The organism is Microvirgula aerodenitrificans DSM 15089 (assembly GCF_000620105.1).
Lineage (GTDB): Bacteria > Pseudomonadota > Gammaproteobacteria > Burkholderiales > Aquaspirillaceae > Microvirgula > Microvirgula aerodenitrificans.
Window position 1 is genome coordinate 1 of record NZ_JHVK01000018.1, and the last position, 55,483, is coordinate 55,483.

The window sequence follows — 55,483 nt, forward strand, 5'->3', positions numbered from 1 at the left end:
CGTCAGCCTATGCGAAGCAGTTAGCCGGAAAACCGGCTACATTAACCACCGGGCTCTAAAGCTGAGTGCTACTGAATCCGGGGTGACGTCGCAGCCGCAAAAACGGCTCAGCGGCCCAGCAGACGATCGACCAGCGCAATGTACTGCGCCATCGCGCCGTCAGTCGGCGTGCCCTTCAGCTTGTCCCAGGCGTCGAATTTCATCCGGTTGATGAAGTCCATCATGCCCGGCCGCTCGCCGGTGGCATCGCCGGCCGATGCCTGCTTGTACAGGGCGTACAGTTCCAGCATCGTCGCATTGTCCGGGCGTTCGGACAGCGATTGCACGTCGGCTTGCGCCTGCTGGAAACGGGTGCTCAGTTCGGTCGACATCGGCGCTTCTCCTGCGATTTCGGTGGTCATGACACTGAAATGTAACACGCCACCGCCCGTTTTCATACGCCCGTTTAAATCAGCCGCAGCATGCCGGCCGGCTGGGTCAGCACACCGAGCCAGGCCAGCATTTCCAGCCCGACAATGGCAAAAACCGCGGCCAGCACGTCGTCCAGCATCACCCCCAGGCCACCACCCACCCGCGAATCGATCCAGCGGATCGGCCAGGGTTTGAAAATATCGAACAGGCGGAACAGCAGAAACGCCGCAATCCAGCCACCCACCGTATTCGGGGCAAAGGCCAGCACCAGCATCATCGACACGATTTCATCCCAGACCACGCCACCATAATCGTCGACCCCCAGATCGCGGCAGGTGCGGCCGCAGGCATAGCAGCCATAGGCAAACAGCGGCACGCACAGCCAGGCGATCAGCAGGTCGGACAGCCCCGCCACCAGCAGCACGGCCATGATCGGACAGGCGACCAGCGTCCCCCAGGTACCCGGTGCGCGGCGCGCCAGACCCGCCCCGAAACCGAAGGCAATGAAGCGGTAGCTGCGCTGGCGGATAAAGCGCCAGCTGGCGCTATGCGAAGTGGTCAAAGCCATTCCTTTTCAAATGGACCGGTCGCTGTTGCGCATCAAGCAGGCGCAGGCCGGGAGCCGCGTCGATCACCCCGACCCGGGTCACATCAACGCCGGCGCGTGCGGCGGCGGCACGCACGGCAGCAGCCTGCGCTGGCGGCGCAGTAAAACACAGTTCGTAGTCGTCGCCGCCAGCGGCGATGGCATCGCGCCAGATGGCCCGCTCAAGCCGGTCATCGGTCGGCAGTGCATCGATATCGACCGTCGCCCCGACTGCAGAGCGTTCGAGAATATGACCAAGGTCGCCGGCAAAGCCATCAGAAATGTCGAGCATGGCACTGGCGATGCCGCGCAGTGCCATGCCGAGCCCGATCCGCGGCTCCGGCCATTCCAGCCGCTTGCGGCATTCGGCCAGCAACGGCGCGGACAGCCTGGCCTCGCCCGACAGATGGGCCAGGGCGGCTGCCGCCAGTCCCAGTTGGCCACTGACCCAGATCTCGTCGCCCGGCCGGGCGCCATCACGGCGGATCGCCTGGCCGGCCGGCACTTCGCCACCGATGGTCACCGACAGGGTCAGCGGGCCGCAGGTGGTATCCCCGCCGACGATATCGACACCGGTCCGCTCGGCCAGCGCAAACAGCCCGTCGCAGAACGCTGCGATCCACGCCTCGTCCAGCGTCGGCAAGGCCGCACCGAGCACGGCCCACACCGGTTCGCCGCCCATGGCGGCGATGTCCGACAGATTGACTGCCAGCGTCTTGTGACCCAGTGCGGCCGGATCGACATCGGCAAAGAAGTGGCGACCGGCAACCAGCAGATCGGTCGAGACCAGCAATTCAGTGCCCGGCGTCGGCACCAGCACGGCGGCATCGTCGCCGACCCCCAGCCGCGCCCGCCGGGCCGGTCGGGTGAAATAGCGGCGAATCATCGCGAATTCGTTCATCGAAGCGCCTACGTCAACAGCATGAAAACGAAAAAACACCCGCGCGAGGCGGGTGCATGGCGAATCGGCCGGAACGCTTACTCGGCGTCGGTCGACGGCTCGTCATCGGCCGGTGCCGGTGCCGGGCGCTTGCCGCGACGGTTGGCACGCACGGCGGCACATTCGTCAGGACGCGCTTCGGCAGCGAACTTGTCCAGCACGCCATTGACGAAGCGATGGCCTTCGGCGCCGCCGAAGGTCTTCGCCAGCTCGATGGCTTCATTGATGATGACGGCCAGCGGGGTATCCGGATGGCGCAGCAGTTCCAGCGCCGCCACCAGCAGCACCGCGCGCTCGACCGGATTGACTTCCTCCGGGGCGCGTTCGAAATGCTTCGACAGCGCCTCGTCCAGCACCGGGGCCTCGTTCAGCACACCGAACAGCAGTGCGCGGAACAGGTTCTCGTCAGCCTTGACGAAGTATTCGTTCTCGCGCAGGTTCTTTTCGATGGATGCAGCGGTCAACTGGTTCAGTTGCCACTGGTAAATCCCTTGCACCGCGAATTCGCGGGCACGTCGTCGTGCAGTTTTCATCAGTCGTAAAACGCTTTCTGGAGATTGGCCATTTCCACCGCGCAACGTGCGCAGTCGCGGCCCTTTTCATCCATGCGCGCCTCGGCCTGTTCATCGGTATCGCAGGTCAGTACGCCGTTGGCGACCGGAATGTCGAAATCCAGCCCGACCCGGGTCAATGCCGAGCCTGCTTCGTTGGACACCAGCTCGAAGTGATAGGTCTCGCCGCGAATGACTGCGCCGAGCGCAATCAGCGCGTCGTAGGCGTCGTCTTCGTTCTGTGCCATCGCCTGCAGGGCCAGCGGAATTTCCAGCGCGCCGGGCACGGTGACGAAGGTGATGTCATCCGCTTGCACCCCCAGGATGCCCAGCTCTTCCAGGCAGGCATCGCGCAGGCCTTCGCAGACCGGCAGATTGAAGCGGGCCATGACCACACCGACTCGCAGCCCTTCACCGTTCAGATTCGGTTCGATATTCACAACGTCAGCGCGCATGGCGACTCCCCGTGATGGATGAAAAGGCGGAAGGAAACACACCTGGGAAAGGGCGGCATTTTAAAGCGGATACCCGGCCTTGGCGAGCCGTGATCCAAAATGGCTGATGCCGCCCGGCCGGTTTCAGCCCCGGGTGTCGTCGTCCGGCAGCAGATAACCGGTCACTTCCAGCGAGAAGCCGGTCATGCTCGGCAGCTTGGCCGGCTTGGACATCAGCTTCATCTTGCCGACACCGAGGCGACGCAGGATCTGTGCGCCGATGCCGTAGATTTTCGGGTCCCACTTGCGTTCCGGTGCATCGACGACACCGGGGAAGGCACGCGCCAGCAGCGTCTGCCCGTCCTCGTCACGATGCAGCAGGATCAGCACGCCGGAGCCGGCCTCGTCGAAAGCGCGCATCACGCGCGGAATCGGCCAGCTGTGCGAATCGCATGCCGAATCCATCCAGTCGATGACCGACAGCGGTTCGTGCACGCGCACCGGCGTGTCGCGGCTGGCATCGATCCGGCCCTTGACCAGCGCCAGATGGGTCGCGCCGCTGGTCGCATCGCGGAACGCATGCAGCCGGACCTGGCCGTACGGCGTGTCCAGGTCGCGCTCGGCCACATGTTCGATCAGGCTTTCGGTCTGGCTGCGGTGGGCGATCAGGTCGGCAATGGTGCCGACCTTCAGTCCGTGCTTCTCGGCGAACTCGAGCAGTTCCGGCAGGCGGGCCATGGTGCCGTCGTCATTCATGACTTCGCAGATCACGGCGGCCGGCGTCAGTCCGGCCAGCGCGGCGAGGTCGCAGCCGGCCTCGGTATGGCCGGCGCGCACCAGCACGCCGCCGTTCTTGGCCTTCAGCGGGAAGATGTGGCCCGGCTGGACGATATCGGCCGGCCTGGCGTCACGCGCGACGGCAGCCTGCACGGTGCGGGCACGGTCGGCGGCGGAAATGCCGGTAGTCACGCCGTCGGCGGCCTCGATCGACAGCGTGAAGTTGGTGCCGTGCGACGAGCCGTTGTTGGCGACCATCAGCGGCAGGTTCAGCTGCGTGCAACGGTCTTCGGTCAGCGTCAGGCAGATCAGGCCGCGCGCGTGCTTGGCCATGAAGTTGATCTGCTCGGCGTTGACGAAATCGGCGGCAAGGATCAGGTCGCCCTCGTTTTCGCGGTCTTCGTCATCGATGACGATGACCTGCTTGCCGGCCTTGATGTCGGCGATGATGTCTTGAATCGGGGAAATGGTCATGGAAGTCGGCTCCGCCGACGGCGCAGGCCGTCAGCGTGGATAAAAATCGATGAAGGCGCAGCCACCATGGCGGTGGATGTCGCCGGTTTGCAAGGTCAGCGGCTGCCGGAACAACGGGCCGTCGACCACTACGGTATGGAACTCGCCGCCCTCGCCGCACGGGTCGACGCCCAGCGCTTCCAGTTCGGTCACGCAGTCGGCATCGAGGGTACGGCCGAGGAACGATGCCGGCAAGGCATCCTCGCGCACGGTGCTCAGCCGGGCGACAAAGCCCGCACCGATCATCTCGTCGACCAGCGAACGGCGCGATGCCTGCCACAGCGGCAACCAGGCCTGCAGGCCGGCGCGGACACAGACCTTTTCCTCCCAGAAACGGTGCGCGTCAAGATCGATGTCACCAAATACCACCTGCTCGACGCCGCGTGCGCGCAGGCCGTGCAGTGCACCGACAAACACCTGTTCGTAGTCGGCCCAGCTGGCCTGGCCGGTCAGCAGCTCGATGCCGAGGCTGTCGGCCTGTGCCGCCAGCACTTCGGGGCGCAGGCCATGCGAACGGCTGCGCTGCCCGCTCTCGTCGGACATGTTCAGCAGCGCCAGCGGGCGGGCGCCGGCGGCGATGGCGCGCCACAGCGCCAGAGCCGAATCCTTGCCGCCGCTCCACGACGCGGCAACGATCATGCCGCCAGACCGCGCTGCGCCAGTACCCGTTCGACCGTTTCCACAATGGCCTGGGTCTGCGGGTCGACCTCGATGTTGATCCGCTCGCCGACCCGGCGCCAGCCGAGGTTGGTTCGCGTCAGCGTTTCCGGAATCAGGTGCACGCAGAAGCCGTCTTCGCGCACGTCACCAACGGTCAGGCTGCAACCGTCGACGCCGACATAACCCTTGTTGAGGATGAAGCGCATCCAGGTCGCCGGCAGCCGGAACCAGACGGTGCGGTTGTCCGGGGTATCGATCACGTCGACGACCTCGGCGGTGCACATCACGTGGCCGCTCATCGCGTGGCCGCCGATTTCGTCGCCGAAGCGCGCGGCACGCTCGACATTCACCCGGTCGCCTTCACCGAGATCACCGAGGTTGGTGACGCGCAGGGTTTCCTGCATCAGGTCGAACGACACCTGATCGCCGTCGATCGCGGTGACGGTCAGACAGCAGCCGTTGTGCGCGACCGAGGCGCCGATGGCGAGACCCGGCAGCAAGTCCGCAGGCAGGCGGACGACGCGGGTCTGAAAGGCCGCCCGGCGCTCGATGCGCACGATTTCGGCGACCCCTTGTACGATTCCGGTAAACATGGCGGGACCATTCTGGAGAGAGGAAAACGACGCCCGTGTTCACAGGCACGGGACATCCGGACGCTCCGATTCTACCCGTCCGCGGCGGGGATGCCGACCCGCAGCCGGCATCAAAGCCGGATGGGTGGACAGCGGGCTACTTGTCGGGGTCGATTTCCGCTAGAATTCACTGTTTTTTCGGCCATTTTCCTCACTCCATGTCAGACATAACCGTTCGCGAAGCCGCGCGCCGCCGCACCTTCGCCATCATCTCCCACCCCGACGCCGGTAAAACGACGTTGACCGAGAAGCTGTTGCTGTTCTCGGGCGCCATCCAGCAGGCCGGCACCGTCAAGGGCAAGAAGGGCGGCAAGTTCGCCACGTCGGACTGGATGGAAATCGAAAAGCAGCGCGGCATTTCCGTCGCCAGCTCGGTCATGCAGTTCGACTACTTCGACAATGTCGTCAACCTGCTCGACACCCCGGGCCACCAGGACTTCTCCGAAGATACCTACCGGGTGCTGACTGCCGTCGACAGCGCGCTGATGGTCATCGATGCCGCCAAGGGTGTGGAAGCGCAAACCATCAAGCTGCTGAACGTCTGCCGCCTGCGTGCGACGCCGATCGTCACTTTCATGAACAAGTACGACCGGGAAGTCCGCGACTCGCTCGAACTGCTCGATGAAGTGGAGAACGTGCTCGAGATCCGCTGTGCGCCAATTACCTGGCCGATCGGCATGGGCAAGACCTTCCGTGGCGTCTACCACCTGCTGAACGACCAGGTGTTGCTGTTCGATGCCGGCGGCACCCGCCTGCCGCACGAATTCGACATCATCGACGGCATCGACAATCCGCGCCTCGACGCCCTGTTCCCGCTCGAGATCGAACAGCTGCGCAACGAGATCGAACTGGTCAAGGCCGCCAGCAACGAGTTCGACCTCGACGCCTTCCTCTCCGGCGAACTCACGCCGGTGTTCTTCGGCTCGGCCATCAACAATTTCGGCGTCAAGGAAATCCTCGATGCGCTGATTGACTGGGCACCGTCGCCGCGTCCGCGCCACGCCACCGTGCGTGACGTCGAGCCGGGCGAGGACAAGTTCTCCGGTTTCGTGTTCAAGATCCAGGCCAATATGGATCCGAAGCACCGCGACCGCATCGCCTTCCTGCGCGTGTGCTCGGGCAAGTACGAGCGCGGCATGAAGATGAAGCACCTGCGTCTGGGCCGCGATGTGGCGGCAACGTCGGTGGTGACCTTCATGGCCCACGACCGCGAAATCGTCGAGGAGGCCTTTGCCGGCGACATCATCGGCATTCCGAACCACGGCAATATCCAGATCGGCGACTCGTTCAGCGAAGGCGAACAGCTCGCCTTCACCGGCATTCCGTTCTTCGCCCCGGAAATCTTCAAGGCGGTCCGCATCCGCAACCCGCTGAAGATCAAGCAGTTGCAGAAAGGCCTGCAGCAGCTTGGCGAGGAAGGCGCGGTCCAGGTGTTCAAGCCGGAAAACGGCGCCGACCTGATCCTGGGCGCGGTCGGCGTGCTGCAGTTCGAGGTGGTCGCCCATCGCCTGCTGACCGAATACGGCGTCGAAGCCATCTTCGAGAACTGCGCGATCTGGACTGCCCGCTGGGTCAGCTGCGACGACCGGGCCAAGTTCGCCGAGTTCCAGAAGGCCACGGTCCACAACCTGGCCATCGACGCCGCCGGCAGCCTCAGCTACCTGGCGCCGAACCGCGTGAACCTGGAACTGACCCGCGAACGCTGGCCTGACATCGTGTTCCACGAAACCCGCGAACACGCGGTCAAGTTATCCTGATGCTGGAGACGGCGCTGGACTGGCTCAGGAACCTGCCGCAGGTCTGGGCCTTCGACCTGATCCGTTCGGCACTGCTGGTGGCCGTGCTGGTGATGCTGCGCGTGATTGCCGCGCGCACGCTGGCCGGCCGGCCGCACCTGAGCCTGGAATGGCGCCGTCGCTGGTCGGTCAATATCCGCAACGGGCTGATCATTTTCGGCCTGCTCGGACTGGTGGTGATCTGGTCGGCCGAGCTGCAGACCCTCGCGGTGTCGATGGTGGCCATTGCCGCCGCGCTGGCGCTGTCGCTGAAAGAGCTGATCATGTGCTTTTCCGGCAGCTTCCTGCGCGCGATGAGCAAGGGCTACAACATCGGCGACCGGATCGAGATCGGCAACTACCGCGGCCGGGTCATCGACATCAACCTGTTCGGCACCACCATTCTGGAGATCGGCCCGCGTCACGATGCCCACCAGCAGACCGGCCGTGCCATCACTTTTCCGAACAGCCTGCTGCTGACGCAGGCCGTCACCCGCGAAGACTACACCGGCGACTATCTGGTCCACGTGATCACGGTGCCGCTGAATGTCCAGGCTGACGTGCTGAAGGCCGAAAAGCTGCTGCTGGCGGCAGCGCAGGAAATCTGCGCGCCGTACCTGGCCGATGCCCACCGTCACATGGCGGCCATCGAAGCGCTCAGCCTGATCGATACGCCGTCGGTCGATCCGCGCGTGTCGATCAATATTGCCGATGAGAAAACCCTGCGCCTGAATCTGCGCATTGCCGTGCCACGCGCCCAGAAGCAACGCGTCGAGCAGGCCATCCTGCACCGCTTCGTCGCCGATTTCTTCGGCCATGGCGACAGCGAGCAGGATGCGCCGCGGCAGCCATCCTGACTTCCCTGCCCGCGACCGCCGGCGGGCCCGTTCATCAAGGAGCCGTCATGAGCAAAAGACCGGCCATAAAAACCTACGATCGCATCGTCTCGGAGAGCCTGGCCCTGTTCAATGAACATGGCGAGCGCACCATTACCACCAACCACATCGCGGCTCATCTCGGCATCAGCCCGGGCAATCTGTACTACCACTTCCGCAACAAGGAAGAGATCGTTTACCAGATTTTCCTGCAGTACAAACACTTCCTGACCGAGAGGCTGGCCGCCCCGGCCGACCGCGACATCAAGGTCGATGACATGGAACGCTATTTCGATACCGTGTTCCAGGCGATGTGGCAGTTCCGCTTCATGTTCTACGACCTGCCCGGCCTGCTGGCCCGCAATCCGCAGATGCAGGCCGAGTACCACCATTTCATCCATACCGATCTGGAAGAACGGCTGAACGCGCTGTTTCACCGCTTCGCCGAGATCGGCCTGTTCCGCATCGACGAGGAAGACATCCGGCCGATGGTCACCAATGTCTGGCTGGTGGCAAAATTCTGGTTCGCATTCGAGCAGGCATCACGGCCGAAGGAACCGATCAGCGAGGCGGCCGGCAACCGCGGCGTCTGCCAGGTGCTGGCACTGTTCAAGCCATATGTGCCTGCCGAATTCCTGCCGACCTTCCGCCTGCTGGCGTCGAAGTACACGGCTGCAAACTGAGCTTTTTCCGACACCGATGACCGACACCGACCTGCCCCACCGCTATCCGGACGACCAGCGCGACGCGATCTACCGCGCCATGCGCGAACGACGCGACATGCGCCATTTCAATGGCAGGCCGCTGGCGACCGACGTGCTCGAGCGGCTGGTCGGCGCGGCCCACCTCGCGCCATCGGTCGGCTACATGCAACCGTGGCGCTTTATCCGCATTACCGACGCCGCCCTGCGCGCCGACATCTTTGCCCTGGTCGAGCGCGAACGCCTGCGCACGGCAGCAACGCTGTCATCGCGGCAGGCCGAATTCCTGTCGCTGAAGATCGAAGGCATTCGCGAATGCAGCGAACTGCTGGTCACCGTGCTGATGCCCGACACCGGCGCGCACGTCATCGGCCGCCGCACGCTGCCGGAAATGGACCTCGCCTCGGCCGCCTGTGCAATCCAGAACCTGTGGCTGGCGGCACGGGCCGAAGGCGTCGGCATGGGCTGGGTGTCATTCTTCGATCCGGACGAGCTGGCGCAGCGGCTGGCACTGCCGGCCGGCGCCCGGCCGATCGCCGTGCTGTGCCTGGGCGACGTCGAGGCGTTCTATCCGCGGCCGATGTTCGAGGATGCCGGCTTTGGCGAACGGCTGCCGCTCGACAGCGTACTGTTCGAGAACGCCTGGCCGGCCGACGCGCAGCCGACGCCGGCCGCGTACTGAACGACGCTCAGCGGCACGGCGGCACCCGCCGCCCGCCGTAGCCCTGACCGATGCGGTCGAGCACGATCGCCAGAATGACAATGGCTGCACCGGCCTGCAGCCCGCGGCCGAAGTCCAGCGTCTGGATGCCGATCAGCACATCCTCGCCCAGCCCGCGCGCACCGATCATCGAGGCAATCACCACCATCGACAGCGCCATCATGATCGACTGGTTGATGCCGGCCATGATCGACGGCAGCGCCAGCGGCAGCTGCACCCCCAGCAGCAGTTGCAGCCGCGTCGGCCCGAACGACCATGCCGCCTCGGCCACATCATGATCGACCTGGCGGATGCCGAGGTCGGTCAGGCGGATCAGCGGCGGCAGCGCGTAGACCACGGTAGCGAAAATCGCCGGCACCTTGCCGAGTCCGAACAGCATCAGCACCGGGATCAGGTACACGAAGGTCGGCAGGGTCTGCATGATGTCGAGCAGCGGCTGCAGTACGCGACGCACGCCCTCGTAGCGTGCCATCAGAATGCCGGCCGGCACGCCGAGCAGCACGGTCAGGGTCATCGCCACCAGCATCAGCGCAAAGGTCTGCATTAGCGGGTCCCACAGGCCGAGACAGCCGATCAGGTACAGCAGCCCGGCCAGCAGCACCCCCTGCCGCAGGCGGCGGGTCGCATGCCAGCCCAGCAGCCCCATCGCCAGCAGCACCAGCCACGGCGGCAAGGCGCGCAGCGCACTCTCCAGCGGCAGCAGCACCCCGCTCAGCACCGACTCGCTCAGCGCGCGCAGCGTGTCGCCATAGTGGTCGACCAGATTGTCGACGAAGCGGTTGATGACGTCCTTGAACGACAGCGGAATGAACATGCGTACGGGGCTCCCGGCCAGGCACCGACGGCCACCATGGCGTCGGACCCCGTCACGCTAGCGTGAAAACGGCCGGCTGTCGCGCGCGGCCACGCTGGACACACAACAACAGCAGCACCAGAAACTGCGCAGGCTGCCCGGGCAATCTGCAACACCAGAGAACCTGGCGCATGGGTACCTCGATCGTCCTGCACGCGGCAGGAAGCAGCAGAACCCCGGGCAGGCAGCAGGAAAGCCGCAGCCCTGCCGGCCTTGATATGCAGACATGTCACGCCCTTCCCCACCATCCGGCCAGCAACCGGAAAACGTGGTGCGGGAGAGACAGCGGCAGGCGGGGCCAGCGCGAAAAAAAGGGCCACCCGGCTTCCCGACCGGACGACCCTGATCCAACGCCGTAATGCGCTTATTCGCCCAGGTAGGCTTTCTTGACCGCGTCGCTGTCGAGCAGCTCGCGCGAATCGCCGGCCATGGTGATCTTGCCGGACTCCATCACGTAGCCGCGGTTCGAGGCTTCCAGCGCCAGTTTGGCGTTCTGTTCGACCAGCAGCACGGTCACGCCCTGCGACGAGATCATCTTGATGATGTCGAAGATCTGCTGGACGATGATCGGTGCGAGACCCATCGACGGCTCGTCGAGCAGCAGCAGCTTCGGGCGCGACAGGATTGCGCGGCCGATGGCCAGCATCTGCTGCTCACCGCCGGACAGGGTGCCGGCCAGCTGCTTGTAGCGCTCTTTCAGGCGCGGGAACAGCGTGTAGACGTAGTCGATTTCCTTGTTGATCTCGGCTTCGTCATTGCGATAGAACGAGCCCATGCGCAGGTTTTCCTCCACCGTCAGCCGCGAGAACACCCCGCGGCCTTCCGGCACCAGCGACAGGCCCTTCTTGACGAAATCGTAGACCGGCAGCTTGCTGCAATCGTGTCCGTCGTAGGTCACCGAGCCGGACTTCGGCTTCAGCATGCCCACCAGCGTTTTCAGCGTGGTGGTCTTGCCGGCGCCGTTCGCCCCGATCAGCGTGACCATCTCTCCCTGGTCGATGTGAAAGTTGATGCCCTTGACCGCCTGAATGCCGCCATAGGCCACTTCGAGATTCTTGACTTCCAACAGGCTCATGCGTGGGCCGCTCCCAGATAGGCTTCGATAACACGCGGATTGCTCTTCACTTCGGCCGGCAGGCCTTCGGCAATCTTCTTGCCGTAATCGAGCACCGCGATACGGTCGCACAGCGACATCATCAGCTTGACGTCGTGTTCGATCAGCAGCAGGGTCACGCCGCTGTTGCGGATCTTTTCCATCAGCGCCTGCAGGTCCTCGGTTTCCCGCGGGTTCATGCCGGCGGCCGGTTCGTCGAGCGCCAGCAGCGTCGGGTCGGTCGCCAGGGCGCGAGCGATCTCCAGCCGGCGCTGGTGGCCGTAGCTGAGGTTGCGAGCCCGTTCGCCGGCAACCTTGCTGATGCCGACAAAGTCCAGCAGCTCGCGCGACCGCATGCGGATGCCCTTCTCTTCTGCCATGGTGCGCTTGTCGCGCAGCACGGCGCCGAGTGCACCGGTCCTGGTCCGCACGTGGCGGCCGACCATCACGTTCTCCAGCGCCGTCATCTCGCCAAACAGGCGGATGTTCTGGAAGGTCCGGGCAATGCCGGCCTCGACCACGATATGCGGCTTCTTGCGGAACAGGTCGCGGCCGTTGAAGGTGAACGTCCCTTCGTCCGGCTGGTACAGGCCGGTCAGCACGTTGAACAGCGTGGTCTTGCCGGCGCCGTTCGGGCCGATCAGGCCGTAGATTTCACCCTTGTTGATGGTGAGGCCCACTTCGTTCAGCGCCACGAGGCCGCCGAAGCGCTTGGTGATGCCTTCGATTTTCAGCAGTACGTCAGCCATGTCGTTGTTATCCCTTGAGTCCGTCGGCGGCTTGCGAGTCGGTAGCCGGTACGCCCTCGTCGAGCGCGTCGTGGAATTCCGCCTTGCGGCGCTTGTTCGGCCACAGGCCTTCCGGGCGCAGCAGCATGACCAGGATCAGCGCGAGGCCGAACAGCAGCATGCGGGCGTTTTCCGGATCGACCAGCATCTTGCCGAACACGGCCATCTGCACCGGGCCGATAACGTCACGCAGGATTTCCGGGGTAATGGTCAGCAGCACCGCGCCGAGGATCACGCCGGGGATGTGGCCCATGCCACCGAGCACCACCATCGACAGCACCATGATCGATTCGAGCAGGCCGAACGATTCCGGCGACACGAAGCCCTGGAAGCTGGCGAACAGACCACCGGACACGCCACCGAATGTCGCGCCGAGCGCGAACGCCAGCAGCTTGATGTTGCGGATGTTCAGGCCCATGGCACTGGCGGCGATATCGTCTTCACGCAGCGCCACCCAGGCACGGCCGATGCGCGAGTGCTGCAGCCGCGAGCAGATGATGACGGTGAGGATGGTCAGCGCCAGGAACAGGTAGTAGTACAGGTACACGCTGTTCAGGCTGTAACCAAAGATCACGTGCGACTTGCCCAGCGACACGCCGGCCACGGTCACCGGCTGGATCATGTTCACGCCTTGCGGGCCGTTGGTGATGTTGATCGGCGCGTTCAGGTTGTTCATGAAGATCCGCACGATTTCACCGAAACCGAGGGTCACGATCGCCAGATAGTCGCCGCGCAGCTTCAGCACCGGGGTGCCGAGCAGGATGCCGAAGAAAGCGGCACAGATCGCACCGATCGGCAGCAGGATCCACCACGGCCAGAAGATGTCGAAGTGCGGCGAGTTCAGCAGCGCGTAGCTGTAGGCACCGACCGCGTAGAACGCGATATAGCCCAGGTCGAGCAGGCCGGCGAAGCCCACCACGATGTTCAGGCCCAGCGCCAGCATGATGTACAGCAGCGCGAAGTCGAGCGTGCGCACCCAGGAATTGCCCAGCGTGTTGCCGACCAGGAACGGCAGCACCGCGAGCAGGATGCCGCAGGCGACGAACAGCGCGAACTGCTTGCCTTTGGAAAGCTGAATCATTGGTTTTCTCCTCGAATTCTTGTATCAGGCGCGTTCGGCGACGCGTTCGCCCAGCAGACCAGACGGGCGGAACACCAGCACCAGGATCAGCACCATGAAGGCGAAGATGTCCTGATAATTCGAGCCGAGGAAGCCCCCGGTCAGGTCGCCGATATAACCGGCGCCCAGCGATTCGATCACCCCGAGCAGCAGACCGCCGACGACGGCGCCGCCAAGGTTGCCGATCCCCCCCAGCACCGCGGCGGTGAACGCCTTCAGGCCGATGATGAAGCCCATGTGCGAGTGGGCCTGGTCATAGTTGGCGGCAACCATCACGCCGGCGATCGCACCGAGGCCGGCACCGATCACGAAGGTGGTGGAAATGATGGTGTTGACGTTGACCCCCATCAGGCCGGCGACAGCCGGGTTCTGGCTGGTGGCACGCATCGCGCGGCCGAGCTTGGTCTTCTCGACCATGATCAGCAGGCCGACCATCAGTGCCAGCGCGAGGAAGATGATCACGATCTGCAGATCGGTGATCGACGCGCCGAAGAAGTCGAGCGGGTTGTGCGGCAGCAGCGACGGGAACGAGATGTAGTTGCGGCCCCAGATCAGGATCGCCACGTTCTGCAACACGATGGAAAGGCCGATGGCGGTGATCAGCGGCGCCAGGCGCGGCGCATTGCGCAGCGGCCGGTAGGCCACCCGCTCGATCACGAAGCCCAGCAGCATGCAGGTCGGAATGGCGACCATGATGGCCAGCAACACCAGCACGGGACCCGGAAGTGCCAGCCCCATGCTGCTGAAAAGACCCAGCACGGAGATAGTCACCATGGCGCCGATCATGGTCACTTCGCCGTGGGCGAAGTTGATGAGCCCCATGATGCCGTACACCATGGTGTAGCCCAGCGCGATCAGCGCATAGATGCTGCCCAGCACGAGGCCGTTCAGTATTTGTTGCAGAAAGATGTCCACGGAGATTCTCCTCTTGCAGAACGTCATTGCGGCATTACAGATGGGTACTCTGCAGGCCGCTTGTTATAAGCAAAAACTGGTTTAATCCAGTTGATGATGCGCGGCGATTATGTAGTGGCCCCATGGGGCTGTCAACGCGGCAAAAGACGTTTTTAGCCAAATTTTCCGCTTTATATCCGTTGGAATAGAGGATAAATCGTTAAAAATGGCCGGGATGTAAAATTTTATGCCACGTATGGCACTATTTTCGTGCAAAGGAATTAGGCTGCCGCCCGATTTTGGCGCACTATGCTTTACGGTTTGCTGATTTCACTTGTCGGTTATGTTGCAGTTCCATGAATTGCCAGACAATTATACTGTCGACCGGATTTGCGCCGCGATGAACACAAAATCCGGCCGTTCCTGCCAGGCAACAATCAAGAACTGTGCCAAGTTGGGTAAATAGTCATTACCTTCTTGTTACACCGGATAAACGCACAACAAAAGTATGGCTCAACGCCGGAGGCCGGCCGGAAAAAGTCATGCCCGGGGCGCCATCAGGCGCCCCGGGCATTCCGGATACAGGCCGGCCCGCTGCCGATTACGCCAGCTGGAATGGATAGACCGATCCCAGGCACAGGATCTGTGTCAGCTCATCCAGCGCGCCGCGGGTCTCCGCCAGCAGTTGCGGGTCCGCGAAATCGCGCTCGCCCAGCCGGTCGCGGTAGTGTTTTTCGACCCAGCCCACCAGCCGCGCATACAGCGTGTCGTTGATCAGGATCGCCGAATTAACCGCCGCCAGTTCGGCATCGTTCAGTGCCACGCGCAGGCGCAGACAGGCGGGGCCGCCACCGTTCTGCATCGATTCGCGCAGGTCGAACACGCTGAGTTCCCGCACCGGCCCGCCACTGGCCAGCAGCGACTGCAGATAGGCCCATACCGCCGGGGTCTTGTGGCACTCCTCCGGCACCACCAGTCGCATACCACCGTCCGCCAGGGCCAGCAGCTGGCTGTTGAACAGATAGCTTCTGACCGCATCGCCGACACTGACCTGCGCCGACGGTACTTCGACCGGCACGAACTCGCCGCCCAGTACAGCCAGCTTGTCGGCCAGCTCGGCCAGCACGCGCGGCTGGTCGACGAAACTCTGCTGGTGATGGAACAGCACGTTCAGGTTGCCGACCGAGATCACGTCGTTGTGGAATACGCCGGCATCGATCACGTCCGGATCCTGCTGGGCATAGACCACGGCGTCGTCGCGCAGTCCATGGCGACGGGCGACCGCCTGGCAGGCTTCCAGCGTATGCCGGGCCGGGAAGCGCTTCGGCGCCGGCCGTGAGGCATCGAATGCCGAGCCGCCGTAAACAAAGAACGCCACGCCGGGCCGGTCATAGGCGGCAGCAAAACGGGTATGGTTGGCCGCGCCCTCGTCGCCGAAGTGCATCTGCGCCGGCAGGGCGGCATGGATGGCGAAGCGGTTCTCATCCGGGAACATCGCCTGCAGCAGACGCCGGGTGGTCGGATGCTCGATCGAACGGTGGAACTTGTTGTTCAGATTGGCCGGCGTGAAGTGCACGCGTCCATCCGCCGTATCGGCCGACGGGCTGACCGTGGCCGCATTCGCGGTCCACATCGACGACGCCGACGAACAGGCAGACAGCAGCTCGGGGGCGTCTTTCGCCGCCCGGGCAAGCACTTGCGCATCGCTGCCGGCAAAGCCCAGTTCGCGCAGCGCCCCGATCGCCGGCCGCTCGTGCGGCGCGAACACCGCCTGCGCATAGCCGAGATCGGCCAGCGCCTTCATCTTCGCCAGCCCCTGCAGGGCGGCCAGCTTCGGATTGGCGGTGACGCGGGCATTGCCGGTGGACGCGACATTGCCGAACGACAGGCCGGCATAGTTGTGCGTCGGCCCGACCAGCCCGTCGATATTGAGCTCGAACGCCATCAGAACGTCATCCCCGGGTTCAGTTGCGCCGGCAGCGTCAGCGCATCGGCTTCCAGCGAAGCCACCGGGTAGGCGCAGTAATCGGCGGCATAGAAGGCACTGGCGCGGTGGTTGCCTGATGCCCCGACGCCCCCGAATGGTGCAGCGCTGGAAGCCCCGGTCAGCGGCTTGTTCCAGTTCACCACCCCGGCACGACTTTCCAGCAGGAAGCGGTCATAGCTGGCACGGTCATTCGACAGCACGCCGGCAGCCAGGCCGAAACGGGTGTCGTTGGCCAGGGCGATGGCCTGGTCCAGCGTGTCATAGCGGATCAGTTGCAGCAGCGGGCCGAAATATTCCTCATCCGGCAGGCCGGCCACGCCGGTCACGTCGATCAGGCCCGGGGTGAGGATGGCGGCTTCTTCGTCGATGCGGCGCATGGTCAGCAGCGCCCGGCCGCCCAGCGACAGCAGGCGCGCCTGGGCATCGAGCAGTGCATCGGCCGCCGGCTGCGAGATCACCGCGCCGATAAACGGCGCCTCGGCATCGTCCCAGCGACCGACCTTCAGCCGACCGGTGACCTCGACCAGCCGGGCGACGAAGGCATCGCCAGCGGCACCGTTCGGCACCAGCAGGCGGCGGGCGCAGGTGCAGCGCTGGCCAGCCGACACATAGGCCGAGAACACGGTCTGGTACACGGCAGCGTCTTCGTTGCCACTGACATCACCGACGATCAGCGGGTTGTTGCCGCCCATTTCCAGCGCCAGGATCTTGTCCGGACGACCGGCGAACTGCCGGTGCAGGATCTCGCCGGTGGCCGAACTGCCGGTAAAGAACAGCCCGTCGATGCCGGCATGCCCGGCCAGGGTGATGCCGGTTTCGCGCGCGCCCTGCAGCAGACCGATCACGCCGGCCGGCAGGCCGGCCTCCTGCCACAGGCGCACGGTTTCCTGCGCGGTCCACGGCGTCAGCTCGGATGGCTTGAATACCACGGCGTTGCCGGCCAGCAGCGCCGGCACGATATGACCGTTCGGCAGATGACCGGGGAAGTTGTACGGTCCGAACACGGCCACCACGCCATGCGGCCGATGGCGCAGCACGGCCTGCGCGTCACCCAGCGGGCCGGTGCGCTCGCCGGTGCGCTCGGCATGGCTTTTTACCGAGATGTCGACCTTGTTGACCATGGTGGTCACTTCGGTCATCGCCTCCCAGCGTGGCTTGCCGGTTTCCTGGGCAATCACGTCGGCCAGCCGGGCCTGGCTGGCCTTCAGCAGTTCGGCGAAACGGCGGCAGACCGCCTCGCGCTCGGCGAACGGCAGCCGTGCCCAGGCCGGAAACGCGCGCCGGCCGGCAGCGACCGCCGCGTCGACCTGGGCGGCGTCCGCCGCCGACCCTTCCCAGACCACGCGGCCATGGGCCGGATCGACCGAATGCATGTGGGTGCCGTTGCCGGCGAGCCAGACACCATCAATGAACAGGGTGGTCATGCGGCTTTTCCTTCCTTGGCGCTGAGCGTGACGAAGCGCACGTGCTGACCCGGCTCGACCCGCAACGCCGAGGCCTGTGCCGGCGTCAGGTAGAAGCCGTCGAGATCGGGAGCCGGAGCATCGACCAGAATGGTGCGGAAATGCTCCAGTTCGGTGTTCGACACCAGCCAGGTCGCCAGCGGCGCGTCGTCCGGCATCGGGTCGACGATGCGGGCCGGCAGTTCGCGGCTTTCCTTCACCGCCCGCACTTCGCCGACATAGGCCTGAATGGTCGGACCGGCATCGAAAATGTCGACATAGCCCTCGTAGCGCAGCCCTTCGCTTTCCAGCATGGCCAGCGCCGGGCGGGTGTTGTCGTGGGTACGGGCAATGACCGCCTGCGCCTCGGGGGTCAGGAAGTCGATGTAGACCGGGTATTTCGGCATCAGCTCGGCGACAAAGGCTTTTTCTCCGACACCGGTCAGGTAGTCGGCATGGCCGAAGTCGAGACTGAAGAAATGGCGGCCCAGTGCTTCCCAGAACGGCGAGCGTCCCTCGTCATCGGAATAGCCGCGCATTTCGGCAATGACGATCTTCGAGAACAGGTGCGGGAACTGCGCCATGAACATGAAGCGGCACTTGGACAGCAGCGGGCCGTTCTTGTGGCCGCGATAGTCGGGGTCGAGGAACAGCGAACACAGTTCGGAATAGCCGGTGTGGTCGTTGGACAGGAACAGGGTCTCGTGCTGCGAGTAGATGCCAAGCTCCTGCGAAGCGTGGACCATGGTGCCGACGCGGTAGTTGTACCACGGCTCCTTCAGGCCCAGCGCGGCCTCCAGCCCGCAGATACCGGCGATCCTGCCGGTCTCGCTGTCCTCCAGCACGAACACATAGCCCTGATCGGCGTTGTCGAGCATGCCGGCGAACGACAGGTTAGAGCGCTGGATGCGGCGCGACAGGCGGTCCTCGTTGGCGGGCAGCGTGGTCAGGCCGGTACCGGTCTTCTGCGCCAGCGCCATCAGTCCTTCCAGGTCATTGAGTCCGATCGGTCGAATCACCATCATGCTGCGTCCCTCCCCTCACCCTGAAACTCGATCGCGCGGACCCTGTCGCCGGCCACGACCTGCAATGCCTCGGCGGCATCCGGCGTAATCCACAGCGTGTTGTCGCGGATACCGGCCTGCAGCAGCCCGGAGCGGAAGTCGACACAGCGCTCGCTGCTGACCAGCCAGGTGGCCGAGCCTTCGGGATGCACATTGTCGATGCCGACGCTGAACACCCGGCTCTTCGAGATCGAGCGCACGTCGCGGGCGCGAGCGGTCAGCACGGCACCGCCATCGAAGATGTCGATATAGTTGTCGGCCTCGAAGCCTTCGTCGGCCAGGATGGCAAACGGCACTTCGGCATCCGGATGTACCTGCCCCATCACCTGCTGCGCCGCATCCGGCAGCAGCGGCACATAGATCGGATAGGTCGGCATCAGTTCGGCAACGAAGGTCTTGGACTTGGTCGCCACCAGATGTTCAGCAGCCGCATAGTCGAGGTTGAAGAAGCGGCGACCGATCGCGTCCCAGAACGGCGACTGCAGATTGTCGTCGCACTGGCCCAGCAGCTCGGCGATCAGGCGATCGCTGAAACGGGCACGGTGGCTGGCGATGAACATCAGTCGGGCGCGCGACAGCAGTCGGGCACCGTCGCCGGCCATCACCTCGGGCAGCACGTGGAAACCGCCAAGCTGGGTCTGCCCGGTCAGGTCATGACACATGGTCAGCGCATGGATCTTGTTGTTGACCTTGAGGCTCGGGCTGGCATGCACCAGCGTTTCATTGCGGTAGTTGTAGAACGGCTCGTCGAAGCCGGCGCTGGCGACGATGGACGCGGTGCCCAGCACCTCGCCGTCCCGCTCAAGCACGAAGACATAGATTTCCTCGCCCTGGCTGGCGATATCGCTGGCAAAGGACGAATTCGACCGCTGGATGCGCTCGTACAGCCGTTCGCGGTCGTTGGGAAGACTGGTAACGCCGACACCGCTTGCTTCGGCAAAGTGCTCGAGCGCAGGCAGGTCCGATACCCGAATGGGTCTGACCAGCAGCATGATGCTTCTCCTTGTATTTCTTTATCGCGCGGGCCGGCAACGACTTCTTGCGGCCAAAAAAGCGGCGCCCCTGGAAGCGCCGTCTGGAATGCTTGTGCGGGACCTATTTGGCCGCGATGCTGGCCACGGCGGCCTTGAACCGCGCCAGACCTTCATCGATGTCCTGCTCCGGGATGACCAGGCTGGGCGCGAAACGCACGACATTGGTGCCGGCGACCAGCACCATCAGGCCCTGCTTCTCGGCCGCCTTGACGAAATCCTTGGCCCGGCCGGCGTATTCCTCGGCCAGCACGGCGCCGAGCAGCAGGCCCATGCCGCGCACTTCGCGGAACACCTTGTACTCGGCATTGATCGCATTGAGGCCATCGATAAAGCGCTGGCCCTTGGCGCGCACGCCGCCCAGCACCGCCGGGGTGTTGATCACTTCGACCGCACGCAGGCCGACGGCGGTCGCCAGCGGGTTGCCGCCATAGGTCGAACCATGGGTGCCGACGACAAAGCTGGCCGCTGCCCTGGCCGTGGCCAGCATCGCCCCGATCGGGAAGCCGCCACCCAGCGCCTTGGCCGACGACAGCAGATCCGGGGTCACGCCGTATTCCATATAGGCGTAAAGCGCGCCGGTCCGGCCGACGCCGGTCTGCACTTCGTCAAACACCAGCAGCGCGTTGAACTGGTCAGCCAGTTCGCGGGCAGCCTTGAGGAAAGCACGGGTGGCCGGCAGTACGCCGCCCTCACCCTGCACCGGTTCCAGCACGATGGCGGCCACGTCATCACCCATCGCTTCCTTCAGCGAGTCAATGTCGTTGAAGGTGCAATGACGGATGCCGCTCGGTGCCGGCAGAAAACCTTCGACGTATTTCGGCTGGCCGCCGACCGACACCGTGAACAGGGTGCGGCCATGGAAGCTGTTGCGGGTCGAGACGATGACGTTCTTCTGCGGACCGTAATGGTCGGCCGCATACTTGCGTGCCAGCTTGAAACAGGCCTCGTTGGCTTCAGCGCCGGAGTTGCAGAAGAACACGCGCTCGGCAAAGGTATTGTCGACCAGGGTCTTTGCCAGCCGCAGTGCCGGTTCGTTGGTCAGCCCGTTGCTGACGTGCCACAGCTTGCCGGCCTGCTCGGTCAGCGCCGCCACCAGTTCCGGGTGGCAGTGGCCCAGCCCGTTTACCGCAATGCCGCCGCCGAAATCGATGAATTCACGGCCCTGCTGGTCCCACAGGCGCGAACCGGCACCGCGGACCGGCACAAAACCGGCCGGGGAATAGTTGGGGACCATCACTTCATCGAAGGTGGCGCGGGTCACGGGAAACGACATGTTCTGATTCCTTGGTTCGGTGATGAACGCAAGCCTGCGTTCGAGTCGGGTTTGATTCTAATCAAACCACCATGACACGCAATTCCGCTTTGCGACGTGCAATTACACGACACATGGCAGTTTTGTGACATGTGGTTCATAAAAACCCATAGTAAGCGCGCAAATTGTTCGCTTCGCAACTTGCAGAACAATTGCCGGTGTACAGCATATATGACAGACACAAAAAACCCGGCCTGATGGCCGGGTTTGCTTGCGGGGGCAGCGGTTATTGCTGGACGCCGGCTTCTTCGTTCAGCACTGCCTTGATCGACAGGCGGATACGACCGCGTTCGTCGGTTTCCAGTACCTTGACGCGTACCGGCTGACCTTCCTTCAGATGGTCGGCGACGTTGGCGATGCGTTCGTTGGCGATCTGGCTGATATGCACCAGACCGTCGCGGCCCGGCATGATCTGCACGATGGCGCCGACGTTCTTGTCGAGGATCTTGACCACGGTGCCGTCGTAGACCTTGCCCACTTCGACTTCGGCGGTGATTTCCTCGATGCGGCGCTTGGCTTCTTCAGCACCTTCGCCCGAGATCGAGGCGATGGTGATCAGGCCGTCGTCGGAGATGTCGATGCTGGTGCCGGTTTCTTCGGTCAGTGCACGGATCACCGAACCACCCTTGCCGATCACGTCGCGGATCTTGTCCGGATTGATCTTCATGGTGTACAGGCGCGGTGCGTGTTCCGACAGTTCCTGCGGTTCGTCGATGGCCTGCTTCATCAGACCGAGGATGTGCAGACGGCCTTCCTTGGCCTGGTCCAGCGCCACGCGCATGATTTCCTTGGTGATGCCCTGGATCTTGATATCCATCTGCAGGGCGGTCACGCCGGCGTCGGTACCCGCAACCTTGAAGTCCATGTCGCCGAGGTGATCTTCGTCGCCGAGGATGTCGGTCAGCACCGCGAAGCGGCTGCCTTCCAGGATCAGGCCCATGGCGATGCCGGCCACGTGCGCCTTCAGCGGCACACCGGCGTTCATCAGGCTCAGGCAGCCACCGCAGACCGAGGCCATCGACGACGAGCCGTTCGATTCGGTGATCTCGCTGACCACGCGCATCGAGTAGCTGAAGTCTTCCTGCTTCGGCAGCACGGCGATCAGTGCGCGCTTGGCCAGACGGCCGTGGCCGATTTCGCGGCGCTTCGGCGGGCCCATGCGGCCGGTTTCACCGGTCGAGTACGGCGGGAAGTTGTAATGCAGCATGAAGCGTTCGGTGTATTCACCGGCCAGCGCGTCGATGATCTGCTCGTCCTGCTTGGTGCCCAGCGTGGTCACGGCCATGGCCTGGGTTTCACCACGGGTGAACAGCACCGAACCGTGGGCGCGCGGCAGCACGCCGGTACGGATCGAGATCGGACGCACGGTGCGGGTATCGCGACCGTCGATGCGCGGTTCGCCGGCGAGGATCTGGCCACGCACGACTTCGGCTTCCAGATCCTTGAAGATGCCCTTGATCTGGTTGGCACGCAGCGTGTCGGTGTCTTCGTTGATCAGCGCGGTCTTGACGTTGTTCCATGCTTCGTTCAGCGCCTGGCTGCGGGCCTGCTTCTGACGGATCTGGAACGCGGCGCCGATGTCGGCTTCGGCGATGGCCTTGATCTGGTTGACCAGTTCGGCGTCTTCGGCGGCCGGGGCCCAGTCGAACAGCACCGGGTTCACTTCGTCGGCCAGTTCGTTGATGGCGCGGATCGCAGCCTGCATCTGCTCGTGGCCGAACACGACCGAGCCAAGCATCACGGTTTCCGGCAGTTCCTTGGCTTCCGATTCCACCATCAGCACGGCGGATTCGGTACCGGCAACGACCAGGTCCAGCTCGCTGGTGGCCAGTTCGGTGCGGGTCGGGTTCAGGATGTATTCGCCATTGGCGTAACCGACGCGGGCAGCGGCGATCGGGCCCTGGAACGGGGCGCCGGTCAGGATCAGCGCGGCGGAAGCGCCGAGCATGGCCGGGATGTCGGCATCGACTTCCGGGTTCAGCGACATGACGGTCGCAACGATCTGCACGTCATGGTAGAAGCCGGCCGGGAACAGCGGGCGGATCGGACGGTCGATCAGGCGGCAGGTCAGGATTTCCTTTTCGCTCTGCTTGCCTTCACGCTTGAAGAAGCCGCCCGGGATCTTGCCGGCGGCGTAGGTGCGTTCGTAGTAGTCGACGGTCAGCGGGAAAAAGTCCTGACCCGGCTTGACATTCTTGTTCACGGTCACGGCGACGAGGACGACAGTGTCGTCCATGGTGACGAGCACCGAGCCCTGGGCCTGGCGGGCGATTTCGCCGGTTTCCAGAGTGACGGTATGACGACCGTACTGGAAGGTCTTGCTGAATTTCTTGAACACGTTGCGGATTCCTTAACGCGGTTGGGAGATGCAACGGGAACCCCTACATTTCAGTGCTGACCACGCCGAAATGTAGAGGCTCACCCCGCTGCGGAGACGGGAGCGTCGCGCCTGGGCGCGCTCCGAAAGAACAGTGCCGGCAGCGCTGTTGCCACCGGACAAAACAAAAAGGCCGCAAACCAGAGTCTGCGACCTTTCCGTATCTACACGCTTACTTGCGCAGGCCCAGACGGGTGATCAGCGCACGGTAGGCTTCAGCGTCGTTGCGCTTCAGGTAGTCCAGCAGCTTGCGACGGCGGCTGACCATCTTCAGCAGACCACGACGGCTGTGGTGATCCTTGGTGTTGGCCTTGAAGTGCGGGGTCAGGTCGTTGATGCGAGCGGTCAGCAGCGCAACTTGCACTTCCGGGGAACCGGTATCGCCTTCAGCGCGTTGGAAATCCTTGACGATGACGGCTTTTTGATCGACGGAGATCGACATGTAAAACTCCAGATAAACAAGGGGTTTGAAACCCCGGTCAAGTACGGCGAGCCTTGACCCATCCGTACTCCCTAAGCGGACACGGGCTTGTTGGCCAGCATCCGGTTCGGCCACAACAGGCCATCCTTGCGGATTTCACCCAGACCGATAAACCGCCCGTCTTCTGTGTACAGGCGGAAGTCCCGGATTATTGCATCATTCTCCCCCGCCCGCACGGTATTTTGTGCGGCCAGCGCAGGCTGACCATGGCAGAGGCGGTGAATGTCGGCATCATCGAGCACCGTGCGCGGCAGATGGGCCACCAGCACGTCGGGCGGCATCAGCAGCCCGTCGCGCGCGTCTTCCGCCACCGCTTCCAGTGCGTCCAGCGTCAGCGCGTCGGCAACTTCAAAACCCGCCGTCCGCGTACGGCGCAGTCCGGTCAGATAGGCACCGCAGCCCAGCACGGCGCCAATGTCGGCGGCCAGCGTGCGCACATAAGTACCCTTGCTGCACTGGACATTGATCACGGCGGTGTCGCCGTCAAACCCGACCAGCTCGATCGAGTGGATGGTGATGCGGCGCACCTTGCGCTCGATCTCGATCCCCTCGCGCGCGTACTCGTACAGCGCCTTGCCCTGGAACTTCAGCGCCGAGTGCATCGGCGGCACCTGTTCAATCTCGCCGAGGAAGCCGTCGAGCACCTCGCGCAGCCGGTCGGCGTCAAAGTTCACCGGCCCGACCGGGGTAATCTCCCCCTCGGCATCCAGCGTGGTGCTGACCGCGCCGAAGCGGACGGTCGCACAATAGCCCTTGTCGGCGTCGAGCAGAAAGGCGGAGAACTTGGTCGCTTCGCCAAGGCAGACCGGCAGCAGGCCGGTGGCCAGCGGATCGAGCACGCCGGTATGACCGGCTTTCTGCGCACGGTACAGCCAGCGCACCCGTTGCAGGGCGGTGTTGCTCGACAGGTGCAGCGGTTTGTCGAGCAGAAAAACGCCGTCCACGGGACGGCGGGGAATGCGAACTTGGGTCATGGGTCCGGTGTCACCGGCCGGTGCGGACACCGGCCGGAAAAGGGGTTCGGATGAAAGTGGCGCGGCCCGTCAGGACTTCGCTTCGCCTTCGCCGGCGTCTTCGTCTTCGGGACGAAGCTCGGCGTCTTCCTGCGCGACCCGGTTCAGCAGCGCGTCCATGTACAGGCCGTGCTCGATCGAATGGTCGTAGACGAAATGCAGCTGCGGCACGGTGAAGATCTTGATCGTGCGCGCAATTTCGCTGCGCAGCCAGCCGGCGGCGCGGTCCAGCGTGTCCTGGGTTTCGCTCGGGTCTTCGGCATTCATCACCGTGTAGAACACCTTGGCGTGCGAATAGTCGCGCGTGACCTCGACACCGGTCAGCGTGATGAAGCCGACACGCGGATCCTTCAGCTCGGAACGGATCAGTTCCGCCAGCTCGCGCTGCATCTGGTCGGCAATCCGGTCGGCCCGGGAAAAGCCTTTTTTCTTCGGCATGTTCTGCCTCCTAAAACAAAAGCGGCGGGCTTTCGCCCGCCGCGGGCCGGAAGTGCCGTTGCCGGCACGTCCCGCCATCCATTGCCATTACAGCGTACGGGCGACTTCGACGATCTCGTAGGCTTCCAGATGATCGCCTTCGACCAGATCGTTGTAGTGCTTCATCATCAGACCGCACTCGAAGCCCTGCTTGACTTCCTTCGCGTCGTCCTTGAAGCGCTTGAGCGAGTCGAGTTCGCCATCGTGCACCACCACGTTGTTGCGGATGATGCGGATGCGCGACGTCTTCTTGACCACGCCGTCGATGACCATACAACCGGCGATGGTGCCGACCTTGGACACGACGAACAGCTGCCGCACTTCGACCATACCGGTGATTTCTTCCTTCTTCTCCGGCGCCAGCATGCCGGACAGGGCGGATTTCACCTCGTCGATCGCATCATAGATGATGTTGTAGTAGCGGATGTCGACACCGCTGGACTCGGCAGCCTTGCGGGCAGCCGCATCGGCGCGGGTGTTGAAGCCAATGATGACGGCGTTCGAGGCAGCGGCCAGGTTGACGTCCGACTCGGTGATGCCACCGACGCCCGAGTGCAGGATCTGCACGCGGACTTCGTCGGTCGACAGCTTTTGCAGGCTGCCGGCCAGCGCTTCGTACGAACCCTGCATGTCGGCCTTGATGATGAGCGGCAGCGAACGGACTTCGCCTTCGGCCATCTGCGCAAACATGTTTTCCAGCTTGGCGGCCTGCTGCTTGGCCAGACGCACGTCGCGGAACTTGCCGGCGCGGAACATCGCGATTTCGCGCGCTTTCTTTTCGTCGGTCAGCACCATGGCGTCTTCACCGGCGGCGGGCACGTCGGACAGGCCAAGAATTTCGACCGGAATGGCCGGACCGGCCTGGTCGATCTGCTTGCCGTTCTCGTCGAGCATGGCACGGACACGACCGAATGCGGTACCGGCCAGCACGATGTCACCCTTGCGCAGGGTACCCGACTGCACCAGCAGCGTGGCCACCGGGCCGCGGCCCTTGTCCAGACGCGCTTCGACGATGATGCCCTTGGCCGGGGCGTCGATCGGCGCCGTCAGCTCAAGCACTTCGGCCTGCAGCAGGATCGCTTCCAGCAGCGCATCGATATTGGTGCCCTGCTTTGCCGACACTTCGATGAACTGGGTATCACCACCCCAGTCTTCCGGCACGACTTCGTAGCTGACCAGTTCCTGGCGGATACGCTCGGGATTGGCACCTGCCTTGTCGATCTTGTTCACCGCGACCACGATCGGCACACCGGCCGCCTTGGCGTGGTTCACCGCTTCGATGGTCTGCGGCATCACGCCGTCGTCAGCCGCCACCACCAGCACGACGATGTCGGTCGCCTTCGCACCACGGGCACGCATGGCCGTAAAGGCTTCGTGACCCGGGGTGTCGAGGAAGGTGATCATGCCGCGCGGGGTTTCCACGTGGTAGGCACCGATGTGCTGGGTAATGCCGCCGGCTTCGCCTGCCGCCACCTTGGCGCGACGGATGAAGTCGAGCAGCGAGGTCTTGCCGTGGTCGACGTGACCCATGACGGTCACGACCGGTGCACGCGATTCCTGGCGGGCTTCTTCCTGGCCTTCCGGCTTTTCCAGATAAGCTTCCGGATCGTCGGTCTTGGCAGCCTTGGCGATATGGCCCATGTCCTCGACGATGATCATCGCCGTTTCCTGGTCCAGCACCTGGTTGATGGTCACCATCATGCCCATCTTCATCAGCGTCTTGATCACTTCGGCAGCTTTCACCGCCATCTTGTGGGCAAGATCACCAACGGTGATGGTTTCCGGCACCAGCACTTCATGCACGACCGGATCGGTCGGTGCCTGGAAGGCATGCTGGCCGGACTGCTGCTGGCGACGACCACCCTTGCGGCCGGTCTTCCAGCCACCGCCGGCGTCGCCGCCGCGGGTCTTCAGACCACCACGCTTCTTGTTGTCGTCACGGCTGTCACGATGACCACCTGCGGCACCCTTCTTGGCACCGCCGGCCGGACGCCGGTCTTCACCAGCCGGAGCCGGACGGGCCGCGCCGCCTGCCGCACCCGGAGCAGGACGTGCACCACCCGGAGCCGGACGCGCGCCACCCGCTGCGGCGGGGCGAGCCCCGGCCGCCGGACGGGCGCCTGCAGCCGGACGCGCCGCGGGTGCGGCAGCCGGGGCTGCGGCACGCGGGGCTTCGACCGGCTTCGGACGTGCGGCTTCTTCCGCCTTCTGCTGGGCGGCCAGTTTGGCTGCCATGCGGCGGGATTCGCGTTCCTGGCGTTCGCGGATCAGTGCTTCCTGGCGCGAGCGCAGTTCGGCCTGACGACGTTCGTCAGCCGCGCGCAGCGCGATTTCCTCATCGCTGAGGATGGAGATCGGGCGAGCCGGAGCGGCTTCAGCCGGCGCTTCCTTTGCCGGCTCGGCAGCGGCTTCCTTCTTCGCTTCGGCCCTGGCCGGTGCCGGCTTGCTGTCGGCCACCGGGGCAGCGGCAACCGGCGCCGGGGCGGCAGGCGCCTCGGCCGGGGCAGCTTCCGGCTTGGCGGCAGCCGCTTCCGGCCGGGCCTCGACCACCGGTTCCGGGCGCGTTTCGACGACCGGTTCCGGGCGGGCTTCAACCACCGGGGCCGGCGTCACGTCGGCGACCGGCGCGGCTTCGGCTGCGGCGGTTTCCGCAGCAGCGTCTTCCGGGCGAACCAGCGTGCGTTTCTTCTTCACTTCCACCTGGATGGTGCGCGAGCGGCCAGCGGCGTCATTGGCGCGAATCTCGCTGGTTTCCTTGCGCTTCAGCATCACGCGACCCTTGTCGCCGCGCCCACCGCGCAGAAATTCCAGCAGACGTGCCTTGTCCTCACGCGACAGCGTGTCATCAATCGAGCTTTTTGCAACGCCGGCTGATCTCAGCTGCTCGAGCAACTGCTCGGGCTGCATTTTCAGCTCGCCGGCGAACTGTTTCACATTCGTCTCAAGCATGCGGTTTCCTGTTCAATCCTTCGTATCCGGTCGTCCGGTCCGCCGGGCGTCAATTCTGTTCGAACCAGTGCTCACGCGCCTTCATGATCAGGGCACGCGCTTCTTCTTCGGTGATGTTGGTCATGTCGGCGAGTTCGTCGACAGCCAGGTCGGCCAGGTCATCGCGGGTGACGATGCCGTTGTCCACCAGCTTGACCAGGATTTCCTGGTTGAGGCCTTCCAGCTTGCGAAGTTCCTCTTCGACGCTGTTGACCTTTTCTTCCGACGCAATGGCCTGCGTCAGCAAGGCTTCGCGAGCACGGCTGCGCAACTCGTTGACCGTGTCCTCATCGAAAGCGGCAATGCCCAGCATTTCCTCGACCGGCACATAGGCGATTTCCTCCAGGGAGGTAAAGCCCTCGGCCACCAGCACTTCGGCCACATCGGCGTCGACGTCGAGATTGTCCATGAACAACTGGCGCATCGCGGCGTACTCGACCTCGGTCTTTTCCTCGGCTTCGGCGACGGTCATGATGTTCAGCACCCAGCCGGTCAGCTCGGACGCCAGACGCACGTTCTGGCCGCCACGGCCGATCGCCAGCGCCAGCTGGCCCTCGTCGACCACGACATCCATCGAGTGGTTGTCTTCGTCGACCAGGATGCGTTCGACTTCTGCCGGGGACAGCGCGTTGATCACATACTGGATGATGTCGCCGGCCCACAGCACGATGTCGACGCGTTCGCCGGCCAGCTCGCCGGTGACGGCCTGGACGCGGGAACCCCGCATGCCGATACACGTGCCCTGCGGGTCGATGCGCGGGTCGTTCGCCTTGACGGCGATCTTGGCGCGGCTGCCCGGATCACGGGCGCAGCCACGGATTTCCAGCAGTTCGTCCTCGATCTCCGGCACTTCCTGCTTGAACAGTTCGACCACGAACTGCGAAGCCGTACGCGACAGGATGATCTGCGGCCCGCGACCGGTACGGTCGACGCGCAGCAGATAGGCCTTGACGCGGTCGCCCACGCGCAGGTTTTCCTTCGGGATCTGCTGCTCGCGCGGCAGCAGGGCTTCGAGCTTGCCCAGGTCGACGATCACGTTGCCACGCTCGATGCGCTTGATCGTGCCGGAAACCAGCATCTCGTTACGGTCGAGGAAATCGGTCAGGATCTGCTCGCGTTCGGCATCGCGGATGCGTTGCAGGATGACCTGCTTCGCGGTCTGCGCGCCGATGCGGCCAAATTCGACCGGCTCGACCGGTTCTTCCTTTACAGTGCCCACAACCGGTTCGACGCCGAATTCCTCGGCGTCGGACATGGCGATCTGCCGGCTGGGGAATTCGTGGTCGTTGTCTTCGACCACCGTCCAGCGGCGATAGGTTTCATATTCGCCAGACACGCGATCGATGTGCACGCGCACATCGATCTCGTCCTGACTGATCTTGTCCTGGCTGATTTTCTTTTTGGTTGCTGAGGCCAGCGCCATTTCCAGCGCGCTGAACACAATATCCTTGCTGACGTTCTTTTCACGCGCCAGCGCATCTACCAGCAGCAAAATTTCGCGACTCATGCATTCCTCCGAATTCTTGTCACCGCATCCCGGCCCACATCGGCCGACGGCCGCTTCGCCCGTTCTCCCCGATCAGAACTCGGGGTCGAGCCGCGCCTTGTCGATGCTGGCGAACGGAATGGACACACGCTCGCCATCGATATCGATATCCACATTCCCGTCGACGAGTCCGATCAGCACGCCGGCAAAATTCTTGCGTTGCCCGACCAGCACACGCGTCTTGATCTTGACCCGCTCGCCGGCGAAGCGGATATAGTCCGCCTCTTTCTTCAATGGGCGATCCAGCCCTGGCGAACTGACTTCCAGTCGCTCATAGTCCACGTTTTCGACGCTGAACAGGCGTGTCAGGTGATTGCTCACCGAAACGCAATCGTCCAGCGTGATTCCCGCCGGGCAATCGATGAACACGCGCATGCCGCCCCCTCGGGCCAGCTCGAAATCGACTAGTTCATACCCCAGGCCAGGCAGGGTATTTTCCAACAGCGTACGAACATCCATCCAATAGTTTCCGGAAATAAAAAATGGGCGAAACGCCCATCCCTAAACGATCGGATCATAACAGCTATCCGCGTCAAAGGAAACACTGTCCCCACAAGCGCTTACGCGTCGCCGACCACCGGCCCGGGCGCGCAACGCGCTTTGACGCGCAGGAAACTCCACGGCTATAGTCTCGATGTCAAACGATCGTTTGGTACACTGCAGCATGGTCATACACGACCCATACTAAATACGATCCGCTGCCGCCATCCGGCAGGCCACGCGGACAAGAGGAGGATGCATCCATGGACAAACCCTGGCTCAAGAACTATCAAAGCGGCGTCGCCACCGACATCGACATGAATACGTTCCAGTCGATCTCCGAAGTGTTCGCGCGCGCGGTCGGAAAATTCAGCGACCGCCCTGCCATGGCCAATATGGGCAAGATACTCAGCTATGCAGAACTGGATGCGAACACCCGCCATTTCGCGTCCTACCTGCAGCACACGCTGAAGCTGCCGCGCGGCAGCCGCGTGGCGATCATGATGCCCAACCTGCTGCAGTACCCGATCTGCGTATTCGGCATCCTGCGTGCCGGCTACACGGTGGTGAACGTCAACCCGCTGTATACGCCGCGTGAACTCGAGCACCAGCTGCACGATGCCGATGTCGCCGCCATCGTCATCGTCGAGAACTTCGCCCATGTACTGGACCAGGTGCTGGCCCGCACGCCGCTGAAGCACGTGATCGTCACCGGCATCGGCGACATGCTCGGCTTCCCGAAGCGCGCGCTGGTCAACTTCGTCATCCGCAACGTCAAGAAGATGGTACCGCCGTACCGGCTGACCGGCCACATCCGCTTCCTCGATGCGCTGTCCATCGGCAGCCGGCAGGCGCCGGACCCGGTCGCGCTCGGCCATGACGACATCGCCTTCCTTCAGTACACCGGCGGCACCACCGGCGTGGCCAAGGGCGCAATGCTGACGCACGGCAATATCGTCGCCAACATGCTGCAGGCCGGCGCATGGGTGAAACCGGTCGTGCGCGAAGGCCAGGAAATCATCATCACTGCGCTGCCGCTGTATCACATCTTCTCGCTGACGGCGAACCTGATGGTGTTCACCGAACTGGGCGCACTGAACGTCCTGATCACCAATCCGCGCGACATTGCCGGCTTTATCAAGGACATCAAGAAGTACCCGGTCACGTCGATCACCGGCGTCAACACGCTGTTCAATGCCCTGCTGCACCATCCGGACTTCAAGACGATCGATTTCAGCACCTGGCGCATGGCGCTGGGCGGCGGGATGGCAGTGCAGCGCGCGGTTGCCGAACGCTGGAAGGAGGTCACCGGCGTGCCGCTGATCGAGGCCTACGGTCTGACTGAAACCAGCCCGGCCGCGTGCATGAACCCGCTGAACCTGTCCGAGTACAACGGCAATATCGGCCTGCCGGTCCCGTCGACCGACATCGAAATCCGCTCGCCGGATGGTCAGCCGCTGGGCTTCAACGAGCCGGGCGAGCTGTTCATCAAGGGCCCGCAGGTCATGAAGGGTTACTGGCGGCGTCCGGACGAGACCGCCAAGGTGCTCGGCGCCGACGGTTTCCTGGCCACCGGCGACATGGCCGTGATCAGCGAGGACGGTTTCATCAAGCTGGTCGACCGCAAGAAGGACATGATCCTGGTGTCCGGTTTCAACGTCTATCCGAACGAGATCGAGGATGTCGTCGCGTCGATGCCGAGGGTGCTGGAAGTCGCCTGCATCGGGGTGCCGAGCGAGAAGTCCGGTGAAATCGTCAAGATTTTCGTGGTGCGCAAGGACCCGGCCCTGACCGAAAAGGACGTGCTCGACTACTGCCGCGAAAACCTGACGGCCTACAAGGTTCCGAAGCAGGTCGAGTTCCGCGACGAACTGCCGAAGACCAACGTCGGCAAGATCCTGCGCCGCGCACTGCGTGACGAGGAAACCGCCAGGGCGTAATGTACGGCCGCGACGCTTGTGGACAGTCTGCCGCCCGCGCCCCGCGCGGGCGGGACTGCTCCCAGGGCGGGCACCATCTGCCTCAGTGGCGTCGGTGCATGCCCGACTGACAGAAAATATTGTGAGCACGGCAGTCTGCCTGATTGAGCCCTGCCTCTTCCGTCCCCGCCGCCGCGGGGAAACCTCGCTGCGCTCGTCCGTTCTTCGTCGCGACGCTTGTGGACAGTCTGTCGCCCGCGCCCCGCGCGGCCGCTTTTTTATGTTGTCCGGCGTGCTATAGTCGCCGCGCCTGATTTCCCGGCACTGCCCCCGATCCCGAAGACGAAACCGATTTCAATGAGCACCCTTTACGGCATCCCCAATTGCAGCACGGTCAAAAAGGCCCGCGCCTGGCTCGACAGCCACGCGCAGCCGGTCACCTTTCATGATTTCAAGAAAGCGGGCCTGACGCGCGCGGACGTCGAGCGCTGGCTCGAACAGCAGCCGCTTTCGGTGCTGATCAACCGCAAGGGCACCACCTGGCGTGCACTGGACGAAGCGCAAAAGGCGGCCGCAGACGAGCGGGACAGTGCCATCGAACTGATGCTGGCCCGGCCGTCGCTGATCAAGCGCCCGGTACTGGAACATGGCGGCCGCGTGCTGGTCGGTTTTGACGAAACGGTTTACGCCGGGGTATTCGCCTGATGAATCCGACGCTCTCTCTTGCCTGCGACCTGATCGCGCGCGATTCGACCACGCCGGCCGATGCCGGCTGCCAGGAACTGATGATCGAGCGACTGGCCCGCGCCGGATTCACCATCGAGCGCATGCGTTTCGCCGATGTGGACAATTTCTGGGCCCGCCGCGGCAGCGACGGTCCGCTGCTGTGCTTTGCCGGCCATACCGACGTGGTGCCGACCGGCCCGCTGGACGCCTGGCATTCGGCACCGTTCACGCCGACGATCCGCGACGGCCACCTGTTCGGTCGCGGCGCCGCAGACATGAAAGCCTCGCTGGCCGCCTTCATCACCGCAATCGAGGACTTCGTTGCCGCCCATCCGGACCATCGCGGTTCGATCGCGCTGCTGATCACCTCGGACGAAGAAGGCATCGCCACCCACGGCACACGGCAGGTAGTCGAAACCCTGGCGGCACGCAATGAGCGGATCGACTGGTGCGTGGTCGGCGAACCGACATCGGCGAAAACCTTTGGCGATACGGTCAAGAACGGCCGGCGCGGATCGCTGTCCGGCAAGCTGGTGGTCAAGGGCATCCAGGGCCATATCGCCTACCCGCATCTGGCGCGCAACCCGGTGCACCTGCTGGCGCCGGCACTGGCCGAACTGGCCGCCGTCAGATGGGATGACGGCAACGCCGATTTTCCGCCAACCAGCTGGCAGGTATCGAACCTGCATGCCGGTACCGGCGCGACCAACATCATTCCCGGCACCGCCGAGCTGATGTTCAATTTCCGCTTCTCGACCGAGCACAGTGCCGACAGTCTGAAGGAACGCGTGCATGCGATTCTGGACCGGCACGGTCTGGACTATGATCTGGACTGGACCCTGTCCGGCAACCCGTTCCTGGCCCGCACCGGCCGGCTGATCGAGGCGGTCAGTGCCGCCATCGAGGCCACGACCGGCCAGCGCCCGGCGCTGAACACCACCGGCGGCACGTCGGATGGCCGTTTCATCAAGGATATCTGCCCCGAAGTGATTGAATTCGGCCCGCTGAACGCCACAATCCACAAACTCAATGAATGCGTGGCGGTCGACGATGTTGCCCGCCTGTCCGAGGTCTACCGACGCACCCTGGTCGCCCTGCTGGCCGACTGAGCAGCGCCTGAAGGCGCCGGCCCTCCACTGTTTCACCACGCCTTTCGCCGCCGCGAAGGGCGAGCCCCGCTGCCGCCGTCAGCGGGGCGTCGTCATTGCACCGGGAGCCGGCGGCCCCGGTATTTCTCTTACCGTCGAACCATAATACGAACATGGAAGTCCTGAAAATATTCATTGCGCTGCTGGTGCTGGTCAACCCGCTCGGCGCCATCCCGATCTTTATCGGCCTGACGCCGAACGCGTCGCTGGACGAGCGCAACAAGATCGCCCTCACCGCCTCCAAGGCGGTGGCCATCGTCATGGTGCTGTTCGTCCTGATCGGCGACGGCATGCTGAAATTCCTCAACATCAGCGTCGGCTCGTTCCAGGTCGGCGGCGGCATCCTGATGATGCTGATCGCCATCGCCATGATGAATGCCAAGTCGGCGCCGACCAAGACCACCAAGCAGGAGCAGGAAGAGGCCGAGTTCAAGACCAATGTCGCCGTGGTCCCGCTCGCCATTCCGCTGATGACCGGCCCGGGCACGATCTCGACCATCATCATCTACGCCAGCACGGCCAAGAACTGGATGCACCTCGGCCAGCTGATGATCGCCTGCCTGCTGTGCGCCGCCACCTGCTTTGCCGCCCTGCGCGCCGCCACGCCGATCAGCCGCATGCTCGGCCAGACCGGCATCAATATCGTCAACCGGGTCATGGGCATGGTGCTGGCAGCGGTGTCGGTCGAAGTGATCGTCAACGGCCTGTACAGCCTGTTCCCGAAACTGGCCGGCTGAGCGGACAGGCAGACGCTACAATCATCCGTATCGCATAAGCAACGGATGGTTCCGCCGTGTCTCCCCTCTCCCTTTGCGTGATCGCCGGCGACGGCATTGGTCGTGAAGTCGTGCCGGCGGCCTGCCGGGTGCTGGCACGCCTGCGTCCCGATATCGGCATGATCGAGGCCGAGGCCGGCTGGGACACGTTTCAGCGCGTCGGTCAGGCCCTGCCCGACGCCACCCTGGCCACGGCGCGCGCCTGTGGCGCCGTGCTGTTCGGCGCCGTATCGTCGCCATCACACAGGGTCGACGGCTATCGCTCGCCGATCGTCGCGCTGCGCCGTGCGCTGGATACCCATGCCAATCTGCGACCGGTCAGGCCGCTGGGCGGCATCGGGCGTCCGGATGTCGATCTGCTGATCGTGCGCGAGAACACCGAAGACCTGTATATCGGCGAGGAGCGCAGCGATGGCGACACTGCCGAGGCCATCAAGCGCATTACCCGCCATGCCAGCGAGCGGGTCGGCCGCGTGGCCGCCCGGCTTGCCGCCGGGCGCGGCGGCAGACTGACCATCGTCCACAAGGCCAATATCCTGCCGCTGACCGACGGCCTGTTCCGCGACAGCGTCCGCGCCGCAGCCAGTGGCTGGCCGGCGCTGACGCTCGACGAATGCCTGGTCGACACCGCCGCGCTGCGCCTGGTCCAGCACCCGGAACACTTCGACGTGCTGGTCGCGCCGAATCTGTACGGCGACATCCTGTCCGACCTGGCCGCTGCCCATGCCGGCGGCCTCGGCCTTGCCGCATCGCTGAATCTCGGCGAACAGTGCGCCATCGCCGAACCGGTGCATGGCTCGGCCCCCGATATCGCCGGACGCGGCATCGCCAACCCCGCCGCCACCTTCGCCTCGCTGGCCCTGCTGCTGCGCCACCACTGGCGCGATGCGGACAGCGCGTCCCGGCTGGATGCCGCCATCGACCACGTGCTGGCACAGGGAATCCGCACACCGGACCTTGGTGGCGACGCCAGCTGCGAGCAGGTGACCCGGGCCGTCTGCGACGCCGTGCTTGCCAGCCGCTGATTTGCGCAAACGAACCCGCAACGAACAAAATCGCGGGCAATAATTTGATAAAACGCAAAAAATCGCCCCGGACAGGCGCGATAATGAATCAGATCCTCTTCATATGTATTCGTTTTCGAAACGGAGCCTGCCATGAACGCGCGCGACACGATGCTCTCTCCCTCCATTGATCCCTGGACGGGTTTCGCTCCCGGCGTCTGGCAGCAGCAAGTGGACGTCCGCGACTTCATTCAGCGCAACTACACACCCTATGACGGCGACGAGCGCTTTCTGGCGCCGGCCACCGAGCGGACCCGGGCACTGTGGCAGGCACTTGGCAGCTTGCTGGCACAGGAACGCGAACGCGGCGTGCTTGATGTATCGACCGACAGGCCGGCCGGCATCACCGCTCATGCGGCGGGGTATATCGACCGCGGGCAGGAACTGATTGTCGGCCTGCAGACCGATGCGCCACTGAAACGCGCCATCATGCCGAATGGCGGCCTGCGCATGGTCGAAAGCGGGCTGAAGGCCTATGGCTTCGAGCTCGATCCGGCCATCCGCGACATCTGGACCCGCCATCGCAAGAGCCATAACCAGGGCGTGTTCGACATCTACAGCCCTGACGTGCTGGCCGCGCGCAAGTCGGCCATCATCACCGGGCTGCCGGACGCCTATGGTCGCGGCCGCATCATCGGCGATTACCGGCGCGTCGCGCTGTATGGGACAGACGTGCTGCGCGAGCACAAACAGCACGAATTCCATGCGCTGGACAACAGCGTGTTTACCGATGACGTCATGCGCCTGCGCGAGGAACTCAGCGAGCAGTGGCGCGCGCTGGACGAATTGCGGCAGATGGCCGCCAGCTATGGTTTCGATATCAGCCGCCCGGCAGCCACTGCCCGCGAAGCGGTGCAATGGACTTATTTCGCCTATCTGGCCGCCGTCAAGGAGCAGAACGGGGCCGCAATGTCGATCGGCCGCATCTCGACCTTCCTCGACATCTACCTGCAGCGTGATCTCGACGCCGGCCTGCTCGACGAAGCCGGCGCGCAGGAGTTGGTCGACGATCTGGTCATCAAGCTGCGCATAGTCCGCTTCCTGCGCACGCCGGAATACGACCAGCTGTTTTCCGGCGACCCGACCTGGGTAACCGAATGCGTCGGTGGCATCGGCGAGGATGGCCGTCCGCTGGTAACCCGCAACAGTTTCCGTTTCCTCAACACCCTGTACAACCTCGGCCCGGCGCCGGAACCGAACCTGACCGTGCTGTGGAGCGTGCAGCTGCCGCGCGGCTTCAAGGACTTCGCGGCCCGGGTGTCGATCGAAACCAGTTCGATCCAGTACGAAAACGATGACCTGATGCGGCCGAAATGGGGCGACGACTACGGTATCGCCTGCTGCGTGTCGGCCATGCGCATCGGCAAGCAGATGCAGTTCTTCGGCGCGCGCGCCAATCTGGCCAAGGCCCTGCTGTATGCAATCAACGGCGGCGTCGATGAAAAGAGTGGCGTCACCGTCGCCACCGGTTTCGAGCCGATCCGCAGCGACGTCCTCGACTACGACGAGGTAATGGCAAAGTTCGACCCGATGATGGACTGGCTGGCCGCAACCTACGTCAAGGCGCTGAACAGCATCCACTACATGCACGACAAGTACGCGTACGAACGCATCGAGATGGCGCTGCACGACCGCGATATCGTCCGCACCATGGCCTGCGGCATCGCCGGGCTGTCGGTCGCGGCCGATTCGCTGTCGGCCATCCGCCATGCCACCGTCCACGTGATCCGCAACGAGGCCGGCCTTGCCGTCGACTTCCGCATCGATGGCGACTACCCGGCCTACGGCAACAATGACGACCGTGCCGACCGCATCGCCGTGGCACTGACGGAAAGCTTCATGCGCAAGATCGCCGCGCAGCCGTATTTCTATCGCCATGCAAAACCGACCCAGTCAGTGCTGACCATCACCTCGAATGTGGTGTACGGCAAGAAGACCGGCAATACGCCGGACGGCCGCCGCGATGGCGAACCGTTTGCACCGGGCGCCAATCCGATGAACGGCCGCGACGTCAAAGGCTTTGTCGCCGCCGGCGCCTCGGTAGCCAAGATCCCGTATGACGCGGCGCTGGACGGCATCAGCTGGACCGCGTCGGCAACGCCGGACGCACTGGGTCGCAGCGATGCCGAGCGCATCCGCAATCTGGGCAACTGCCTGGACGGTTTCGCTGCCGCCGGCGGCTTCCATGTCAACGTCAACGTGTTCAGGCGCGAGACGCTGGTCGATGCCATGCAGCACCCGGAACGCTATCCGCAGCTGACCATCCGCGTGTCCGGTTATGCGGTGAATTTCATCAAGCTGACCCGCGAGCAGCAGCTGGACGTGATCAACCGGACTTTCCACGGTGCGATGTGAACGACTGTGGCTACCTGCATTCGGTAGAAAGCGGCGCGGCGGCTGACGGGCCGGGCGTCCGGCTGGTTTTCTTCCTGTCCGGCTGCCAGTTCCGCTGCCTGTACTGTCACAACCCGGATACCTGGAAGCTGCATCACGGCCGACCGGTCACGGTCGACCAGGCCATGGCCGAGGTCGAACCGCTGGCCGGCTTTCTGCGCCTGACCGGCGGCGTCACCATCTCCGGCGGCGAACCGCTGATGCAAGCGGCGTTCGCCGGCGCGCTGTTCCGGCGCTGCCGGGCGCTCGGCCTGCATACGGCACTGGATACCCAGGGTTTTCTGCATGCCGACGTCAGCGACGACTGGTTCGATCCGGTCGATCTGGTGCTGCTCGACATCAAGCACAGCGACCCGGCCCGCTACCAGGCGCTGACCGGCCAGCCGCTGCAACCGACACTGGACTTCGCCCGCCGGCTGGTCCGGCTCGGCAAGAAGATGTGGATCCGCTACGTGCTGGTGCCGGGCTGTACCGATGACGTCGCCGATGTCGAGCGGCTGGCCGACTTTGTCGCCACGCTCGGCGATGCGGTCGAGCGCGTCGACATCCTGCCGTTCCACCAGCTCGGCGCACACAAGTGGGCCGAACTCGGCCTCGACTACCGGCTGGCGGACACCTGTCCGCCGTCACCGGCGCTGCTGGCCCGCGTCCAGCGCCAGTTCGCGGACCGGGGCCTGACGGTGTATTGATTACCGGCTGCGATCTGTCTCGGCCAAGCCACAGATCGACCCTCGCCAGCCCCCTGCGCTGGCGTCGCTGCCGGCACTTGTCCCAGTCTCTACCGGGCATGCGGCACGGCGGCTGTCGGCGCCCCCTCCTCCCCGGATTGCTTCCCTTTCCCGCTGCATGCGCTCACTCATTCATTTTGTAATTTATAAGTTACAATAAGGTGTGCATGGCCATGGAACTCCATCGTTATCAATGTCCCGATGGCACCATCCCGCTGACAAACTGGCTGGACGGACTACGGGATGCACGACTAAGAGCGAAGCTGGAAATCCGTTTCCGCAGGCTAAGTACAGGGTTGCTGGGTGACATCAAGCCTGTTGGCGAAGGGGTACTGGAACTCCGTGAGAATTGGGGTGCCGGTTACCGCGTCTACCTGGGCCGACATGGCACGCAGCTTGTCGTCCTGCTGTGTGGAGGCGACAAGCGCACCCAGGATGCAGATATCAGGCAGGCCAGAGAATACTGGCGAGACTGGAAGCAGAGGAATACATGAGTACAAAAAAGCATGTCGCTTCGGTACCTCACCATGAAGCAACACTCGCTGAACTGCGCACAGACCGCGCTTTTGCTGTCGAGTACCTGAGACTGGCACTGGAAGAACTGGATGATCCGGGCCACCGCGCGGCCGGCCTGCTGGCACTGCGCGATGTAGCGGAAGCGCATGGCGGACTGGCCGCCATTGCACAGGAAGCTGGTATTACCCGTGAGGCGCTGTACCGCGCCTTGTCGCCCAATGGCAACCCGACGCTGAAAACCCTGCTGGCTGTACTGCACGCAGTGGGAATGCGACTGTCTGTCGCGCCCGCTCCCGCGCACGACTGACATCACCCCGCCCGAAGCTGGCTATCCCGCTTTGTGGGTGAAAAGAGTGGCGTCAGGGCGGCATGAAAAAACCGCCCCCGGTTGAGACAGGAGGCGGTTTTTCGTATTGGTGCCCGAGGCCGGGGTCGAACCGGCACGACCGAAGTCGAGGGATTTTCTTGCCACTTCGGCTTTCGCCGCCAGCGCAAGCGCTGTTCGTGGTCTGGAGCACGCCTTCACCATAGCCTTGCGGCCACAGGTGCCCGCCGTCTGCTCTCTACACCTTCCCGCGAATCGGATGATCCGGGGCTTGGCTCGGCGTTGGCTCGGCTGCATGACAGCCAGGGCGTTCACCGAATTTGACGGGCGTCACCTTCGGGGTTTCCCCCGGAGGGCTCAAATTTTCAAGTCCCTTGTGTCTACCAGTTTCACCACTCGGGCTGGCAGGGGGCAGATTCTAACCGACCTGCCCATCGCCGGCAAAGACGCCGGCGTCGGGCAGATCAGCGTTCAGGCGCTCAGAAGGCCGGAACGATCGCGCCCTGGTACTTTTCCTGCAGGAATTTCTTCACGGCCGGGCTGGTCAGGGCAGCAGCCAGCTTCTTCATTGCCGGCGACTTGGCATTGTCCGGGCGGGCAACCAGGATGTTCACGTACGGCGACTGCTTGCCTTCGATCGCCAGCGCATCCTTGGTCGGGTTCAGCTTGGCGGCCAGCGCGTAGTTGGTGTTGATCAGCGCCAGATCGACCTGATCCAGCACGCGCGGCAGCGTGGCGGCTTCCAGTTCCTTGAACTTCAGGTTCTTCGGGTTGCTGGCGATGTCCTTGGGGGTGGCCAGGATGTTGCTCGGGTTCTTCAGCTTGATGACCTTGGCCTTGTCCAGCAGCAGCAGCGCGCGGCCACCATTGGTCGGGTCGTTCGGGATTGCGACCACGGCGCCGGACTTCAGGTCGGCCAGCTTCTTGATCCTGGTCGAGTAGGCGCCGAACGGTTCGACGTGCACGCCGACCACCGACACCAGATTGGTGCCCTTGCCCTTGTTGAACTCGTCCAGGTACGGCTTGTGCTGGAAGAAGTTGGCATCCAGGCGCTTCTCGGCGACCTGCACGTTCGGTTGCACGTAGTCGGTGAACACCTTGACTTCCAGATCGACGCCTTCCTTGGCCAGGACCGGCTTGACGAATTCGAGGATTTCCGCGTGCGGCACGGCGGTGGCAGCCACGGTCAGTTTGTCAGCGGCGTGAACCTGGAACGCGGCGACGGTAGCGAGTACAGCGAGCAGTTTTTTCATGACAAGCCTTTTTGGGACGAGAGAGGACACCCGGTCCCACGGACCGGGGGACAGAAAAACGGTTATTTGCGGGAGAAATGCTGGACCAGGCGGTCGCCGATCATCTGCAGCACCTGCACCATGATCAGCAGCAGGACCACGGTGACGATCATCACGTCAGTCTGGAAGCGCTGGTAGCCATTGCGCACCGCCAGATCGCCGAGGCCACCGCCGCCAACCAGGCCGGACATGGCCGAGTACGACACCAGGGTGATGGCAGTCACGATCACGCTGGCCAGAATGCCCGGCAGCGCTTCTGGCAGCAGAGCGTTGATCACGATCTGCCGGGTGGTCGCGCCCATGGCCTGCGACGCCTCGATAATGCCGCGGTCGACTTCGCGCAGCGCCGTTTCCACCAGCCGGCCGAAGAACGGCGTGGCACCGACCACCAGCGGCGGAATGACGCCGGCCACGCCGATCGAGGTGCCGGTCAGCAGCACTGTCAGCGGAATCATCGCAATCAGCAGAATCACGAACGGCAGCGAACGCAGCAGGTTGGTGATGAACGACAGCATCGAATACAGCCGCGGGCTGTCGAGCAGTTGCTGCTTGCTGGTCAGGAACAGCAGCACGCCCAGCGGCAGCCCGAACACCACGGTAAACACCAGCGACACCGCCACCATGATTGACGTGTCCTCGGTCGCCAGCCAGATATCCATCCAGTCGACATTGGTAAACAGATCGGCAAACATCGCGTTCATGCGCGCAGTTCCTCCACAATCACGCCGAATTCGGCAATCTGACGCAACGCGGCATCCTGGTCCCCCCCCGACAGCGCCAGAATCATCTGGCCATACGGGGTGTCCTTGATGCGGTCGATGCGGCCGGACAGGATGCTGAAGTCCATCCCGGTACTGCGCGCGACCTGGACCAGCACCGGGTCATAGGTGCTTTCACCACGGAAGGTCATGCGCACGATGCGGCCCGGCACCTGGGCGAAGTCGGCGTACTGTTCGTTCTCGTCGACATGCTCGGTTTCCTGCACGAAACGCCGCGTGGTCGTGTGCTGCGGGTGCAGGAACACGTCGGCGGCATTGCCGCTCTCGACCACCTGACCACGATCCAGCACCGCGACCTTGTCGCAGATGCGGCGGATCACGTCCATTTCATGCGTAATCAGCACGATGGTCAGCCCGAGTTCGCGGTTGATCTCCGCCAGCAGTTGCAGCACCGACTGGGTGGTTTCCGGGTCCAGCGCGCTGGTCGCTTCGTCACACAGCAGGATTTTCGGGTCGGTTGCCAGCGCGCGGGCGATGCCGACGCGCTGCTTCTGCCCGCCGGACAGCTGGTTCGGATACTTGTCGGCCTGTTCGCGCAGTCCGACCCGGTCGAGCAGTTCCAGGACCCGCTTGCGGATCTCGTCCCGGGACCGGGTGCCGCTGATCTTCAGCGGAAAGGCCACGTTGTCGGCCACCGTCTTTGACGACAGCAGGTTGAAATGCTGGAAGATCATGCCGACACGCTGACGCAGCCGGCGCAGTCCTGCCGCATCGAGTGCGGTCACGTCCTCGCCGTCGATAACGACCCGGCCGGCAGTCGGACGCTCCAGCAGATTGATCAGCCGGACCAGGGTGGATTTGCCCGCACCGGAACGGCCGATGATGCCGTAAATCTCCCCGTCCTCGATCGACAGCGTGGTCCGGGCTACTGCCTGGAACGTGCCGCCGTCAGGCCGGGTGTAGGTCTTTTCGACCTCGATTAGTTCAATCATGCTCACACTTTCCGTGCCGGTCCGGCACGGCCTGAAATACAAAAGCCCGCCGATGACGATCATGGCGGGCTTCAAGAACGGCTGGCACTGGGGGCGCAATAGGCACCCCTGACGCTTTAGCAGTTTTTACGCCCGCAAGCTGTGATCAAATCGGCGTAGAAGAATGCGGCTATCGTGCCGCGTCGCTTCTATATTGTCAAATTCAAATATAACAGATGTTTATAACAAAAATGTTCTTTAGAACCGGATTTACTGTGCATCAGTGCCCAAAGCTGAACGGCGAACGCACATAGAACGGATCAAGCGCATCGAAACGACGCTTGCCCTGTCGGCGCGGCACGCGCTTTTCCAGTCGGTCCATGGCCTTGTACGCAAACCAGACCCACAGCGGCATCAAGAAGAAATAACCCAAAACGATATAAGCGATAACGGTCGCCATGATTTCCTACCTCCTGCGGCGAATTATCTCAAAAATCAGTCGCTTACTCGTCCATGACAAGGACAAGGATTTATGTTTCCGCGACCTGGCCCGGGTAGCGCTGGCGCTCGGGCACCGCTCCGGTACCCTGCCGCCTGCCCTTGCCCGGAGAATCCGATGATACTGCGCGCCGGCCTTTCCCTCGTCGCCATCCTCATGCTGTCTGCCTGTGCCGCTCCCCCGTCACCTCGTGCCACCCCGGTCGCCGATGAGGCACTCACCTTCGTGACCACGCCGGATTGCGCCCCCGGCACAGTCACTATCGGTTTTGCCGGCGACCGCATGCGGATGACGACGGCCTCGCGCCATTACACGCTGCACGAAACGCCCACGGCGCACGGCATGCTGTTTGTGGCCGAGGATGACCCGCACACCTCGTTCTGGAGCGAGGATGGCAGCGCGCTGGTCATGGTGCGCGGCAAGCATTATGCAACCTGCCGGATGGACAGGCCGAAGCCGTATCGTGCCAGTGGCAACGAACCGGGCTGGTTGCTGGATCTGCACTTCGACGGCCCCGGTCTGCGTTTTTCGACCGCCCGGGGAGATATCCGGGTAAAGCTGCCGACACCCGAAGCGGTGCGCAGCGGCACCCGCACCCGCTATGCCGGCCATGCCGACGGCACACCGCTGATCGTGGATATCAGCGAGCAGCGCTGCCTCGACAGCATGAGCGGCATGCCGTATCCGGACACGGTACAGGTCCGCCATGGTGACCAGCGCTTTATCGGCTGCGGCGGCGATCCGGCCTCGCTGCTGCAGGGCGGGGAATGGCTGGTCGAGGATATCGCCGGTCGCGGGCTGATCGATGCCTCACATGTCACGATCGACTTCGGCGAAGACGGCCGCCTGTCCGGCCAGGCTTCCTGCAACAGCTATGTCGGCGGTTACCAGATCGGTGGCGAAACCCTGCGCATCCCGCTGGCAATGACGACCATGATGCACTGTGCCCCGGCACTGATGCAGCAGGAAGAGCACTTCCTCAGCCTGCTGCGGCAGGTTCGCTGGTTCGAGTTCGACGCCGACGGGGCGCTGATTCTGGTCACCGAAAGCCATGAGCGCCTGATTGCCCGCCGGGCGTAGCACTGCATACCGTAGTGAGTTCAGATGGCAAGACGGGAATTGACAGCATTTATTGATAATCATTACCATTCGCGTTTTTACCATACAAAAAACTGCAAATGGCATCTTCCGGACCGTTCCCCGCCTTTACCCTGTCACCGCTGGCCCTGGGCCTGATGTTGCTGCCCTCCTTCGTCCACGCCGACAGCGACACTGTCCTGGAAACGGTCACCGTCAGCAGCGAACAGCCGCTGGCCGATCCGCGCCTGCCCGAGGTCACCACCGCCACCCGCACCCGCACACCGGCGCGCTACGTGCCGCAGGCGATCGATGCCGTCGCGGTCAAAAACCTCGATGCCTATGGCCAGACCGACCTCAGCCAGGCACTGACGGGAGTGCCGGGGGTCGACGCCAGTGGCGACACCCGTTTCGACAGCGTCTCGATCCGCGGCTTCAGCGCGGCCAACGATCTGTATCTGGACGGCTTTCGCGATGACATGCAGTACAGCCGCGACCTCGGCAATATCGAGCGGGTCGAGGTGCTGAAAGGCCCGGCCGCCGTGCTCTATGGCCGGGGCAGCAGTGGCGGCATCGTCAACCGGGTCAGCAAAAAGCCGCAGCCGGGTCTGCCGTCCAGCGTCTCGGCCCGGGTCGGCAGCGAAGGGTTGTGGCGCCTGCAGGCTGACCTCAATGGCAGCCTGTCCGATGACATTACCGTACGCCTGAACGCCGCGCAGGAAGAGTCCGACAGCTTCCGGGGTGACGCGTTGCACAGCCGCCGCCAGTTGTTTGCCCCGTCGCTGAACTGGCGCCTGACCCCGTCTCTCAACTGGCTGGTGCAGTACGAGTACGGGCTGTACGACCGCACGCCGGACCGCGGGATTCCCGGCATCAACGGCCGTCCGGCCGATGTGGCGCTGGATACCGTGTACGGCAATGCGGCACGCGACTACATCCGCGATGAAACACAGTCGCTGCGTTCGCGCCTCAGCTACGACCTGAACGAGCACTGGCAGTTGCGCCACCTGCTCGGCGTCATCAGGCTGGACAGCGATTTCGACAACACCTACCAGACCGGCGTCAGCGGCAACCGGGTCACGCGTCAGCGCTGGATCCAGGATCTGAACGCCCTGAACATCACCAGCAACTTCGAGGCCGAGGGCCAGTTCACCACTGGCCCGCTGGCCCACCAGTTGCTGGCCGGGATTGAAATCGGCAAGCAGAAGCGTGATCCGAAGCTGTACCAGAACGCCAGCCCGGTGCCGTCACTGTCGATCACCGACCCCGATACCCGATTGCAGTACAACGGGGCGATGAAAATCAACAGCGACAACCAGCACCGGGTCGATACCCGGGCACTGTACCTGCAGGACCAGTTGAGCCTCGGCCTGTGGAAGCTGCTGGCCGGGCTGCGCTACGACCGCTTCGACATCGACAGCAGCAACCAGCTGAACGGCAAGTCGGAAAGCCGCTCCAGCCATTCGCTGAGCCCGCGCATCGGGCTGGTATGGACACCGCTGCGCGACCACTCGTTCTATGCGTCGTACAGCAAGACGTTCGCTCCGGCTGGCGGCGGCACCATCGGCATCACGCCGGGGGTGACAAGCAATGCACTCGATCCGGAGTACACACGCCAGTATGAGACCGGGGTAAAAAGCGACTGGCTGGACGGCAAGCTGTCGAGCACGCTGTCGCTGTACTCGCTGGAGCTGTACAACCGCCGCACCACCGACCCGAATGATCCGTCCCGGGTGGAACTGACCGGCCTGCAGCGCACGCGCGGCATGGAACTGACGCTGACCGGCCGTCTGGTCGGCGACTGGTATGCACGCGGCGGCCTTGCCCTGCAGAACCCGGAGGTCGTCCGTGCCGAGGCCAACCGCCAGGGCAAGCGCCCGGCCAATGTGTCGCGCCATAACGGCAGCCTGTTCGTCGGCTTCGCCCCCGAGAACGGCTGGTATGCCGAAACCGGCGTAACCGCCGTCGGCCAGCGCTACGCCGACACCGCCAACAGCGTGCTGCTGCCCGGCTATGGCCGCTGGGATGCGCGCGCCGGCTATCGCACCAGAAGCTGGGATGTGGAAGCCGCCGTCACCAACCTGACCGACCACCGCTATTACGCCAGCGCCACCAGCGCCGCACAGATCCAGCCCGGCGCCCCGCGCGCGTTTCTGCTGAGCAGCAACTATCGGTTCTAGTTTCTCTCTGCCAGTCGTTCAAATGCCCTCCTGCGCAAGCAGGAGGGCACATTCGCGCGTTGTCAGGATTTATCGCGAGCAGGCATTGAACCTGATAGCATTCCGGCCCCGACGGGCAATACTTTTGCGCCGGCCGCATACCCATCCATGGCGGCATCCCGCCTTGAAGAATACAGGCTCGCCGAAAACTTGAGCAGATCATGCCTGATGCTGCAAGGACTTGTCCGGCAGGCGGAAGGGATTGACCCCTTTCTCTTGCTTGCGGGCCCATACTGATGATTGACCTGCCTTCCCTGTCTCCATTCATTTCATGAAAAATGACCATTCCTGAAAAAATTGCCGTCCTTGTGCTCGGTTGCCTGGTTGCCGGTACCACCTGGGCTCTGTCGCCTGGCCAACCGGTAAGCCCGAAGCAATTTTTCCCCAGCCGCATATTGCCGGTATACGCACCGGACTCTGAGGGGTGGATCGTGACAGGCGTGGCAAGCAATGGCCTTTCTTTCGGAAAAAGAGGGGCTGAAAGTACGGAGACCTATGGGGCACAAGCATTTGTATTTGAAATGCCTCCGACCCCCGACAGCGGCAGCTTCGTTGACTTCGTCAAAAAGCGCATTGCCTCAATGAATCCTCCGCCACGGTTTGTTGAAACGGCTTCTGACTACCAATATGACGAAGATCGCACTTGTCCATGCGTCAATGTTCATATCACTTTTGATGACACGGCAGCCCTTACGCCAACAGGCAGGCAAGCGCTCAAATTGCAGGTGACGTCCCGCTATTGCCGCCACCCGGTGCAGAAAAATCTGGGCTTCGGTGTTGCCTATTCCCACCGCGGAAAGACCACCGACGAGAGCATGGAAGGTGCGGCAAGAAGCTTCATAGAAGCCATCAGTGCGCCGCAGCTGGGTAGCAATTCACCTTGAGCCCACGCCTTGCCCTGCCTGGCGACCACTTCGTTCAGGCGAGCATCATGCTGATTGACTGAAGTGTGCAGGAACCGACCGCTCATGGCTTGTCCTTGCTGTTAGCAGAATCCTGCAAACAAGAGTGGGATGACACCCCGCATCAAGCGACTATTGAAAATACACAATGGACTGCCCCGGCTCCAGTAGGCATTCCTGCCCTATGATTGGACTGCCCCGGCTCAAGGAACGTCACGGCCCCGGCGCATTCGCCGCCGATGTGGTCCAGCAGCGCAAAGTCGTTCTGGCCAGACACCTGAAACTGCTGCGCAATCAGGCGGCGCATCTGCCCTTCGGGTAGAAGACCGGCAAAGAAGGGACGCGTTTTGCGATCATCGAACGGTTCCGCTTGCAGGGGCAGCGAGGCTGACAAGGCAACGGTGTCTTTGTGTGACAGCCAATCGGGTGCGTAGCAAAAGCGTAGCCGCCCATCGACCAGTGCCAACGTGCCGACACGATCGGCGAAAAGCCAGACTTCCAGCTCATGCGCCATGGTTGCCACCCTCGCGGTGATCGTTGTCCATGGCTGATGGCAACCCGCTCAAATGGATCTCTCCCCCCAGGGCATCAATGACCCGCAGTACGTTCTCTAGTCGTAAGGTGGGTTTGCCTGCTTCAAGATCGACAATGAAGCGCACCCCCACCCCGGCCGCCAGAGCCAACCGGGGCTGGGTCAGCCCGAGCTGCTTGCGGGCGGCACGTAGTGCATCGCCGAGTTGTTGAGGTGATCGAATGGATGTCATGGCTTGCTCAGTTTCCCGATCGGGAAATTTCAGTGTGATTAGGGCATGGCCCGGTCATTTATTTCCCGATCGGGAAATAAAAGGCAGATCTCAATTCCAGATTGACACCCATCCACACCCACTGTGGCGCGATTCGCCCGTCGCATGCCCGAACTGCGCCACTACATCCGCTTTGCGGAGAACAACGGCAGCAATCACGGCAAAAACTGCAGCGAATAGTTCGGCACAACATGCCGCCTGGCGCAGCGCTAAGGCAATCTGCTCTTCCGTGAACTTCGATTTTTTCATGACAAATCTCCTGCCCCGATGGGCTCAAATTTGCCAGAAATCTCTACTTCTCTCCGCTACGGTTTTTCGGGAGGAGATCAGGCGGAGCTGCACCTTGCACGAGGACCAGCACGATCAGGCAAGAAAAAACCCCAACCAAGGGTGGCTGGGGTTTCAGAATTGGTGGGACGGCGGCAATCACAAAACGCCTCAAAAATGCCGCCAATGCTAGGTTTCAATGATGCCTAATTTGCCAAGTACCAACAAAAATACCAACACATTCACTTCCTTGCCCAGCCTTGAGGCCATCCGTCACGCCTTCGACGGGCCGGCATAGAGCCGCTTTCTCAGGTGCCAGGTTTGTCAGCCGGCTATTCGCGCGGGCGCTGGTCGCTAGCCGGTTGTTATCAAATGTTATGGTCCGGAGTCTTGCTGTACGCGCGCGTACTGGTCGCGTAACCCCGGTGTACGGGGATTCCCTGCGTACCTGATGCGTACCGGCTACTTGGCCGGCACTGTGTGGTTGCCTCACTTCAAGTCAGCCTGCCCCGCTCAATGACTGCGGAAATTCGGTGCCTCAGTTCGGGGCGGTAGTAACCCGTGCTCGCCCAAGCCCCTCGCTTGGGTCCAGCAACTTGCACGGGGCGCTCGTGGGCACACTGGCAACAAAAGCCAGTTTTGGCTTTTGCAATGCGTGCAGGATGCCGGGTCTACAGCTTGGCTGCCAGCCCCCTGCTTGCCGACGGGCGAAACCGGGAAATCCCGGTATGGCCGTGCCGTGCGACCAAGCCCGAAGGGCACACGTCCTTTTAGGGACTCAAATAATCCTGCGCCCCCTCCTCTCACGGCCCATTCATGGGGTTGATTTTGAAAACAGCCATTCGGACAGGTGCGAGCGTGTTCACCGGCCGGCAGACGGCCCGCCAGCTTTAACACCGCTTTAACATCCGACTAAGCGTGAATGCGGCGCAAACCCGCGCCAGTCAAGGAAACAGGACAGGAATGGCCCTTTAACAAAATCGCCACGGGGAGAAATTTTCCGCACGTGAGGGAACGGGCGGTCTATGGCCTGATCCCGGCCAGACTTTCGACCGCCCCCCGCCCCCATACAGGGCAGCCGGAATCGGTCAGCAGGTCATTGCCGCACCATGCCGAACGCTTGGGAGAATCCTTCCAGCGCAAGTCTCTGCCGCTCGTCTGCGCCATCAGCCCACAGTTTGGCGGCGGCCATGTCGTGCTCCATCGTGCGGGCGCTGTAGTAGGCGGTGACGGTCATTTCGATGTGGCCGTCTGCTATGGCGTTCCAGACCTCTTGCCGATCCCGCACGGCAATCAGTTGCCCATCCTTCGCCATGCCGCGCAGGGTACGGGCGATGGACTGAACGCTTCCGCCGATCTCTTCGGCTATGGTGGTTGCGGTGTAAGGTGGTATCCCGTATTCCAGCCGGTCGCGTTCGGTTTGCACTTCCAGCATTTTCAGGATTGCGCGCTTTCTGGCGGTGTCCCTCATGTCTGTTTCCTTAATGTATCGCTACGCCGCGATACGGTATTGATCGTTCGTCCGGGCAGGCTGATGGCACTTCACCACGCGGCTACCCCGGTCAGTCGGTCGCTCCACCAGTTCGGCGATCACCAGCCCCTTGCGATGCAAACGGACCATCGCCGCTGACAGCTCGGGCAGCTCGCGGAATCCGTCCAGGTGCGTTTGTATCTGGCTCAGGGTCAGCTCCCGGCCGGCGTCGGACAGTAGCGCCACAATCTCCCCGGCCAGCCCTCACGGCACCCTCGCCCCGGCCTTGGTCATGCAGCCTCCGATTCCGGCAGCGCTGCCACACAGCCGGCGAACTGGCAGACAGCGGCGCCTTCCTCGAACAGCTCGCGGTCGGCTTCGTCCAGCGTGGCGAGGGCGATTGATTCTTTTGTCATTGCTTGCAGCCTCGCATATGACGGCTTTTCTCTATATGTGCACAAAACGTGGTGAAACAGGTGAAACGGTGAAACACGCCACGCAAACCCGCCACTGTGGCCGATCTAGCTGTTTCACCTCCGTTTCATGGGGAGGGGATTCCAGGTGAAACAAGCCCAAAATCCCCGCCGTTGTTTCACCGGATAACCAGCAGGTGCAACAACGGTGAAACAGCCAAAACCAACCACAGATAAGGCTTTCGGATAGGTTGTTTCACCGTTTCACCTGTTTCACCGATTTTTCTCGTGCGTGTGGCGTTCAATCCGCCCCCTCCCCGTGCTGGCGCGTGGTGGCGGTGAAGTTGTAGAACCGGCGTCCTCCGCTATGGTCTGGCGTCCGGTGCATGGAAGTCGCCTTCCCATCGCTGCCGCGCTTCAGCATCCCGGCCTTGGTCGCCACGTCCGCCGCCACCGAGCGGTCAAACCCGGCGGCGATCTCGTTAACGAACACATGGGGATGCACCAGCCATTGCAGCCCGTCCGCGCTCCGGCGGAAGTAGCCGGCGCAGTCCTTCATCATCGGTTCGCTATCGCCGCTGGCGCTGTCCCAGTTGATGAAGCGGCCCCGGGCGTGCAGGGCAAACCAGCCCTCCATCTGCTCGAGGATCTGCACCTCTTCGCGGTTGCCGATCCCGTAGCGGTCAAGCCAGTCGCACAGGCAGCCGATCACGGCGGCGCGGCTCTCGCCAGTCTCCCAGCCAGTCAGGCCGGCGTCGGTTGCCAGTTCCAGCGCCTCGGCAATCACGGCAAAGCGGGCGGCCACTCGGCGAACCTGTCCGCTCGCTTCAGCGGGCAGCGTTGCGCGCACGTCCTCGATGGCGAGGCGCAGACGGCGGGTGATGGTGTCGGGCTGGCCGGCGACATGGGCAGTAAAGGCGCGTCCAACGGTGCCGTGCTGGGCCGTGGCGGCCTGTTCCAGCGCTTCGGCCAGATCGCCCGAACTGGCGTAGCCATTGAGCGTATCGAACACCCCCAGCCCCTTGCCGGCGTCGGCCGGCAGGCTGGCCAGCCGCACTTCCTGCCCGGCATGGGTGCGGTGGCCGCCGCTGCTCATGAAAGCGGACAGGTCGATTTCCCCAGTGGACAGCACCAGCACACGCCAGCGGGCTTGCTCACGGTTGCCGCCGTCCTTGGCCCCTTGCATCTTGCCGGTGCCGTTGAACAGCCGGTAAGCCGCCATACTGACGGCGCGCGGATCGCCCTGGCCCATCTCGTCCAGCAGCATCAGGCCGTCATTGCGCGCGGCAGCAGCATTGGCTAGTGCCAGCGCGGTACTGTCCCAGTTCAATACCTGGCCGCGCGGCTCTCCCCATATGCTCGCACCGGCCTTGGCGCTGGTGGTCTTGCCGCAGCCGGACGGGCCGAACAGGTGAATGCCTCCCGATTCCAGCTCAACCAGATGCAGCAACGGAGCAGCCAGCGCCGCGCCGATGGCCAGCATGGGCCGGGTATTACCCCGCGCCAGCTTCGCCACGCTGTCCCGCCAGCCCTCGGCCGTGCCGCGCGGCTGGTAGGCTGCGGCGCTACTGGTATCGCCGTGATAGAACACGGGCGGACGGGCCTCTCCGATTACCTCCCCGGACGGCAGAATGTACGCGCCATTGCGCCAGCCGCCGCGCTCAGTAACGTGGTGCAGCGCGGTCGCCCCTTCCCGTTGCAGGTACAGCGCCAAATGTTCTAGTGCGGCGCGGCGCGGCGAATGTGCCAGCCCGCCCGCGCGCAACTGCGCCCAGCAATCCCGCTCTCCGATGCAGGCATTTGCCATGGCAATGAGGCGCGGCTCTTTGTCCATGCGGCTGATCCACTTCACCAGACGGTAAGCGTCGCCGCCGTCGTCGATGCCGCTGCCGACAATCTCCAGACGGTCGCACAGCCACAGCGGAGGCAGTTCCACCACCTCGCCGCTGTCGCGGTCGGTCTTGGTGCCGACGTAGAACACACCGTCACGGGTCACGTCAAAGCGCGGTTTAAGCAGATCAGGCGGCAGGGTTGCCGCGTCCTTGAGGGTTTGCAGGTCATTCGCGCTCATGGCACCACCCTCCCACAGGCAAGGCGTCGATACGCTCACCACGCGCGGCAGCTTGCCGTATGTCGTCCAGGCTGGCACGCCCAATCGGCCCGATGCAGGGGCCGGCAAGACTCAGGGCAGCAACGGCATGGGCCATAACCACCTTGTCATCCAGCGACAGGGCAGCCCAGTTGGCCGCGAAGTGTGAAAACAGCACTTCGGCAATACCGTTAGCGTCGAGAGCGCCGCCGCTGTCCGCCAGCATATCCAGCACCCCATAGACGGCCGCTTCGGCTTTCCTTGCATTCGCGCTCATGTGGCGTTCCTTTTTTGTTGTTCGCTCCACACATCCAGCCAATCCACCCCCGGCCGTTCAGGCAGCAGCACCCGCACGCGCCGGCTCTCACCTCGAAGGCGTCGCGCCAGTCGCTCGGCCATCCGCTGGCCAGTGCCGCTGGCATCGTGGTCGGCAAAAACCCATACGTCGGTCGCCTCTGGCGGCAGGATCACCCGCGCCAGCCCACCGGCTGATACGCACGCCCATGCCGGCAAGCCGGAACCCTGTGCGACAGCCAGCGCGGTTTCGATGCCCTCGGCCAGCGCCAGCCGGCCCGCCTCAGGTGGGTACAGCCGTGCCGCCGCGCCTTTGCTCGCTCCCTCGCGCACGGTGGCCAGCTTCTTGGCCGGCAGCAGCTCGCCGGCGAGACACTGCATCAGCTTGTCGCCGCTGACGCTCAGGTAGATGCGGTGCAGGCCGGCAAGCGTGCCGTCCGGGGCCATCAGCCGTGCCAGCAGAGCCGGGAAGCGTCCCAGCTCCACCGCGCGCCCGTTGCTGTCTGGGTGCCAGTACGGCAGCGCCGGGTGATAGCGCAGCGCAGCCGGACAAGTGTCGGCCACCGCCCCTAGCCCGCGCCTGGCCAAGTAGCGCCCGACCGGATCGGTGGGGGTGACGGAGCGGGCAGCGTCCCATAGCGCGCTCAGACGGTCGGTACGGTCGGCGCTGGCGCAGGGTGTCGGGTTGACAGCCTCGCGGTGCGGCAGCGAGGGGTGCGACAGCTCTGCGTCGCCCGCCAGCCCCAGTACGCCGGCGACGGCCCGTAGCGCGTCGGCAAAACCGCAATCAAGCCAGTGCTCGACCAGCGCAAAGCCGTCGCCGCCTTGGCGGTCCAGTGCGCGGCAGACGAAACGGCCGGCGTCTTTGTCAATGAACTGGAAACGGTCGCGCCCACCGCAGGCCGGGCAAGGCTGGTTGCCACGCTTGCCCAGCACGGCGGCTGCAATACCCAGATCAGCCAGGATCGACGGCCAGCGCCCGGACGCGGCGGCACGCACTGTGTCGACGCCCAGACGTGACTTGCCCCCCGGTGCGTAACTTCCCGGAAAATTTGCATTCATTGTGCTGCCCTCAGTTTTGAGGAATGGGGTTGGAGCGGTTGCGGCTTGCCGCAATGCGTTCGTGCGCCCAGCAACGGGCTTGAGCCGCGCCAAGTGCGTCCAGCGCGTATTGCTGCATGTCGGCCAGCAGGGATGCCAAGCGGCCGACTTGCGAGAGCACCTTGTCAGTGCCCCCGATGTCATGCCCATCGTGGTGGCGGATTAGGTGGCCGATGGCCTGTAATCCGGCGATGCTGTCTACCAGCATCACCTCCGCCACCGATTCGGCCAGCGCGGCATCCTCCATGGTGACATTCGGCGCGTAGCAACCAGCGCTCTCAATGAACTTGTCAGACTCTTGCAGATGTTCGCGCGCGATAGCCAGCAGTTCAAAGCCGTTCTGGTCGCAGCGGATGCCCAAGGGCTTGATGGTGTTCATGCTCGCACCTCCGACACGGTGTAACCACGGTCGGCCGGGGCGATGGCAATTCGCTTGCCTTGCAGCACCAGCAGGCGCGCCACGGCGCACGCTTCGGCATGGGTCGGGACAGTGGATACAGGAACGGCGGATAGTGGGAACAGAGCGCGGACAGCGCGCAAGGCGATGCTAGGCATGGTGGCCTCCTTATGTTTGGAAGGCCCACCGTTCGCCGCCAAGCGAGGGTGGTGGGCACAAGGTAAGGTTGGCGGACCGGCCATAAGGAAACCGGCGCGTGCAAGCACGCCCCTACCAAGGCCCACCATTGAAAATAGCGCACCAAGGCTGGTGACGGACGTAAAAATAGCCGCAGAGAGGCGGCTGTCCGCCTTATGGTTCGGGCCGCCAAGCCCGGTACCGCTATTGAACGGTACGGGAGCAATGTAGCGCGATGTGAGGGAGTGGGCAAGGGTCATGCGGCCAGCCTCCCCGGTTGCGCCGGTCCGAATAGGCGGGCGAAGTCAGTTACACGGCGTTCGGCTTCACGGTAAGCGGCCTTGTGGTCGCCACCGTCAGCCAATGTATCGGCCACCGCCGCGCTCACCAGTTGGTAAGCCGTGCTGACGGCATTCCGCATGGCCAGCGACAGGCTGGCTCGTTGGCCGGCCTCGATGCCGAACACGCGGTTAATCAGCCGCTCAACGTTGGTATGGAACACCTGTTCCGGTGCCTCGCTGCCGCGCTGCTGGGCCGTCTGCGCCATGCTGCGGGCGGCATCATGGGCCAGGTGGTAGAACGGCAGGTATTGGGTCTGGCAGGCGTCCTGCTGCTTGCGCGCCTCGCCAAAGGCCCGCACTAGCCGGAACTTCACCTCGACCGCCTGTTCG

At 63.6% G+C, this 55,483-nt stretch carries 57 protein-coding genes and 1 pseudogene (1 of these 58 cut by a window edge); 16 read left to right on the plus strand and 42 right to left on the minus strand.

Going from position 1 to position 55,483, the window contains the following annotated elements; translation table 11 throughout:
• Positions 1–107 precede the first annotated feature (107 nt).
• From Q352_RS0113915 to Q352_RS0113950, 8 genes are all read right to left on the minus strand, one after another.
• Positions 108–371 (minus strand): acyl-CoA-binding protein, encoded by a 264-nt coding sequence (locus Q352_RS0113915; protein ID WP_028499867.1) that lies wholly within the window; start codon positions 369–371, stop codon positions 108–110.
• Between the two features lie 74 nt (positions 372–445).
• The gene (locus Q352_RS0113920; protein ID WP_036386438.1) at positions 446–979 is read right to left on the minus strand and encodes a phosphatidylglycerophosphatase A family protein; all 534 of its coding nucleotides are present in this window, start codon (positions 977–979) and stop codon (positions 446–448) included.
• Positions 957–1,898 (minus strand): thiamine-phosphate kinase, encoded by a 942-nt coding sequence (gene thiL / locus Q352_RS0113925; protein WP_028499869.1) that lies wholly within the window; start codon positions 1,896–1,898, stop codon positions 957–959. Before thiL ends, Q352_RS0113920 begins: the two co-directional genes overlap by 23 nt.
• A 77-nt stretch (positions 1,899–1,975) precedes the next feature.
• The gene (nusB, locus tag Q352_RS0113930) at positions 1,976–2,470 is read right to left on the minus strand and encodes a transcription antitermination factor NusB (protein ID WP_028499870.1); all 495 of its coding nucleotides are present in this window, start codon (positions 2,468–2,470) and stop codon (positions 1,976–1,978) included.
• Positions 2,470–2,943, minus strand: coding sequence for a 6,7-dimethyl-8-ribityllumazine synthase (gene ribH / locus Q352_RS0113935; protein ID WP_028499871.1), 474 nt, complete (start codon positions 2,941–2,943; stop codon positions 2,470–2,472). The genes nusB and ribH overlap by 1 nt, the downstream gene beginning before the upstream one ends.
• 123 nt (positions 2,944–3,066) lie before the next feature.
• Positions 3,067–4,173, minus strand: coding sequence for a bifunctional 3,4-dihydroxy-2-butanone-4-phosphate synthase/GTP cyclohydrolase II (gene ribBA, locus Q352_RS0113940; RefSeq protein WP_028499872.1), 1,107 nt, complete (start codon positions 4,171–4,173; stop codon positions 3,067–3,069).
• A 30-nt stretch (positions 4,174–4,203) separates the two neighbouring features.
• Positions 4,204–4,851 (minus strand): Dph6-related ATP pyrophosphatase, encoded by a 648-nt coding sequence (locus Q352_RS0113945; RefSeq protein ID WP_028499873.1) that lies wholly within the window; start codon positions 4,849–4,851, stop codon positions 4,204–4,206.
• The gene (locus Q352_RS0113950; protein ID WP_028499874.1) at positions 4,848–5,465 is read right to left on the minus strand and encodes a riboflavin synthase; all 618 of its coding nucleotides are present in this window, start codon (positions 5,463–5,465) and stop codon (positions 4,848–4,850) included. The genes Q352_RS0113945 and Q352_RS0113950 overlap by 4 nt, the downstream gene beginning before the upstream one ends.
• Before the next feature lie 197 nt (positions 5,466–5,662).
• Here Q352_RS0113950 and Q352_RS0113955 point away from each other — a divergent pair, with 197 nt between their 5' ends.
• From Q352_RS0113955 to bluB, 4 genes are read left to right on the plus strand one after another with little or no spacing between them, the layout of a single operon-like run.
• On the plus strand, positions 5,663–7,261 hold the full coding sequence (locus Q352_RS0113955) for a peptide chain release factor 3 (protein ID WP_028499875.1): 1,599 nt from the start codon (positions 5,663–5,665) through the stop codon (positions 7,259–7,261).
• Positions 7,261–8,136, plus strand: coding sequence for a mechanosensitive ion channel domain-containing protein (locus tag Q352_RS21225; RefSeq protein WP_084300205.1), 876 nt, complete (start codon positions 7,261–7,263; stop codon positions 8,134–8,136). Before Q352_RS0113955 ends, Q352_RS21225 begins: the two co-directional genes overlap by 1 nt.
• Positions 8,137–8,183: 47 nt before the next feature.
• Entirely contained in the window at positions 8,184–8,837 is a 654-nt protein-coding gene (locus Q352_RS0113965; protein WP_028499876.1) for a TetR/AcrR family transcriptional regulator, read from the plus strand.
• A 16-nt stretch (positions 8,838–8,853) separates the two neighbouring features.
• The gene (gene bluB, locus Q352_RS0113970) at positions 8,854–9,537 is read left to right on the plus strand and encodes a 5,6-dimethylbenzimidazole synthase (RefSeq protein WP_028499877.1); all 684 of its coding nucleotides are present in this window, start codon (positions 8,854–8,856) and stop codon (positions 9,535–9,537) included.
• Between the two features lie 7 nt (positions 9,538–9,544).
• Here the strand turns inward: bluB and Q352_RS0113975 are convergent, their stop codons facing one another.
• The 17 genes from Q352_RS0113975 to rimP form a co-directional block, all read right to left on the minus strand.
• Positions 9,545–10,390: an ABC transporter permease gene (locus Q352_RS0113975; RefSeq protein ID WP_028499878.1), complete on the minus strand. Its 846-nt coding sequence runs from the start codon at positions 10,388–10,390 to the stop codon at positions 9,545–9,547.
• Between the two features lie 403 nt (positions 10,391–10,793).
• A complete protein-coding gene (locus Q352_RS0113980; RefSeq protein ID WP_028499879.1) occupies positions 10,794–11,504 on the minus strand; it encodes an ABC transporter ATP-binding protein in 711 nt (236 codons plus the stop codon).
• Positions 11,501–12,271, minus strand: coding sequence for an ABC transporter ATP-binding protein (locus Q352_RS0113985; RefSeq protein WP_028499880.1), 771 nt, complete (start codon positions 12,269–12,271; stop codon positions 11,501–11,503). The genes Q352_RS0113980 and Q352_RS0113985 overlap by 4 nt, the downstream gene beginning before the upstream one ends.
• 7 nt (positions 12,272–12,278) lie before the next feature.
• Positions 12,279–13,391: an ABC transporter permease subunit gene (locus Q352_RS0113990; protein WP_028499881.1), complete on the minus strand. Its 1,113-nt coding sequence runs from the start codon at positions 13,389–13,391 to the stop codon at positions 12,279–12,281.
• Positions 13,392–13,415: 24 nt separating this feature from the next.
• Positions 13,416–14,345, minus strand: a complete 930-nt coding sequence (locus tag Q352_RS0113995; protein WP_028499882.1) for a branched-chain amino acid ABC transporter permease — start codon at positions 14,343–14,345, stop codon at positions 13,416–13,418.
• A gap of 580 nt (positions 14,346–14,925) precedes the next feature.
• Positions 14,926–16,269, minus strand: a complete 1,344-nt coding sequence (astB, locus tag Q352_RS0114000) for an N-succinylarginine dihydrolase (RefSeq protein ID WP_244879585.1) — start codon at positions 16,267–16,269, stop codon at positions 14,926–14,928.
• Entirely contained in the window at positions 16,269–17,735 is a 1,467-nt protein-coding gene (gene astD, locus Q352_RS0114005) for a succinylglutamate-semialdehyde dehydrogenase (RefSeq protein WP_028499884.1), read from the minus strand. Before astD ends, astB begins: the two co-directional genes overlap by 1 nt.
• Positions 17,732–18,778, minus strand: coding sequence for an arginine N-succinyltransferase (gene astA, locus Q352_RS0114010; protein ID WP_028499885.1), 1,047 nt, complete (start codon positions 18,776–18,778; stop codon positions 17,732–17,734). The genes astD and astA (Q352_RS0114010) overlap by 4 nt, the downstream gene beginning before the upstream one ends.
• Positions 18,775–19,809: an arginine N-succinyltransferase gene (gene astA, locus Q352_RS0114015; protein ID WP_028499886.1), complete on the minus strand. Its 1,035-nt coding sequence runs from the start codon at positions 19,807–19,809 to the stop codon at positions 18,775–18,777. The genes astA (Q352_RS0114010) and astA (Q352_RS0114015) overlap by 4 nt, the downstream gene beginning before the upstream one ends.
• Positions 19,810–19,912: 103 nt before the next feature.
• Complete coding sequence (locus Q352_RS0114020; protein WP_028499887.1) at positions 19,913–21,124, minus strand: aspartate aminotransferase family protein; 1,212 nt, start codon at positions 21,122–21,124, stop codon at positions 19,913–19,915.
• A 265-nt stretch (positions 21,125–21,389) separates the two neighbouring features.
• A complete protein-coding gene (gene pnp / locus Q352_RS0114025; protein ID WP_028499888.1) occupies positions 21,390–23,501 on the minus strand; it encodes a polyribonucleotide nucleotidyltransferase in 2,112 nt (703 codons plus the stop codon).
• A 211-nt stretch (positions 23,502–23,712) separates the two neighbouring features.
• Positions 23,713–23,982, minus strand: a complete 270-nt coding sequence (rpsO, locus tag Q352_RS0114030) for a 30S ribosomal protein S15 (RefSeq protein WP_028499889.1) — start codon at positions 23,980–23,982, stop codon at positions 23,713–23,715.
• Positions 23,983–24,053: 71 nt separating this feature from the next.
• Positions 24,054–24,995 carry a tRNA pseudouridine(55) synthase TruB gene (gene truB, locus Q352_RS0114035; RefSeq protein ID WP_028499890.1) on the minus strand — a complete coding sequence of 314 codons (942 nt, stop codon included), beginning with the start codon at positions 24,993–24,995 and terminating at the stop codon, positions 24,054–24,056.
• A gap of 69 nt (positions 24,996–25,064) precedes the next feature.
• Entirely contained in the window at positions 25,065–25,472 is a 408-nt protein-coding gene (rbfA, locus tag Q352_RS0114040) for a 30S ribosome-binding factor RbfA (RefSeq protein WP_028499891.1), read from the minus strand.
• An 87-nt stretch (positions 25,473–25,559) separates the two neighbouring features.
• Complete coding sequence (gene infB / locus Q352_RS0114045; RefSeq protein ID WP_028499892.1) at positions 25,560–28,460, minus strand: translation initiation factor IF-2; 2,901 nt, start codon at positions 28,458–28,460, stop codon at positions 25,560–25,562.
• A gap of 49 nt (positions 28,461–28,509) precedes the next feature.
• A complete protein-coding gene (nusA, locus tag Q352_RS0114050) occupies positions 28,510–30,006 on the minus strand; it encodes a transcription termination factor NusA (protein ID WP_028499893.1) in 1,497 nt (498 codons plus the stop codon).
• 72 nt (positions 30,007–30,078) lie between these two features.
• On the minus strand, positions 30,079–30,504 hold the full coding sequence (rimP, locus tag Q352_RS0114055; protein WP_028499894.1) for a ribosome maturation factor RimP: 426 nt from the start codon (positions 30,502–30,504) through the stop codon (positions 30,079–30,081).
• 284 nt (positions 30,505–30,788) lie between these two features.
• Here rimP and Q352_RS0114060 point away from each other — a divergent pair, with 284 nt between their 5' ends.
• From Q352_RS0114060 to Q352_RS0114100, 9 genes are all read left to right on the plus strand, one after another.
• Positions 30,789–32,465: an AMP-binding protein gene (locus Q352_RS0114060; RefSeq protein ID WP_028499895.1), complete on the plus strand. Its 1,677-nt coding sequence runs from the start codon at positions 30,789–30,791 to the stop codon at positions 32,463–32,465.
• A gap of 336 nt (positions 32,466–32,801) precedes the next feature.
• A complete protein-coding gene (locus tag Q352_RS0114065; RefSeq protein WP_028499896.1) occupies positions 32,802–33,149 on the plus strand; it encodes an arsenate reductase in 348 nt (115 codons plus the stop codon).
• On the plus strand, positions 33,149–34,279 hold the full coding sequence (gene dapE, locus Q352_RS0114070) for a succinyl-diaminopimelate desuccinylase (protein WP_028499897.1): 1,131 nt from the start codon (positions 33,149–33,151) through the stop codon (positions 34,277–34,279). The genes Q352_RS0114065 and dapE overlap by 1 nt, the downstream gene beginning before the upstream one ends.
• A gap of 152 nt (positions 34,280–34,431) precedes the next feature.
• Complete coding sequence (locus tag Q352_RS0114075) at positions 34,432–35,055, plus strand: MarC family protein (protein ID WP_028499898.1); 624 nt, start codon at positions 34,432–34,434, stop codon at positions 35,053–35,055.
• A 56-nt stretch (positions 35,056–35,111) separates the two neighbouring features.
• Entirely contained in the window at positions 35,112–36,119 is a 1,008-nt protein-coding gene (locus Q352_RS0114080; RefSeq protein ID WP_028499899.1) for an isocitrate/isopropylmalate dehydrogenase family protein, read from the plus strand.
• A 132-nt stretch (positions 36,120–36,251) separates the two neighbouring features.
• Positions 36,252–38,513 carry a formate C-acetyltransferase gene (gene pflB / locus Q352_RS0114085; protein ID WP_028499900.1) on the plus strand — a complete coding sequence of 754 codons (2,262 nt, stop codon included), beginning with the start codon at positions 36,252–36,254 and terminating at the stop codon, positions 38,511–38,513.
• Positions 38,510–39,241, plus strand: coding sequence for a pyruvate formate-lyase-activating protein (gene pflA, locus Q352_RS21230; RefSeq protein ID WP_051528977.1), 732 nt, complete (start codon positions 38,510–38,512; stop codon positions 39,239–39,241). Before pflB ends, pflA begins: the two co-directional genes overlap by 4 nt.
• 212 nt (positions 39,242–39,453) lie before the next feature.
• Entirely contained in the window at positions 39,454–39,774 is a 321-nt protein-coding gene (locus tag Q352_RS0114095) for a type II toxin-antitoxin system RelE/ParE family toxin (RefSeq protein WP_146745021.1), read from the plus strand.
• Complete coding sequence (locus Q352_RS0114100; protein ID WP_028499902.1) at positions 39,771–40,103, plus strand: addiction module antidote protein; 333 nt, start codon at positions 39,771–39,773, stop codon at positions 40,101–40,103. Before Q352_RS0114095 ends, Q352_RS0114100 begins: the two co-directional genes overlap by 4 nt.
• Before the next feature lie 497 nt (positions 40,104–40,600).
• On the opposite strand, the gene Q352_RS0114105 is transcribed toward Q352_RS0114100, so the two are convergent.
• The 5 genes and pseudogenes from Q352_RS0114105 to Q352_RS0114120 all read right to left on the minus strand — a co-directional run bounded on the left by Q352_RS0114105 (position 40,601) and on the right by Q352_RS0114120 (position 43,563).
• A complete protein-coding gene (locus Q352_RS0114105; RefSeq protein ID WP_028499903.1) occupies positions 40,601–41,374 on the minus strand; it encodes a MetQ/NlpA family ABC transporter substrate-binding protein in 774 nt (257 codons plus the stop codon).
• Positions 41,375–41,436: 62 nt separating this feature from the next.
• The gene (locus Q352_RS0114110; RefSeq protein WP_028499904.1) at positions 41,437–42,114 is read right to left on the minus strand and encodes a methionine ABC transporter permease; all 678 of its coding nucleotides are present in this window, start codon (positions 42,112–42,114) and stop codon (positions 41,437–41,439) included.
• On the minus strand, positions 42,111–42,323 hold the full coding sequence (locus Q352_RS24545) for an NIL domain-containing protein (protein WP_281660801.1): 213 nt from the start codon (positions 42,321–42,323) through the stop codon (positions 42,111–42,113). Before Q352_RS24545 ends, Q352_RS0114110 begins: the two co-directional genes overlap by 4 nt.
• 66 nt (positions 42,324–42,389) lie before the next feature.
• A pseudogene (locus tag Q352_RS0114115) lies at positions 42,390–43,124 on the minus strand (methionine ABC transporter ATP-binding protein); the annotation flags it as partial.
• A gap of 259 nt (positions 43,125–43,383) precedes the next feature.
• The gene (locus Q352_RS0114120) at positions 43,384–43,563 is read right to left on the minus strand and encodes a hypothetical protein (protein WP_028499906.1); all 180 of its coding nucleotides are present in this window, start codon (positions 43,561–43,563) and stop codon (positions 43,384–43,386) included.
• 156 nt (positions 43,564–43,719) lie between these two features.
• Between Q352_RS0114120 and Q352_RS21235 the strand changes: the two genes are divergently transcribed.
• The 3 genes from Q352_RS21235 to Q352_RS23470 all read left to right on the plus strand — a co-directional run bounded on the left by Q352_RS21235 (position 43,720) and on the right by Q352_RS23470 (position 47,782).
• Positions 43,720–44,682 (plus strand): META domain-containing protein, encoded by a 963-nt coding sequence (locus tag Q352_RS21235; protein WP_051528978.1) that lies wholly within the window; start codon positions 43,720–43,722, stop codon positions 44,680–44,682.
• A gap of 98 nt (positions 44,683–44,780) precedes the next feature.
• Positions 44,781–46,859 (plus strand): TonB-dependent receptor, encoded by a 2,079-nt coding sequence (locus tag Q352_RS0114130; RefSeq protein ID WP_028499907.1) that lies wholly within the window; start codon positions 44,781–44,783, stop codon positions 46,857–46,859.
• A gap of 317 nt (positions 46,860–47,176) precedes the next feature.
• On the plus strand, positions 47,177–47,782 hold the full coding sequence (locus Q352_RS23470; protein ID WP_156952560.1) for a hypothetical protein: 606 nt from the start codon (positions 47,177–47,179) through the stop codon (positions 47,780–47,782).
• A 142-nt stretch (positions 47,783–47,924) separates the two neighbouring features.
• On the opposite strand, the gene Q352_RS22890 is transcribed toward Q352_RS23470, so the two are convergent.
• The 12 genes from Q352_RS22890 to Q352_RS22415 all read right to left on the minus strand — a co-directional run.
• On the minus strand, positions 47,925–48,314 hold the full coding sequence (locus Q352_RS22890) for a HipA N-terminal domain-containing protein (protein ID WP_211249634.1): 390 nt from the start codon (positions 48,312–48,314) through the stop codon (positions 47,925–47,927).
• The gene (locus tag Q352_RS0114140; RefSeq protein WP_028499908.1) at positions 48,304–48,564 is read right to left on the minus strand and encodes a helix-turn-helix transcriptional regulator; all 261 of its coding nucleotides are present in this window, start codon (positions 48,562–48,564) and stop codon (positions 48,304–48,306) included. The genes Q352_RS22890 and Q352_RS0114140 overlap by 11 nt, the downstream gene beginning before the upstream one ends.
• 90 nt (positions 48,565–48,654) lie before the next feature.
• Positions 48,655–48,852, minus strand: coding sequence for a hypothetical protein (locus Q352_RS23475; protein WP_156952561.1), 198 nt, complete (start codon positions 48,850–48,852; stop codon positions 48,655–48,657).
• A gap of 1,114 nt (positions 48,853–49,966) precedes the next feature.
• Complete coding sequence (locus Q352_RS0114150; protein WP_028499909.1) at positions 49,967–50,341, minus strand: hypothetical protein; 375 nt, start codon at positions 50,339–50,341, stop codon at positions 49,967–49,969.
• A gap of 21 nt (positions 50,342–50,362) precedes the next feature.
• Positions 50,363–50,587, minus strand: a complete 225-nt coding sequence (locus tag Q352_RS22410; protein WP_051528979.1) for a hypothetical protein — start codon at positions 50,585–50,587, stop codon at positions 50,363–50,365.
• A gap of 44 nt (positions 50,588–50,631) precedes the next feature.
• Positions 50,632–50,757 (minus strand): hypothetical protein, encoded by a 126-nt coding sequence (locus Q352_RS24335; RefSeq protein ID WP_276324997.1) that lies wholly within the window; start codon positions 50,755–50,757, stop codon positions 50,632–50,634.
• A 298-nt stretch (positions 50,758–51,055) separates the two neighbouring features.
• On the minus strand, positions 51,056–52,825 hold the full coding sequence (locus Q352_RS21245; RefSeq protein ID WP_051528980.1) for a DUF927 domain-containing protein: 1,770 nt from the start codon (positions 52,823–52,825) through the stop codon (positions 51,056–51,058).
• Positions 52,812–53,120 carry a hypothetical protein gene (locus Q352_RS0114165; protein ID WP_028499910.1) on the minus strand — a complete coding sequence of 103 codons (309 nt, stop codon included), beginning with the start codon at positions 53,118–53,120 and terminating at the stop codon, positions 52,812–52,814. Before Q352_RS0114165 ends, Q352_RS21245 begins: the two co-directional genes overlap by 14 nt.
• Positions 53,117–54,199, minus strand: coding sequence for a DUF7146 domain-containing protein (locus tag Q352_RS0114170; RefSeq protein WP_084300209.1), 1,083 nt, complete (start codon positions 54,197–54,199; stop codon positions 53,117–53,119). Before Q352_RS0114170 ends, Q352_RS0114165 begins: the two co-directional genes overlap by 4 nt.
• A 10-nt stretch (positions 54,200–54,209) precedes the next feature.
• Positions 54,210–54,617, minus strand: a complete 408-nt coding sequence (locus tag Q352_RS0114175) for a hypothetical protein (RefSeq protein WP_028499912.1) — start codon at positions 54,615–54,617, stop codon at positions 54,210–54,212.
• A complete protein-coding gene (locus Q352_RS22895; protein ID WP_028499913.1) occupies positions 54,614–54,793 on the minus strand; it encodes a hypothetical protein in 180 nt (59 codons plus the stop codon). Before Q352_RS22895 ends, Q352_RS0114175 begins: the two co-directional genes overlap by 4 nt.
• 275 nt (positions 54,794–55,068) lie before the next feature.
• On the minus strand, positions 55,069–55,483 hold the 3' portion of the coding sequence (locus Q352_RS22415; RefSeq protein ID WP_051528981.1) for a Rha family transcriptional regulator. 272 nt of this gene lie beyond the right edge of the window; the window shows 415 of its 687 coding nt (coding positions 273–687); the start codon falls outside the window, past its right edge; it ends in the stop codon at positions 55,069–55,071.

Excerpts from the sequence above, each read along its gene's own strand:
- Q352_RS21235 (WP_051528978.1), top strand. The coding sequence starts at position 43,720 with ATGATACTGCGCGCCGGCCTTTCCCTCGTCGCCATCCTCATGCTGTCT.
- Q352_RS0114130 (WP_028499907.1), top strand. The coding sequence starts at position 44,781 with ATGGCATCTTCCGGACCGTTCCCCGCCTTTACCCTGTCACCGCTGGCC.
- Q352_RS0113965 (WP_028499876.1), top strand. The coding sequence starts at position 8,184 with ATGAGCAAAAGACCGGCCATAAAAACCTACGATCGCATCGTCTCGGAG.
- infB (WP_028499892.1), bottom strand. The coding sequence starts at position 28,460 with ATGCTTGAGACGAATGTGAAACAGTTCGCCGGCGAGCTGAAAATGCAG.
- Q352_RS0114020 (WP_028499887.1), bottom strand. The coding sequence starts at position 21,124 with ATGTCGTTTCCCGTGACCCGCGCCACCTTCGATGAAGTGATGGTCCCC.
- Q352_RS0114075 (WP_028499898.1), top strand. The coding sequence starts at position 34,432 with ATGGAAGTCCTGAAAATATTCATTGCGCTGCTGGTGCTGGTCAACCCG.
- astA (WP_028499885.1), bottom strand. The coding sequence starts at position 18,778 with ATGATGGTGATTCGACCGATCGGACTCAATGACCTGGAAGGACTGATG.
- rpsO (WP_028499889.1), bottom strand. The coding sequence starts at position 23,982 with ATGTCGATCTCCGTCGATCAAAAAGCCGTCATCGTCAAGGATTTCCAA.
- Q352_RS0113980 (WP_028499879.1), bottom strand. The coding sequence starts at position 11,504 with ATGAGCCTGTTGGAAGTCAAGAATCTCGAAGTGGCCTATGGCGGCATT.
- rimP (WP_028499894.1), bottom strand. The coding sequence starts at position 30,504 with ATGGATGTTCGTACGCTGTTGGAAAATACCCTGCCTGGCCTGGGGTAT.
- Q352_RS21245 (WP_051528980.1), bottom strand. The coding sequence starts at position 52,825 with ATGAGCGCGAATGACCTGCAAACCCTCAAGGACGCGGCAACCCTGCCG.
- Q352_RS22895 (WP_028499913.1), bottom strand. The coding sequence starts at position 54,793 with ATGCCTAGCATCGCCTTGCGCGCTGTCCGCGCTCTGTTCCCACTATCC.
- Q352_RS0113950 (WP_028499874.1), bottom strand. The coding sequence starts at position 5,465 with ATGTTTACCGGAATCGTACAAGGGGTCGCCGAAATCGTGCGCATCGAG.
- Q352_RS0114175 (WP_028499912.1), bottom strand. The coding sequence starts at position 54,617 with ATGAACACCATCAAGCCCTTGGGCATCCGCTGCGACCAGAACGGCTTT.
- Q352_RS0113945 (WP_028499873.1), bottom strand. The coding sequence starts at position 4,851 with ATGATCGTTGCCGCGTCGTGGAGCGGCGGCAAGGATTCGGCTCTGGCG.
- Q352_RS0114100 (WP_028499902.1), top strand. The coding sequence starts at position 39,771 with ATGAGTACAAAAAAGCATGTCGCTTCGGTACCTCACCATGAAGCAACA.
- Q352_RS0114120 (WP_028499906.1), bottom strand. The coding sequence starts at position 43,563 with ATGGCGACCGTTATCGCTTATATCGTTTTGGGTTATTTCTTCTTGATG.
- Q352_RS0113915 (WP_028499867.1), bottom strand. The coding sequence starts at position 371 with ATGTCGACCGAACTGAGCACCCGTTTCCAGCAGGCGCAAGCCGACGTG.
- Q352_RS0113955 (WP_028499875.1), top strand. The coding sequence starts at position 5,663 with ATGTCAGACATAACCGTTCGCGAAGCCGCGCGCCGCCGCACCTTCGCC.
- Q352_RS0113975 (WP_028499878.1), bottom strand. The coding sequence starts at position 10,390 with ATGTTCATTCCGCTGTCGTTCAAGGACGTCATCAACCGCTTCGTCGAC.
- Q352_RS21225 (WP_084300205.1), top strand. The coding sequence starts at position 7,261 with ATGCTGGAGACGGCGCTGGACTGGCTCAGGAACCTGCCGCAGGTCTGG.
- astD (WP_028499884.1), bottom strand. The coding sequence starts at position 17,735 with ATGACCACCCTGTTCATTGATGGTGTCTGGCTCGCCGGCAACGGCACC.
- Q352_RS0114140 (WP_028499908.1), bottom strand. The coding sequence starts at position 48,564 with ATGACATCCATTCGATCACCTCAACAACTCGGCGATGCACTACGTGCC.
- astB (WP_244879585.1), bottom strand. The coding sequence starts at position 16,269 with ATGGCGTTCGAGCTCAATATCGACGGGCTGGTCGGGCCGACGCACAAC.
- rbfA (WP_028499891.1), bottom strand. The coding sequence starts at position 25,472 with ATGCCGAAGAAAAAAGGCTTTTCCCGGGCCGACCGGATTGCCGACCAG.
- Q352_RS0114170 (WP_084300209.1), bottom strand. The coding sequence starts at position 54,199 with ATGAATGCAAATTTTCCGGGAAGTTACGCACCGGGGGGCAAGTCACGT.
- Q352_RS23470 (WP_156952560.1), top strand. The coding sequence starts at position 47,177 with ATGACCATTCCTGAAAAAATTGCCGTCCTTGTGCTCGGTTGCCTGGTT.
- astA (WP_028499886.1), bottom strand. The coding sequence starts at position 19,809 with ATGCTGCTGGTCAGACCCATTCGGGTATCGGACCTGCCTGCGCTCGAG.
- bluB (WP_028499877.1), top strand. The coding sequence starts at position 8,854 with ATGACCGACACCGACCTGCCCCACCGCTATCCGGACGACCAGCGCGAC.
- thiL (WP_028499869.1), bottom strand. The coding sequence starts at position 1,898 with ATGAACGAATTCGCGATGATTCGCCGCTATTTCACCCGACCGGCCCGG.
- Q352_RS0114110 (WP_028499904.1), bottom strand. The coding sequence starts at position 42,114 with ATGAACGCGATGTTTGCCGATCTGTTTACCAATGTCGACTGGATGGAT.
- Q352_RS0114060 (WP_028499895.1), top strand. The coding sequence starts at position 30,789 with ATGGACAAACCCTGGCTCAAGAACTATCAAAGCGGCGTCGCCACCGAC.
- pflB (WP_028499900.1), top strand. The coding sequence starts at position 36,252 with ATGAACGCGCGCGACACGATGCTCTCTCCCTCCATTGATCCCTGGACG.
- Q352_RS0113990 (WP_028499881.1), bottom strand. The coding sequence starts at position 13,391 with ATGATTCAGCTTTCCAAAGGCAAGCAGTTCGCGCTGTTCGTCGCCTGC.
- Q352_RS0113985 (WP_028499880.1), bottom strand. The coding sequence starts at position 12,271 with ATGGCTGACGTACTGCTGAAAATCGAAGGCATCACCAAGCGCTTCGGC.
- Q352_RS24335 (WP_276324997.1), bottom strand. The coding sequence starts at position 50,757 with ATGACAAAAGAATCAATCGCCCTCGCCACGCTGGACGAAGCCGACCGC.
- Q352_RS0114105 (WP_028499903.1), bottom strand. The coding sequence starts at position 41,374 with ATGAAAAAACTGCTCGCTGTACTCGCTACCGTCGCCGCGTTCCAGGTT.
- Q352_RS0113920 (WP_036386438.1), bottom strand. The coding sequence starts at position 979 with ATGGCTTTGACCACTTCGCATAGCGCCAGCTGGCGCTTTATCCGCCAG.
- nusA (WP_028499893.1), bottom strand. The coding sequence starts at position 30,006 with ATGAGTCGCGAAATTTTGCTGCTGGTAGATGCGCTGGCGCGTGAAAAG.
- Q352_RS0114065 (WP_028499896.1), top strand. The coding sequence starts at position 32,802 with ATGAGCACCCTTTACGGCATCCCCAATTGCAGCACGGTCAAAAAGGCC.
- Q352_RS23475 (WP_156952561.1), bottom strand. The coding sequence starts at position 48,852 with ATGAAAAAATCGAAGTTCACGGAAGAGCAGATTGCCTTAGCGCTGCGC.
- Q352_RS24545 (WP_281660801.1), bottom strand. The coding sequence starts at position 42,323 with ATGACCTTCCGTGGTGAAAGCACCTATGACCCGGTGCTGGTCCAGGTC.
- ribH (WP_028499871.1), bottom strand. The coding sequence starts at position 2,943 with ATGCGCGCTGACGTTGTGAATATCGAACCGAATCTGAACGGTGAAGGG.
- ribBA (WP_028499872.1), bottom strand. The coding sequence starts at position 4,173 with ATGACCATTTCCCCGATTCAAGACATCATCGCCGACATCAAGGCCGGC.
- truB (WP_028499890.1), bottom strand. The coding sequence starts at position 24,995 with ATGACCCAAGTTCGCATTCCCCGCCGTCCCGTGGACGGCGTTTTTCTG.
- Q352_RS0114095 (WP_146745021.1), top strand. The coding sequence starts at position 39,454 with ATGGAACTCCATCGTTATCAATGTCCCGATGGCACCATCCCGCTGACA.
- Q352_RS0114150 (WP_028499909.1), bottom strand. The coding sequence starts at position 50,341 with ATGAGGGACACCGCCAGAAAGCGCGCAATCCTGAAAATGCTGGAAGTG.
- dapE (WP_028499897.1), top strand. The coding sequence starts at position 33,149 with ATGAATCCGACGCTCTCTCTTGCCTGCGACCTGATCGCGCGCGATTCG.
- nusB (WP_028499870.1), bottom strand. The coding sequence starts at position 2,470 with ATGAAAACTGCACGACGACGTGCCCGCGAATTCGCGGTGCAAGGGATT.
- Q352_RS0114165 (WP_028499910.1), bottom strand. The coding sequence starts at position 53,120 with ATGAGCGCGAATGCAAGGAAAGCCGAAGCGGCCGTCTATGGGGTGCTG.
- Q352_RS22890 (WP_211249634.1), bottom strand. The coding sequence starts at position 48,314 with ATGGCGCATGAGCTGGAAGTCTGGCTTTTCGCCGATCGTGTCGGCACG.